This is a genomic window from Aeromonas sp. DSM 116730, from assembly GCF_046581335.1.
Classification (GTDB): domain Bacteria; phylum Pseudomonadota; class Gammaproteobacteria; order Enterobacterales; family Aeromonadaceae; genus Aeromonas; species Aeromonas rivipollensis.
In genome coordinates this window covers 3,690,001-3,745,582 of sequence record NZ_CP144265.1, presented here as the reverse complement: position 1 = coordinate 3,745,582, position 55,582 = coordinate 3,690,001, and the positions used below count along the sequence as shown (strand labels likewise).

Genomic DNA, 55,582 nt, shown 5'->3' with positions numbered 1-55,582 from the left:
TATCAGTTGATCCAGGCCGCTCTCGCCAAACAGCTGCTGCACGTCGTCGATAAGCTGCAGGGTCAGCTCGCTGTGGGTGTCGGGGAAGCGCTGCCAGGCCTGATCTGTCAGGTGCCAGAGCCGTATCGGGCGACCACGACCCCGCGCCTCGTCGCTAAAGCCCACCCAGCCGTCGGCCTCCAGCGCCGTCAGATGCTGGCGGGCGCCCATGGAGGTCATCTGCAACTGCTCCCCCAGCGCGGCGGCACTCTGGGGGCCCTGAGTCTTCAGCAGGTAGAGGATCTTGTCGGTGCTGGCATTCATTGGGGATCTCGTTGTCGACAGGTGCGGCATATTGAGCGGAAGCGGTTCGCGCCGATTTTGGTATGCGTGTGGTCATTATGGGCAGCGGCCTCATTTAAATCAATAATTCACTTTACTTAATGCCGCTCCCTTTGCAGTATAAATAAACCAATGACTTTATTTAATGAGGCGAAGATGAAAGGGATCAAGGGACAGGCGACCCTCTGGGTATTGGTGATGACGGTGACCCTGGCGGTGGCGGGCTTCAGTCTGCCCTCGCCGGTGCTGGCGCCGCTGATGCTGGATCCGGCCCAGGGTATGCTGACGCCACAAGCGTCGGACTGGAGCCGCAAGCTATGGCTCGGGGTCATCATGGGGCTCTATCCGCTGTTTCAACTGCTGGGGGCCCCCTGGCTGGGCAAGCTCTCCGATCGCCATGGTCGCAAGCCGGTGCTGACCCTCTGCCTGGTCGGGGTGCTGGCGGGTTATGTGCTGATGGCCCTGGGGATCGCCTGGCGCTCCCTGCCGCTCTTGCTGCTGAGTCGGGTGGTGGAGGGCTTCTTCAACGGCGACATCGCCATAGTGCAGGCGATGGCGGCGGACATGAGCACCACCAGGACCAAGGCGCGCAACTTCGCCCGCATCAACATCGGCATGAACCTGGGCTGGGTGCTGGGCCCCATGATAGGGGGCTATGCCGCCGTGGTGTCCGGGGATTACAGCCTGGCGGCCTGGCTGGCGGTGGCCATGACGGTGGGCAACCTGCTGCTGGTGCTCTGGCTGCTGCCCAACCGGCCGCCGGTACCCGCCGAGCAGGAGCTGGCCTCCCTCTCGACCCGCCAACTGCTGCTGCAACCTCGTCTCCTGCCCTACTTTGTGCTGACCCTCCTCAGCTACGGGGCCGTGCAGCTCTACTTCACCTACTTCAACGTCTGGTTGGTGGAGCGGCTGGCCTGGGATCCGGTGCAGCTGGCGCAGGCCGCCGTGCTGGTGAGCGTGCCCATGATGCTGGGTTCCTGGCTGGGGGAGCAGCTTGCTCGCCACTGGCGCGGCAGCTCCCTTGGCATAGTCGGGCATCTGGTGATGGCGGCGGGCATGCTGATGTTCATTCTGCCGACCCAGTGGTGGGGGCTGGCGCTCACTTTCATCCCGGCCGGCATCGGCATGAGCCTGGGAGAGCTTGCCACCTCGGTGGCCATCTCCAACCGCAGCCATGCCCAGCAACAGGGGCAGGCGATGGGGATCTACCGCGGCCTGGCGGTGGGCAGCGAGATCCTGGCGGTGGTGCTGGGCAGCCTGGCGCTGCTGGCAGGCACCGAGTGGCCCTTCTATCTGGCGGCGCTTTGCGGCGTGATCTGCGCCCTCGGTTTCTACGGGTTGCGCAGACGGGCGGACAGACGAAGTGCTGTGGCCGCCTGCGCCGAGCCGGGCTGAGGTGGCCGGATCACAGATCGGCGCCGGGGTGGCAGGCGGGGCTTGCATCCCGGCGCCGAGTTTGGGACGGTATGGCTCTTTGTCCCCTTTTACCCCGTCGCCCGGCGAACCTGGCCAGCACAGGCCTTCATCATACGCCCCGCGATACACAGTCTTTGGAGGTGATATGAGTCATTATCAAGCCATTGCGCTGGACGCGGGATTGTACGGTGCCGCATTCGTTTCGACATTCTTGGAGGTGATATGAGTCGTTTTCAGGCCATTGCTCTCGATATGGACGGTACCCTGCTGACCCGGGATCACAAGATCTCGTCCGCGACCCGGGCCGCCCTGGCCCAGGCCCGCGCCCACGGCATCAAGGTGCTGCTGGTGACGGGCCGCCACTTCATGACGGCCCGTCCCTTCCATCACGAGCTGGCCCTCGACACCCCCCTCATCTGCAGCAACGGCGCCTACCTCTATGATCCGGCGCAAGGCAGGATCCTGGTCGGGGATCCCCTGGCGGTGGCGCCGCTCACCGCCCTGCTGGCCGAGGTGCAGGCGCAGCAGATGGGCGCCCTGTTCCACCTCGACGGGGGCATAGGCTATCTCGGCTGCGAGGAGCATGTGGGCCGGATGCGACGCTGGTCGGCGAACCAGCCGGATCACCTCAAGGTCTCCCTGCTGCCCGCCGAGGATATCGACAGCTGGCTGCAAAAGCCCATCTGGAAGCTGGAGCTGTTCAATCAGGATCCCGGCCTGTTGCACCGCTTCGTGGGGGAGGTGGTGCAGAAACTGCCCTTCACCCAGGACTGGGCTGCGCCCTATGCGGTGGAGCTGGTGCAGCCCGGCTGCAGCAAGGGCAACCGGCTGGCCCAGTGGGCGGCGAGCGAGGGGATAGCGATGGAGAAAGTGGTGGCCTTTGGGGACAACAACAACGACATCAGCATGTTCGAGCAGGTGGGGCTGGCGGTGGCCATGGGCAATGCGGCGCCCCAGATCCAGGCCCATGCGGACAGGGTCACCGCCGATCACAACGAAGACGGCATAGCGCTGGCGCTGCAGCGCTGGGTCCTGCCCTCCTGAGGGGCAACAGAAAGGGGCCAGTGCGGCCCCTTGTTTGTCAGCTCCCGAAGGAGAACTGGATCACCCGATCCGGGAAGCGGATCCGGTTATAGTCACGGCGTACCCCCTCGTAGTGGCGGATGGCGCGCTCGCGCTGGGCCCGGTAGTAGTCTCGCTGCTTGCTGTCGCTCTCGCCCCGGATCTGCTGATCCAGCTGATAGATGGTCCGCTCGGTGCGCTCCAGCTCCTGTTGCAGCTCGCCGAGGCGCTGCTCCAGCAGGAACTCCTTGCGGCCGCGCTCGAACTGGGTGAGGAAGCTGGTATCGTTGGGACAGACCCCCAGGTATTCGTTCCCCTCCCGCCCCTTGCTGTAGGCGAGCTCCGGGATGCAATAGAGCTCGAGCCCCTTGGCGTAGCCGCGCTGCCACTCGTCTTCATCCACCCTGAGGCCGTACTCCCCGCAGGTCTGCTTGTAGTCACGGGTGGCCGTCCGGGTCTTGCCCTGCTCCCCGTCCTGATAGCCCTGGTTGTACCAGCTCATGGCGCGGCACTCCTCCTCCGACAGGGAGCTGCACCCGGCGAGCAGCAGGGGGAGGGTCAACAGCAGGATCTTGGGGGACATGAAGGGGCTCCGACAGCAAGGATGGTGGGGCATTCTAGAAGAGGAAGCCCGCCCGGGACAAGCACCGGGCGAGGGCGCCGCATCATGATGTTTTTATCACTATTTTCAAGCCGTTGTGAACGGGCTTCCGGCGACCTTTTCTTGCCGGGGGAGGCAGGGTAAACTGCGCCTACTTTTAACTGGCACGTAACAAAAACAATGAAAGTCCTGACCGTCGATTATCGCTCCCCCGACGCGGCCGAGCGCTTCACCGAATCCCTGCGCACCACCGGCTTCGGGGTGCTGACCCACCACCCCATCCCGAAGGAGCTGGTGCAGTCCATCTATGACAACTGGTATCGCTTCTTCATGAGCGAGCAGAAGCAGGATTTCCTGTTCAACCGCGAGACCCAGGACGGCTACTTCCCGCCCTCGGTGTCCGAGGTGGCCAAGGGCAACACCCAGAAGGACATCAAGGAGTACTTCCACCTCTACCCCTGGGGCCAGATGCCGGAAGAGCTGAGGGCGCAGGCGATGGAGTACTACCGCCTCGCCAACGATCTCGCCGCCGAGCTGCTCTCCTGGGTGGAGCAATACACCCCGGCGGACATCGCCGCCCACTACAGCTGCCCGCTCTCCTCCATGATTGAAGAGAGCCAGAAGACCCTGCTGCGGGTGCTGCACTATCCGCCGTTCGACGGCACCGAGGCGCCGGGGGCCATCCGCGCCGCGGCCCATGAAGACATCAACCTGCTGACCATTTTGCCCGCCGCGAGCGAGCCGGGCCTGCAGGTGAAGGGCTCTGACGGGGAGTGGATGGACGTGCCCTGCGACTTTGGCACTCTCATCATCAACATAGGTGACATGCTGCAGGAGGCCTCCCACGGCTATTACCCCTCCACCACCCACCGCGTCATCAACCCGACCGGCGGCAGCGTCAGCAAATCCCGCATCTCCTTGCCGCTCTTCCTGCACCCGCGCCCGGACGTGGTGCTGTCCGAGCGCCACACAGCCCACAGCTACCTGATGGAGCGGCTGCGGGAGCTGGGGGTCATCTAGTCCCAAAACGCACACTCATGACAGCAAGAACCGGAGCAAAAACGCTCCGGTTTTTATTTTGTGGCACGATTGGTTGGTTATCCGAATTTTATTGGCAACTTGTGCCAATAAGGCAGTTTTAAGACGGATATTCGCCGAGTGATTGCGCGCCCCCGGGCGTACTCTGAGCGCCATTCCGGGCCCCGCTGGCGGGCCCCTCGATTGGAGTTCCCATGAAGCAGTCTCAATGGTCATCCCGGCTCGGTTATATCCTGGCCGCCGCAGGTTCGGCGGTCGGTCTCGGCGCCATCTGGAAGTTCCCCTATGTGACCGCCGCCAACGGTGGCGGCGCCTTCCTGCTGGTGTTCCTGCTGTTCAGCTTCACCCTGGGGGTGGCGGTGCTGATGGGGGAGACTCTGCTCGGCAGCCTGACCCGGCGCGGGGTGGTGGGGGCCTTCGGTGAGCTGATGGGCAAGCGCTGGCGCTGGGTCGGCGCCATGGGGCTCTTGTGCAGCCTGCTCATCTTCAGCTTCTACAGCGTGGTGGGGGGCTGGACCCTGGGCTACACCGGCATGGCGCTGGCGGGTAGCCTGCAACAGGGGGATGGCGCTGCGTTGACCGCCCGCTTCAACGACTATGTGGGGGATCCGCTCCGGCCCGTGCTGACCCACCTGCTGTTCGCCGCCCTCACCTGGTGGTTCGTGCAGGGCGGGGTGCAGAAGGGGGTGGAGCGCACCCTGCGCTGGATGATGCCGGCCCTCTTCATCATGATCTTGCTGCTGGTGGCCTTCGGTCTCACCCTGCCCAATGCCATGGCCGGGGTGCGCCACTTCCTGATGCCGGACTTCAGCAAGCTCGGCATGTCAGGTGTGCTCGACGCCATGGGGTTGGCCTTCTTCTCCCTCTCCATCGGGCTTGGCATCCACACCACCTATGGCGCCTACCTGCCCTCCAGCGAAGGGGTGGGCCGCTCCAGTCTCTGGGTGGTGCTGCTGGCGAGCTTGATCGCCGTGCTGGCGGGCTTGATGATCTTCCCCGTGCTGGCGGCGACCGGCATAGATCCCGCCTCAGGCCCCGGCCTCACCTTCATGACAATGCCGGCGGTGTTCCAGCAACTGCCCTTCGGCCAGGGGCTGGCTGTGGTCTTCTTCGCCCTGCTGGTGGTGGCGGCGCTCTCGTCTTCCATCTCCCTGCTGGAGCACCTGCAGTGCTTCCTCGCCGAGAGCCTGGGCTGGTCGCGCCGTGCTGCCTGCAGCCTGATCACAGCCCTGGTGATGGCGGGGGGCATCCCGGTCAGCCTGTCGTTCGGCCCCTGGGCGCAGGTGACCCTGTTTGGCAAGAACATCTTCGAACTGCTGGACTTCATTACTTCCAACCTGATGATGCCCCTGTTCGGGCTGGCGCTCACCCTGCTGCTGGGCTGGCAGCTGGGCCTGCGGGCCTTGCCCCAGGGGCTGGCACCGCACTGGCGCGCCCTGCTGATGGGCTGCTGGCGCTGGCTGGCGCCCCTGCTCATCGGTGGCATCCTGGTGCGGGGTCTGCTGTAACCCTTGCCGCATGGGTGGGCCCCGGGCCCGCCCGTTACCCGGGCTCAGAGGGCATCCTCGCCGGCAGGATTGACTGCCTCGAAAAATCCATGAAATAGAGGTTTGTCGAAACTTTGATTCGCCACTTGGTATATAGGTTGGTAAATATTCTGTATTGTGGGCGAAAATGGACTATTGGCTGTCAACTTCTCTTGCCGTGGTTTAGGCTGTGGCTCCTTTTTTGCGCCCAGGTTACCCATAGCATGTCACCCCTCATCGCCCTGTCCGGCCGATTTTTCAGCTCGCAAGAGAGGTGACCCTGCACGCGCACTCAGTCTGAATGTTCATTGCAAAGGTCGCCCCCGGGCGGCCTTTTTGTTGCGACCCAGGTTGCACTTACCCATGGAGTATCGATTCGATGTTGTCTTCCCCGGAGGTTGTATGAGCCAGGTTCAGTGGTCTTCCCGTCTCGGTCATGTGCTGGCGGCGGCCGGCACGGCCATCGGCCTCGGCGCCATCTGGAAGTTTCCCTATGTGACCGCCACCAATGGCGGCGGCGCCTTCCTGCTGGTGTTCCTGCTGTTCAGCTTCACCCTGGGGGTGGCTGTGCTGGTGGGGGAGACCCTGCTCGGCAGCCGCAGCCAGCGCGGGGTGCTCGGTGCCTTCCACCGGCTGGTGGGGCCGAACTGGCGCTGGATGGGTTACATGGGGATCCTCTGCGGCTTCTTCATCTACAGCTTCTACAGCGTGGTGGGGGGCTGGACCGTGGGCTATGCGGCGCTGGCGGTGATGGGCAAGCTCAACCTCGGCGAAGGTTCGGCGCTGACCGCCCTGTTCAACGGCTATGTCAGCCATCCCTGGTGGCCTGTGCTGACCCATCTGGTGTTCGCCGGGCTGACCTGGTGGTTCGTGCAGGGGGGCATCCAGAAGGGGGTGGAGCGGGCGCTGCGCTGGATGATGCCGGCGCTCTTCGTCATGATGCTGCTGCTGGTGGGGGTGGGTCTCTCCATGCCGGGGGCCATGGCAGGGGTGCGTCAGCTGCTGCTGCCTGACTTCTCCATGCTGACCGGCCAGAGCGTGCTGGATGCCCTGGGGCTGGCCTTCTTCTCCCTCTCCATCGGCCTGGGGGTACACACCACCTATGGCGCCTACCTGCCCAATAGCGAGGGTGTGCTGCGCTCCGGCGTCTGGGTGGTGACCCTGGCGAGCCTCATCTCTGTGCTGGCGGGGCTGATGATATTCCCGGCGTTGGCCTCCACCGGCATAGACCCGACTGCCGGGCCAGGGCTCACCTTCATGACAATGCCCGCCGTGTTCAGCCACCTGCCGTTCGGTCAGGGGCTGGGGGTGGTCTTCTTCCTGCTGCTGCTGGTGGCGGCGCTATCCTCCTCCATCTCCATGCTGGAGCACCTGGTGCGCTTCACCTGCGAGGAGTGGGGCTGGTCGCGCCGTGGCGCCTGCCGGGTGCTGACCCTGCTGATCATGGCCTCCGGCATTCCGGTCAGCCTGTCGTTCGGTCCCTGGGCTGACTACACCCTGTTTGGCAAGACCCTCTTCGACTTGCTGGACTACCTCACCTCCAACCTGATGATGCCGCTGTTCGGTCTGGTGCTGACCCTGCTGCTGGGCTGGCGATTGGGGGAGAGCATACTGCCCGAGGGGCTCTCCCCGGCCCTGCGTCTGTGCCTGCTCTGGTGCTGGCGACTGGTGGCGCCGCTCTTGATCGCCGGTATCCTAGTGCGGGGTCTGATCTAGCCGTCGCCCCGTGGCGGATGCTGGAGTCGCGCGGATCGAGTCGTAGATGAACACAGGGGTTGGCCACAGGCCAACCCCTGATCACATCTGGGGCGGGATCACTGCAGGCCGGGCCCTTTGGCGGAGAAGGGGCAGTCGCGCTGCTGGATCAGCAGATCCCCGGCCCCCGTTATTCCCTGCCAGGCGAGCGCGAGCTGGCCGAGGCGACCGAGGTGGCGCAGCTCGAATTCGTAGCGCAGGCAGGGGTTGTCCGTGGGCAGCCGGGTCATTGTGGTTGGCAGGCGGTAGTCATAGCGCAGCAGGGGGCCGTCCTGCAGCTGGCTATGAACAGGCACCAGGCCCTCCGCCGTGGGGGAGGGGGCGCTCAGGTAGCGGCGCAGGGCCAGGGGGGCGTCTATGGCCTTCTGGTAGTGGAGCCCGTTCATGGCGGCCAGCTCCTCCTCCAGCCGTTGCAACTCCCCTTCCAGTCCACTCAAGGCCAGGCCCAGCTGCTGATGTGTGGGGGAGGCGCAGCCTCCCAGCAACAGGGTGATGAGCAGCAGGGCGGGGCGGACGGGCAGCATGGTTACTCCTTCGGGGTCAGGGCCACTGACTATAGCAGGGGATTGGTGGGCGGCGCCGCACGCAGCAGCCCGGCGAGGCGCTCCAGCCCCTCGGCGACCCGGGCGTCGGTGGCGGGCTGGCTCAGGCTCAGGCGCACCCCTTGCGGGGCGGCAAACTGGCCGGCGGCAAAGTGTTCTCCGCTCGCGACCCCGACGTCAAGGGCGTTGGCCGCCTCGGCGAACTCCTGACTGCGCCAGGGCTCGGGCAGCGGCAGCCAGGCGTGCATGGAGCCCGGCTGCCAGCGGGCCCCCGGCAGCAGGTGGCGCAGCAGCTCTCCCCGACGCGCCAGGACCCGTCTCTGCTGCTCGATGAGCGGCATGATCTGGTGCTGGCTCACCAGCTTGCAGGCCAGCTCGATGAGCAGGGGGCTCACCATCCAGCTCGACAGCCGCATCGCCTGGGCGAAGCCATTGCGAAGGGCGGGGGGAGCCAGCACGAAGCCGACCCGCAGGCCGCCGCAGGCGATCTTGGCCAGGCTGCCGAGGTAGATGACCCGCTCCGGCGCCAGGTTGACCAGGGGGGGGAGCGAGACCTCGGGCAGCAGGCCGTTGACGTCATCCTCGACGATCAGCAGATCATGGCGGCGGGCGATGGCGACTATCTCCTCTCGCCGCGCCAGGCTCATGGTGGCCGTGGTGGGGTTCTGCAGGGTGGGGGTCAGGTAGAGCAGCTTGGCCCGCCGCTGGCGACAGGCGGCTTCCAGGGCGGCGGGGATCAGCCCCTCCTCGTCCATCGCCAGCCCCATCACCTGATTCTTCAGCTGGCGCGCATTGCCCAGCATGCCAGGGTAGCTGAGCCCCTCGCAGAAGATAGTCTCCCCCACGCAGCCGGTGGCCAGCAGGGCCAGCATGATGCCGTGCTGGGCGCCATGGCTGAACAGCAGCCTCTCCTCGCTCCCCCTGATGCCCTGCTCGGCGAGCCAGTCGACGAACAGCTGGCGCTGCGGGGCACGCCCGGCCTCCTTGTCATAGCCCAGCAACCCGTTGAGATCCCCGTCCGCCAGCTCGGTCAGCATGGGTTTGATGATGGCGGCCCGATCCAGCTGCACCGGCAAGTTCTGCCACAGCTCGATGCGCTGATTGTCCTCGTTGCGGATCACCCATTCGTTGGCGGGATCCGCCGCGGCCCTGACCCAGGTGCCATGACCCACCCTGGCCGCCAGCAGACCCCGCCGCTCGGCTTCGGTGTAGGCGCGGGTGATGGTGCCCACAGTCACCCCCAGCCGGTCCGCCAGCGCCCTGTGGGTGGGCAGCCGGGTCTGAGGAGGCAGGGCGCCATCGGCAATGGCCTGCTCTATGGCCTTGACCAGTTTCAGGTAGAGGGGGCCCTCGAAGGGGGTGAGGTCGGGTGTCCAGATTGTCATGGTGACAATAAATCCATTGATCCAATATTGTCCCCAATATAGCGTGATAATCAGCCTGTTAACAACCCGATAGCTCACATTGTACCGATACAATATGGCAAGAAAGGAGTCACCTCATGACCATTGAATGGTATGCCACCCTGTTTGGCTTCGCCCTGCTCACCTGCGGCACCCCGGGGCCCAACAATCTGATGTTGACGGCATCCGGTGCCAACTTCGGGGTGCGCCGCACCCTGCCGCACCTGATAGGTGTGGTGGTGGGCCAGCCGGTGCTGCAACTGGTGCTGGCGCTCGGTTTCTATCCGCTGTTCGAGCGCTGGCCCCTGCTCAAGCTGAGCCTGCAGGTGCTGGGCAGTCTTTATCTGCTGTGGCTGGCCTGGCGCATCGCCGTGGCCGGTGCCCCCGGCGATCCGGCGAGGCGCGCCCGCCCGCTGACCCTGCTGGAAGGCCTGGGCTTTCAGTTCCTCAACCCCAAGGCCTGGATGATGGGGATTTCCGCCATCAGTCTGTTCAGCCTGCCGGGGAGCGACTACTGGGCGAGTATGTGGGGCATCATGTCCGTCTTCCCCATGGCGGGGCTGCCGGTCTGCTTCGCCTGGGTGCTGTTCGGTCATCAGCTCAGCCGCTGGATCAACTCGGACAGAGGCTGGCGCCGTCTCAATGGCAGCCTGGGCGCGCTCACCGCCCTGTGCGTGGTGATGCTCTGGTATTAATGACCGCCTGACTATTCATGCAAAGAAAATGCATTGCTGACCTTGTCGTCAGGGCAGAGGCTCTGCATATTAGGAGGCTTGCCGTATCTGAATGAGGTTGAGATGGATCTGAACTGGTTGTTTCCCCTGGCGGGCTTTGCCCTGATCACCTGTGGCACCCCTGGCCCCAACAACATGCTGCTCACCAGCGCCGGGGCCGCTCAGGGGTTTCGCCGCTCCATCCCCCTGCTGGTGGGTGTGGTGGGGGGCATCAACCTGATGATCCTGGCCACGGCCCTGGGGCTGGGGGTGGTGTTCGAGAAGGTGCCGCTGCTGCACGACGGCCTCAAGCTGGTGGGCTCGGCCTACCTGCTCTGGCTGGCCTGGAAGGTGGCCACCGCCAGCGGCCCGGCGGATGGCAGTAGGCCGCTTATCCCGGCCCATCAGGGGGCCATGCTGCAGTTGCTCAACCCCAAGGCCTGGATGATGGCGCTCTCCGCCATCAGCGGCTTCACCCTGGCGGGGGAGGCTTACTGGCCGTCCGCCGGCTGGGTGCTCGGCATCTTCTTCGTGACCGGCCTCTATACCGGGGCCTTCTGGGTGCTGTTTGGTGCCCAGGTGCGCCGCCTCATCCGCACCGCCAGAGGCTGGCGTCGTTTTAACCTCGGCATGGGGATCGCCACGGCGGCCTGCGTGCTGATGATCTGGATTTAGGCCCTGAAAGCAATCTGTTTTGTTGCTGGCCCTTCGGGGCCTTTTTTGTCTGTGGGTGGCCGTCACCCGATGTGAAAAGGAGCGGTTATGAAATGTATCGGTCTGCTGGGTGGCATGAGCTGGGAGTCCACCGTCAGCTACTACCAGACGCTCAACCGGGGCGTGCGGGCGCGGCTCGGCGGCCTGCATTCGGCGCGGGTGTTGCTCAATAGCGTCGATTTTGCCGAGATAGAGCGGCTGCAACATGCCGGTGACTGGCCCGCCACCGCCCGTCTGCTGGCGGCCGAGGCCCGCGCACTCCAGGCCGGTGGAGCCGATTTCCTGCTGATAGGCACCAACACCATGCACAAGGTGGCCCCCGAGATCGCCGCCGCCATCGAGATCCCGCTGCTGCACATCGCCGACGCCACCGCCCGCCGTCTGCAGGCTGACGGGGTGACCCGGGTCGGCTTGCTCGGTACCCGCTTCACCATGGAGCAGGATTTCTACAAGGGACGGCTGCAAGAGCTGTTCGGGCTGGAGGTGCTGGTGCCGCCAGCGGCCGAGCGGGAGCGGGTGCACAGCATCATCTATGACGAGCTCTGTCTTGGGCAGATCCGCGAGTCGTCCCGGGCCGAATACCTGGCCATCATCGCCGATCTGGCACGGGCCGGAGCTCAGGCCGTGATCCTCGGCTGCACCGAGATCGCCCTGCTGGTGGGGGAGTGTCAGGCCGCAGTGCCGCTCTACGACACCACCGCCATTCACGCCGACGCCGCCGTGGCGTGGGCGCTGGAGTAGGGCAGAGAGGAAGAAACCTGGGGAGGCGCTTCGGCGCCCCCCTCCTCCTTGCCCCTCATTCCCCCCGATCCTGACTGTGAGTCAGCCTTCACTTCAGCAAGCCCATTGACGCTTTTATTGTCAAACGGCTCACATTTCCCTCTTTTGTCCCTTGAGTCTGGTGCGTTGGGCGCCTAGTTTTCGATCACTGAAACGATTCAGCTTTCACTAAAACCATTCACAAGAACAAGAGACACGAGGATAAAGCCATGTTGAAGAGACTCTCCATTGCCGTGCTGCTCGCCCTGGGCGCCAGCTCGGGCCAGGCCGCCGAATTCCTGCTGACCGATTCCCAGCAGGGGCTGGATGTGGGGGACTGGAAGATCACCAGCGACAAGCTGGGGATCAAGAGCCCGGTACCCTTCTCCATCGAGAAGAAGCGCCTGCACGGCGGGCGTCAGGAGGGGGTGGATCTGCTCATCGTCGACAACGGGGTGATGAAGATAACCCTGGTGCCGACCCGTGGCATGGGGATCAAGGAGGTCAAGGGGGCCGATGTGCGCCTCGGCTGGGATTCCCCGGTCAAGGAGGTGGTCAACCCGGCCTTCATCGATCTGGAGAGCCGCGCCGGTCTCGGCTGGCTCGATGGCTTCAACGAGATGCTGGTACGTTGCGGCTATGAGTGGACAGGCCACCCCGGGGTGGACGACGACGGCCGCCTCAAGAGCCTGCACGGCCGTGTGCAGAACATACCGGCGTCCGTGGTCAGCGTGACAGTGGACGAGGAGCCGCCCTACGCCATCCACGTGCGGGGCCGGGTGGACGAGCGCACCTTCAAGATGAGCGAGCTGGTCACCTGGACCCAGCTGAGCGTAGTGCCCGGTCAGGCGGAGTTTGCCCTGCAGGACAAGCTGACCAACCACGCCGACTACGAGAACGAGTACCAGATCATCTATCACGGCAACTTCGGGGCACCCATCCTGGAGGAGGGGGCGCGGGTCAGCACCCCGGTGAAGCAGATCTCCCCGTTCAACGACTACGCCAAGGCGGGGCTCAAGGGCTGGCAAACCTACCTGGGGCCGACCAAGGGCTTCGACGAGATGGTGTTCAACCTGGTGCCCTACAGCGACGCCGAGGGCAATACCCTGGCGGTGCTGAACAACAAAGCGGGCAGCGTCGGGGTGGCTGTGGGTTACAACACGCACCAGTTGCCTGTGCTGACCCTGTGGAAGAACACAGACACCCGGGCCCAGGGCTATGTGACCGGCATAGAGCCCGGCACCAGCTATGCCTACAGCACCAAGTACCAGCGTCCGCTGGGGCTGGTTCCCAGGATCCAGCCGGGGGAGACCAAGACCTTCGATCTGACCTATCGCCTGCTGCGCAATGGGGAGGAGGTGAAGCAGGCCCTGGCCCAGGTGGAGAAGATCCAGGCCGGCCGCCCCACAGAGCTGCGGGAGCAACCCCTGGTCAAGCTGCCCTGAGTGGCAGGCAGACAGCAAAAAGCCGCTCCATGAGCGGCTTTTTCATGCCAGATGAGGGTTCAGCCGTGGCTGTGCTCAGACATGGCTATACATGGCCTCGATCTCGCTCTGGTACTTGGATTCGATGATCTTGCGGCGCAGCTTCATGGTGGGGGTGATCTCCCCGAGCTCCATGGAGAAGGCGCTCGGCAGCAGGGTGAACTTCTTCACCTGCTCGAACTTGGCCAGCTCCTGTTGCAGATCCGCGATCCGAGCCTCGAAGAACTCCACCACCTTGGAGTGGCGCAGCAGCTCCGTCTTGCACTGGTACTGCAGGTTGATGGAGCGGGCGTACTCCTCCAGGGACTCGAAGCAGGGGACTATCAGTGCCGAGACGAAGTGGCGGGCGTCGGCGACTATGGCGATCTGCTCGATGAAGCGATCCTTGCCCAGGGTCCCCTCCACCAGCTGCGGCGCCACGTACTTGCCGTTGGAGGTCTTCATCAGCTCCTTGAGGCGCTCGGTGAAGTAGATGTTGCCCTCGCCGTCCAGCTCGCCGGCATCGCCGGTGCGCAGGAAGCCATCCTCGGTCATCACTTCGGCGGTGGCCTCCGGCTTGTTGTAGTAACCGCGCATCACTGTCGGTGAGCGCACCAGCAGCTCGTTGTTCTCGCCGAGTTTGACCTCTATGCCGTCCATGACGGTGCCGATGGATCCCAGCTTGAACTGGCTCTCCTCGTAGCAGCAGACGGTGGCCGTGGTCTCTGTCATGCCGTAGCCGTACTTGAGGTTGAGCCCCATGGCCTGGAAGAAGAGGTTGACGTCGTCCGCGAGGCGAGCGCCCGCCACCGGCAGGAAGCGGGTACGGCCGCCGAAGCGGGCACGCAGCTTGCGAAACACCAGCCGCTCGGCCAGGGCCAGCTGCAGGTAGAGCAGGGGGGAGGCGGACTTGCCGGCCTGGCGGGTGGCGACCATCCGCTTGCCGACGCCGGTGGCCCAGCCGAACAGGGCGCGGCGCAGGCGCGGGGCCTGGGCCACCTTGGCCTGGATCATGGCGTAGGCCTTCTCGTAGAGGCGCGGCACGGCGCACATCACGGTCGGCTGCACCTCGCCGATGACATCCATCACCTTCTGCGGGTCGCGGATATAGACGTTCTCGGCGCCGCAATAGAGCACGTAGTAGCTCCAGGCGCGCTCGAACACGTGGCTCAGCGGCAGCATGCAGAGGGACACATCCTGCTCGCCAAGATCCAGGCGACGGTCGTGCATCTCGAAGCAGGCGGCGATGTTGTTGAAGTCGAGCATGACCCCCTTGGGTTCACCCGTGGTGCCCGAGGTGTAGATCAGGGTCAGCAGATCATCCATGCGATAGTGCTGTTCACGCATCCGCAGTGCCAGCTCGCTCGGCTGATGGTTGCCGGAGGAGAGGAAGGTCTGGAAGTGGCTCGCCTGCTCGCAGCCGCGCAGATCGACGGTGCCGTCCAGGGTGACTATCTGGTTGATCTCGCCACTCTCGAGCAGCAGGAGCGCCTGATCGAACTGGGGCTGCTCCCCCACGAATAGAAGCTTGATGCCGGCGTCCTTCACTATGTAGCGCAACTGATCCAGGGTGCTGGTGGGGTAGATGGGCACGCTGACGCCGCGGGCGGCCAGGATGCCGAGATCGGCCTGGGTCCATTCCGGCATGTTGCGGGCATAGATGCCGACCATCTCGGTGGGCTGGTGGCCGGCGCGGATCAGCGCCTGGGCACAGTAGTCCATGGCCTGGCCCAGGGTACGCCAGCCGATGGCGCGCCATTGGCCATCCTGCTGGACGCGCAGGGCGGCCTTGTTGCCAAGGCGGGCAATACGCTCACGCATCACTCTAACCAGATGAAGCTGCGACATCTAAATCATCCTCAAGTAACAGTTGTGCGCCCGCAGGGGCACTAAAATCGGGGCTGGAGTTTAAACTCTAACATTACGGCTTACAAGTGTGCGCCATTTGTCCTGGATCACAAAGTCGTCAACTCGGGGAGAGTCAGGCATGATAAGGACGAGGGTCGGATTCATTCAGGGAGGTGCGCGATGGGGATCGGAGTCAAGAGTCTGCTGACGGGCATGTTGTTGCTGCTGGCGGGAGCCGGTGCACTCTGGTTTGTCCTTGGTGGGTCTGAGGGGCAGGACAATCCCTGGCTGAGCGGGGCCGAGGGCTATGAGCAGGCGCAGCGGCTGGCGCTGAGGGAAGGATACCCATTGCTCTACGTGATAGAGCGCGCCAAATGCCGACGCTGCAAGGCGCTCGATAACGAGCTGTGGCGTGCCCCCGAGATGCAGTCCGCCCTGGCGGGGCTGGCCAAGGTGCGGCTCAACCCGGATGCGGGGGACGGCAGCGAGCACATACTGCGGCGCTTCCCGCAGGTGGCGACAGCGCCCGGCATCTATGTGCAGCGACCGGGGGAACCGCTTAGGCCCATCAAGGTGGTGGTGGATATCCAGCAGATCTGGATGCCCGGCGTCACCTACGGGCGCGGCTTCTTCATGCCGCTCTCGGGGGCGGCCTTCGAGGCGGTGCTGAGGGTCACCCTCAGCCTGGAGGACCCCGCCATCGACAATGCCCCCCTGCCCTGAGGGGTGACCGGGGTGTAGGGATGAGGAGAGCGACAAGGGGACGGCATGTCCCCTTGTCCGTGGCGGGCGGCCTCCCGGCCCAAGCCGGGGGATCAGCCGAAGTCGAACAGGCGGGACATCAGCACGGCGTCTTCCCGATCCTGCCCGGTGCCGTAGTAGTCGGCGCGGCGGCAATACTCGGCAAACCCCTCGCTCTCGTAGAGGCCGATGGCGGTGCGGTTGCCCGCCCGCACCTCCAGGAACCAGGCCTCGGCCCCCTTCCCCTTGCTGCGGGCCAGATACTCTTTCAGCAGCGCCCGGCCCAGCCCCTTGCCCTGAAACTCGGGGTGCACGCAGATGTTCATCAGGGAGCTGTCTCCCGCCACCAGATCCGAGATATAGAAACCGGCGGGGCGGCCTTCCACCAGCATCAGTCCATTGAGATAGCGCGGCCCGAAGCAGGAGAGCAGGTTGGCCTGGCTCCAGGGCTCCTGGTGGGCGGCCTGCTCTATGGGATAGATGGCATCGAAATCGGATTCGAGCAGGGGACGGAAGCTGGGCAAGAGGTCAGACATGGTTACTCCGGACGGGATTCGGACTTGCGACGGACGGCATGGTCATGCCATGGTCGTGGCTTCAAGGGGGTTGGCGGCTGGCCGCTTCAACCGGGCTGGCGCTGCCGGCATTGCTGCCACAGGGCGCGCTTGTGCGCCGCGCTGGGCTTGAGCGGGCAGACGAGGGCATGGGGCCAGCGCGGATCCGGGGCCGTCAGCCAGAGCAGGGGGGGCGTCATCCCCTCGGGCAGCTCGCCGAGCAAGGAGACCTCGTCCGTGCCTATGCCGAGCCACTGGCAGATATCCCCGAGCAGGGAGGGCGCGGGCAGCGCCTCGGCCTGCAGCCACAGCTTGCCGGTCGGCACGGCCACCGGCTGGCGTGGGGTCGCCGCATCCTCTGCCGCCATGTTTACCGGCGGCTGGGTTGCCGCAGCTTCTGCCGATTTGCCTGGCAGGCCTTGGGCTCTCAGTTGCCAGAGGGGGATGCCCATCCTGGCCAGGATGCGCTGACGCAGTGGGTCCAGCAGGGGATCTTGCATGCGAAGGCTCACTCTTGATCTGCGTTGGGGTAAATTCTGATGCGCAGAGTACACTCTCGCAGGTTTTGCTGCACCCCCTTGCGTGCCGGGATTGTCCCGCCAGGGCCGTGCAGGATCCCGACTCCGACCGCGGGATGAACAGATTCAACAGACCATGACAGTGAGGCGGGGCCTGAGGCCGGACCCCGCAGACACTGATGACAATACCAGCTTCGGAACTGTGCCTATGCCGCCTTTAGCCCAGAATACTGTTCGTGCCACCCCCATCCATGAGCGCCTGCCACGGCTGCTGGCCGCCCTCGGGGAGGGGCTCTATGAGCGCCAGGATGCCCTGCGGCTCGGCCTGCTGGCGGCCTTGAGTGGCGAGAGCGTCTTCCTGCTGGGCCCACCCGGCATCGCCAAGAGCCTGATCGCCCGGCGCCTCAAGCTCGCCTTTCACGATGCCCGCCACTTCGAATACCTGATGACCCGCTTCAGCACGCCGGAGGAGGTGTTCGGCCCCCTCTCCATCCAGGCGCTCAAGGAGGATGGCAAGTACCTGAGGCTGACTCATGGCTACCTGCCGGAGGCCGAGGTGGTCTTCCTCGACGAGATCTGGAAGGCGGGCCCGGCCATCCTCAACACCCTGCTCACCGCCATCAACGAGCGGCAGTTCCGCAACGGCGACAGCCAGCACCCCATTCCCATGCGGTTGCTGGTGACCGCCTCCAACGAATTGCCCGCCCCGGACAGCGGGCTGGAGGCGCTCTACGATCGCATGCTGGTGCGGATCTGGATGGACAGGGTGCAGGAGAAGTCCAACTTCCAGGCCATGCTGGCGAGCGATGGCCAATCCCACCAGAACCTGCCCCCCTCGGTGCAGATCCGGGGGGAGGAGTACGACGCCTGGCAGGAGGAGATCGAGCAGGTGCGCCTGCCCGACGCCTGCTTCGAGCTCATCTACCAGCTGCGCCAGCAGCTCGACAGTCAGCTGGGTCACGGCTGCTATGTGTCGGATCGGCGCTGGAAGAAGGCGGTGAGGCTGATCAAGGCGAGCGCCTTCTTCAACGGCCGCGACGAAGTGGCTCCGCTGGATCTGCTGCTGTTCAAGGATTGCCTCTGGCACGACGAGGCTTCCCGCACCGCCTTGCTGGAGATGATCGGCGAGTTCTCCCGCCTCTACGGCTACCAGCAACTGGTGCTGACCCGCGAGCTGCTGGCCCTGCGCGAGCGCTTCAAGCAGTTGAGGGGGGCCGTCGCCCAGCGCCTCGCCTGCAAGGCGGTCAAGCGCAAGCAGTGGTTCGGCCGCCGCGCCCGCGGCATCGAGTTGCCGCTCGCCAACGCCAAACCCTTCGGCAAGCAGGTGCACTTCCAGCTGCTCACCCCGGCGCCCCTGGATGGCGGGGATCCCGAGCGGCTGACCGAGACCCTCACCTTCGATCGCACCCTGCTCTCCCACTGGCACCCCAACGGTGAGGCGCTGGTGGGCTGGCCCCTTGGCAACCCCAAGGAGGGGCACTACGAGCTGGTGCTCGACGAACAGCTGCGGCTGCACGTGCTGGATGTCCAGCGCCAGCCCGTGCCCCTGGTGCTGGTGGAGCGAACCCCCATCCCCGAGGTGGTGACTGCACCCTGGCAAGCCGAGCTCGGTGAGCTGGCGAGCCAGGTTGTCCGGGTGCAGCAGAGCCTCAAGGGGCAGCGCAGCCTGTTCGATCGTCACCAGCCCCATCTCTTTGTCGGGGAGCACTGGTTGCGCCAGGTGGAGGACAGCTTCTTCGTGCTGAACCGGGATCTGGAGCGGCTGGGTGAGGAGCTGCAGCAGTGGCGGGATCGCCTGCCCAGGCTGGATGCCTGATGCTCTCTGGACTGACGTGGCCCCAAGCGCCTGGCCACCTGCCGCACCGACAGCATGGCTTTGTGCGTCCCTTGCATAGGGAGTGCCCATGCTAGAGATCGGCATGATGGATCTGGGGCTCCTCATAGGTGAGGGGGAGCTGGCGGGGGAGATGGCACTGCTGCTGGCGTCCACCCCCAAGATCTCCGAATTCCTCAAACGCTCCCCGCTGCAGGGCAAGCTGCTGAAAAAACGCATCCAGCACTGGAGCGAGCAGCTCGGCGAGGAGATGCGCCACAAGCCGGTGCCGGTGGCCCTCGAACGAGAGTACCTGCTCTATCAGTCCCACAGATTGCTGCCTTTGCCCGAGCTGGTGGGGCGGCTGCCGGCCCTGCTGGAGGCGCTGGAGCAGCACAGCCCCTTCGCCGGGGATGCCCGCAGCCTGGTGCGCCAGATCATGGTGCAACCGACCGAGGGGCTGCGTCAGCTGTTCGTGGAGAAGTGGCGGGCCAGCCTGGTGGGTAGCCTGCTGCAGTTGCAGCAGCAGATCGCCGAAGCGGAGCGGGAGAAGCAGCGCCAGGAGATAGAAGATCAGTTGCTGGCGAACCGGACCCTGGCCGACGCCCTGGACCCGCACCAGATCTCGGCGGGTGGACTCTGGGATCTGGCCCAGGGCAGCTGGCACAAGCGCAGCCTGGTGCTGGTGCAGCAATATGCCCGCATGTTGCAGCGCGAACCCCTGCTGGGGGAGATAGCGGCGCTGCTGGGGCGCAGCGAGCGGGATCGGCGGACCGACACCCGGACGCTGCCCCCTGTGCCCATGCACGAGCTGGAAGAGGTGCAGACCGACGACGTGCCTGACGATCTGGTGGGGGTGCACCCGGCCAGCGATCTGATGCGGCTCTTGCCGAGCGAGGCCGTGATGCTGGCCCTGCCGGAGCTGGAGCTGGAGTTCTATCGCCGCTATCTGGAGCGGCGCCTGCTGAGCTATCAGTCTCGCGGCACCCTGCCGCGCCAGCGGCTGATGCAGCGCTCCCCGGAGCAGGGCGGGCAGGAGGTGCAGCCGCGGGGCCCCTTCATCGTCTGCGTCGATACCTCGGGTTCCATGGGGGGCTATCCGGAGGAGTGCGCCAAGGCGCTCTTCCTCGCCCTGCTCAAGCTGGCGATGGACGAGAAGCGGGGCTGCTATCTAATGTTATTTTCCACCGAGGTGGCGACCCTGGAGATCACCGCAGACACGGGTCTGGACAAGGCGGAGCGCTTCCTCTCCATGAGCTTCCACGGCGGCACCGATCTGGTGCCTTGCCTGGAGCAGGCGCTGGTGCAGCTGGATCAACCGGATTTTGCCAAGGCGGACGTGCTGGTGATCTCCGACTTCATCGCCCAGAGCCTGCCCCATGCCCTGCTCGATCGGATGAACCGGCGGCGAGCGCAGCAGACCCGCTTCCACGCCGTCGCCATGTCTAGGCACGCCAAGTCGGCCATCCTGCGGGTGTTCGACAATAGCTGGTTGCTGGACTGCGGCCTGCGGGGCCGGTTGCTCAGGCGCTGGCAACGCAGCTAGGGGCAGGTCGGCGTCAGCCACCTTGCCTGTGGTAGAGGCCCCGTTCGCTGACCTGATCCTGATCCAGCAGCGGCTGGCCGCTTGGCCTGGCGATATAGAATCCCCGTTTGCCGCTGCGCTTGACCCTGTACATGGCCTGATCGGCCCGGGCCAGCGCCGTGCTGAAGTCATCCTGGGGCCGGATGGCCGCTATTCCCATGCTCATGCCCACGGCCGCCTCCCCATTGGGCAGCTCGAACGGGGTGGCTATGGTGTCGACACACTGGCGGGCCAGGTGGCTGGTCCTGGGATCCTCGCTGGGCCAGGGCAGCAGCAGCACGAACTCATCCCCCCCAAGCCGACCCAGCCTGACCTCCTCACCGCAGCAGTGACGCAGCCGCTGGCTGAGGGCCACCAGCAGCTCGTCCCCGGCGCGGTGGCCCAGGTTGTCGTTCACCTGCTTGAAGTCATCGAGATCGATGAAGCAGATGGCCCTGTGCTCCCCCGGGAACTGGCGGTGCATGGCGGTGCGATTGAGCAGGCCGGTGAGGGGATCCCGGTGGGCGAGCTGGGCCAGCTGCTGCTCGTACTCCTTCTCGTGGGTGATGTCGATGTGGGTGCCCATCACCCGGATGGCGTTGCCCTCCTCATCCCGCTCCACCACCCGGCCGCGGTCCAGCACCCAGGTGGTCTTGCCATCCTTGCCGATCATCCTGTGCATCACCTGATAGAAGGGGCTCTTGCCCTCCAGGTGGTCGAAGAAGGCTTGCAGCACCCGCTCCCTGTCTTCCGGGTGCAGATGCTCGCGCCAGATGTCGAAGTGGGCGGACAGCTCCTTGGGCTGATAGCCGAGCATGGATCCCCAGCGCCGGTTGAAGATGATGAGCTTGCCGGTGGGAACATGGTTCTGCCAGATGCACAGGCCTGTGCCGTCCATGGCGGCATCCAGCTTCTCCCGTGCGTCATCCGCGATGCGTCTGAGGCGCTCGTTCTCCAGCAACAACCTGTCGTAAGCCTCCCGCAGCTCCTCGTAGGTCATTCATCATCCCTTCCCTTGTGTCAGTTCGCTTATAGTCGATGCAGACTTTCCTTCTGTAAAGAATGAGATAGCAGGAGTGAGCGCTGACACGGCAATGCATGCCGTGGCTGTGCGCCCATGACAAGGAGGGATATGATTGGGGCGGTGGGCACGGCGTCCGGGCCATCGAACGGGGAGACTGAATCTGCATGAAGATCCTGACGGGCATTAGCCTGCTGTTATGGCTGGGAGTGACACCCGCCTTCGCTGTGTCCCCCCGGCTGACCGAACCCGCGCTGTCCCTGGAGCTGCAGCAGCTGGAAGATGATGCCCCGCCCCAGCAGGTGTTTCGCGACCGTGTCGCCGCCCTGGTTGCCCATGTCGATGACTACCCGCCCGAGGTGCAGGGGCGCATCGCCCGCCTGCAGTGCTGGGCCCAGCCGAGCGAGCGGGACGAGGAGTTCCTGCGCGCCGTGCAGTTTGCCGACAAGGCGCTGGCTGAGGTGAGGGGCCGCAAGGACAGGGTCACCGAGAGCGGCCTGCTCGCCTGTCGCGGTTATCATCAGCAACTGCTCGGCAACATGGACGAGGCGCGGCAGGACTACGACGCAGCCCTGACCCTGGCGCGCAGGCTGGGGGATGAGCGGCAGCGGGCGGACATCCTCAACTTGCGGGGGGAGATGTACTCCTACCAGGGGGAGCTGGCCGAAGGGCTGATGGAGCTTATCGATGCCCATCGCCGTTACGAGACCCTGGGGCTGGAGAGCAAGGGGCGCGAGGTGCTGGCCAGGATCGCCAATGCCTATCGCCGGATGGGACTCTTCGAGCGGGCCGAGGGCTATTTCCAGGAGCTGGAGCACGACTACCGGACGCTGGGGGATCAGGAGCGGCTGGTGGATATTCACACCCAGCAGGGGCTGCTCTATGTGGACACCGCAGAGTACGACAAGGCGCTGCCCCTGATGGTGGAGGCCGAGCGCTACTATGAGGCGCAGCGGCAGGACGGTGTGCTGGCCTGGAGCAGGATAGAGCTGGCCACCATATTGCTCAGGCAGGGCAAGACGGCGCAGGCCATGGCCAAGCTGGAACAGGCCGCCACCTTGCTGCATCAGGGGGAGGGGGCGGACAGCGTGACTCTGGGCCACTGGCACATCGTCATGGCCACCGCGCTGGATGCCATGGGCAAACCGGCCGAGGCGCTGCGGCACCTGGACGAGGCCGAGCCGATTTTTGCCCGGGAGCAGAACCTGCGCTTCCTCGCCTGGGTGCACGAGGTGCGCGCCCGGGTGCTGGAGCATCAGGGGCGGATCGCGGAGGCCCTGGCCAGCCTCAAGGCCTTCGTGCAGACCCGTCATGCACTGGATCAGCGGCTGCGGGAGCAGCGGGCCCTGCAGATGCGCTTCGAGTTCGATCTGGCGCGCAAGGAGCTGGAGAACCAGAACCTCAGATCCAGCCAGCAGTTGCAGGCAGAAAAGCTCAAGCAGTTGCAGGAGCGGCGCTACTGGCAATATCTGGTGGTGGTCCTGTCGTTGCTGGTCATGGGGGTACTGGTGCTCCATCAGCGCAGCCGCACCCGCAAGATGCAGCACCTCGCCATGACGGACGAGCTGACGGGCATTCACAACCGGCGTCAGATCCAGGCCAAGGGGCGCAAATGGTTCAGCCAGGCGCGCGAGAGCGGCAAACCCCTGTGCGTGCTGCTGCTGGACATAGATCACTTCAAGAAGGTGAACGACCGGCTCGGCCACCAGGTGGGGGATCAGGTGCTGACTGCGGTGGCCCATTGCATCGAGGAGCAGGTGCGCAGCCTGGACAGGGTAGGGCGCAACGGAGGGGAGGAGTTTCTGGTGCTGCTGCCCGATACCGAGCTTGAGGAGGCGGCCGAGGTGGCGGAGCGGGTCAGGATTGCGGTCTCCCGCCTCGTCATCGAGGGAGTGCCTGAGGATCACCCCATCCACGTCAGCATCGGCTGTGCCGAGTACAGGGCAGAGGATGACAATCTCGGGGAGCTGATACGGCGGGCCGACGAGGCCATGTATGCTGCCAAGCTGGCGGGGCGCAACCGGGTGGTGAAGGCGGCCTGATCCCGAACCGGCCTTCTGACCCCTCATGCCGGGCTGGGTATTTTTCACTCGCGCGGGTATAATGTCGCGCAATTTTGCTTTGACTCAGGCGAGAAGGCCCATGTAACGCAGCGCTCCTCCTTTTTCCACCTGCGGGTTCCATGACCCGGCTGCGTGGCGTCGTTGTCTGCATGGGAGCCCTGATCCCAAGGTGCTGTCCCGCATTTATTCCCACGGGGGCCAAGGCCGCCGCTCAATAGAAGAACGTCGAATTATGTCAGCTGAATTTCTGAGTGAAGTCTCAAAGAGACGCACTTTTGCGATCATCTCGCACCCGGATGCGGGTAAAACCACCATCACCGAAAAAGTCCTGCTGTTCGGACAGGCCATACAGCGTGCCGGTACCGTCAAGGGCCGTGGCTCGGGCCAGCACGCCAAATCCGACTGGATGGAGATGGAGAAGCAGCGCGGCATCTCCATCACCACCTCGGTGATGCAGTTCCCCTATGCGGACTGTCTGGTCAACCTGCTCGACACCCCGGGTCACGAGGACTTCTCCGAAGATACCTACCGTACTCTGACGGCGGTCGACTGCTGCCTGATGGTCATCGACGCCGCCAAGGGTGTCGAAGATCGGACCCGCAAGCTGATGGAAGTGACCCGGCTGCGCGATACCCCCATCCTCACCTTCATGAACAAGCTGGACCGCGAAGTGCGCGATCCCATGGAGGTAATGGACGAGGTGGAGCGCGAGCTGAAGATCATGTGCGCCCCCATCACCTGGCCCATCGGCTGCGGCAAGTCCTTCAAGGGGGTCTACCACCTCTACAAGGACGAGACCTATCTGTACCAGACCGGTCAGGGCCATACCATCCAGGAGAAGCGAGTGGTCAAGGGGCTGAACAACCCTGAGCTGGACGCCGCCATAGGTGAAGATCTGGCTGCCCAGCTGCGCGGCGAACTGGAGCTGGTGCAGGGCGCCTCTCCCGAGTTCGATCACGAGGCCTTCATCGCCGGCGAGATGACCCCTGTCTTCTTCGGTACCGCCCTTGGCAACTTCGGCGTCGACCACATGCTGGATGGTCTGACCGACTGGGCACCGTCCCCCATGCCGCGCAAGGCAGAGAGCCGCGAAGTGGTGGCGACCGAGGAGAAGTTCTCCGGTTTCGTGTTCAAGATCCAGGCGAACATGGATCCCAAGCACCGCGACCGTATCGCCTTTATGCGCATAGTGTCCGGCACCTACTCCAAGGGCATGAAGATGCGCCACGTGCGCATCGGCAAGGATGTGAACATCTCCGACGCCGTCACCTTCATGGCCGGTGACCGCGAGCAGGCCGTCGAAGCCTGTGCCGGTGACATTATCGGTCTGCACAACCACGGCACCATCCAGATCGGCGACACCTTCACCCAGGGTGAGGATCTCAAGTTCACCGGTATCCCGAACTTCGCACCGGAACTGTTCCGCCGTATCCGTCTGCGCGACCCCCTCAAGCAGAAGCAACTGCTCAAGGGGCTGGTTCAGCTCTCCGAAGAGGGCGCCGTGCAGGTGTTCCGTCCGCTCATCAGCAACGATCTCATCGTCGGTGCCGTCGGTGTGCTGCAGTTCGATGTGGTGGTCTCGCGCCTGAAGAGCGAGTACAACGTCGAGGCCATCTACGAGGCGGTCAACGTCTCCACCGCCCGCTGGGTGGAAGGGACCGACGTCAAGAAGTTCGAGGAGTTCAAGCGCAAGAACGAGGTCAACCTGGCGCTGGATGGCGGTGACAACCTCACCTACATAGCGCCGACCATGGTCAACCTGCGCCTGTCCCAGGAGCGTCACCCGGACGTTCAGTTCCGCCAGACCCGCGAGCACTGATAACGACCTCTTTGCCTGTTGGCTGACAAAAAAAAGACCCCGCCTAGGCGGGGTCTCTTGTTATGTGCGCTTTCGGGAGGCGATCCCCATCCGGGGGTTGATGGTTGAATAAAAATAACGGATAAGTGATTTAAATTTCATTCTTGGAGATGGATATGTCCGTCACTCTGCCTGTCGAGGCACAGTTTGATGCCTACAATGCCCACGACATCGACGCCTTCCTGGCCTGCTTTGCCGAGGATTTCAAAGGCTATCGCATGCCGACCGAGACCCCGAGCACAGTCGGCAAGGGGGCGCTCCGGAGCTTCTATGCCGAGCACAGATTCAACAACCCGGCCTTGCGGGCCGAGCTGCTTTCCAGAACCCTGCTCGGCAACAAGGTGTTCGATCACGAGCTGATTTATGGTCTCTCCCCTGAGCCCATCGAGAGCGTGGCGGTATTCGAGGTAGAGGGCGCCGTTATCAAGACCGCCTGGTTCTATTTCCCCTCTTGATCCGAATATCTAACTATTTCTCCATACGGCGCCAATATACGTTCCTCTTGGTCATGGGATTTCGGAAAAACTTCAATAAGGACATTGAATGCACATTATCCGGGCCACCCCGGCCCATCTTGAAGAAACCAGCAACCTGTTTGATGCCTACCGTCAGTTTTATGGGCAGGCGCCGGATAATAGCGCCGCTACCCGCTTCATTGCCGAACGCCTCGAGGCTGCCGATTCAGTCATCTTTCTTGCTCGAAATGAGATGGGTGAAAGCATCGGTTTTACCCAGCTTTACCCGGCATTCTCATCCGTTGCCATGAAGCGGATGTGGTACCTCAACGATCTCTTTGTCATCGAGTCAGCCCGCCAGCAGGGAGTGGCGCGAGCCCTGTTAAAACGGGTGGCCAGCTTTGCCAAAGAGACAGACGCGCTGACTGTAAAGCTGGCCACAGCCGTATCCAATCATCCTGCCAAATCTCTCTACGAATCAGAGGGATATCAGAAGGTCATCGCCTTTGATCACTACACCCAACGGGTTTAGGTGAGACAGAGGGCACCGTTCATAGGCAACTTGTTTGCTCCCTTCTCCCCTCGCGGGAGAAGGGTTGGGGATGAGGGGGATAGGAGCTCACATTTACTCTGCCGGCATCAGCTCAAGCACCATGCAGATCTCGCAGGCGTCGTGGCCGGTGCAACCCAGCGGGCCAGGCAGGTGCTCGAAGCCGAGCGACTCGTAGAGGCTGGTGGCTTCCCGCAGATCGGCCGTGGTTTCCAGATAGCAGCGCAGGTATCCGAGGGTGCGTGCTTCCGCCAGGGCCTGCAGCACCAGCCGCCGCCCCAGCCCCAGGCCGCGCAGGGCGGGCATAAAGTACATCTTCTGCAGCTCGCAGGTCCCTGTCTCCCCCGCCAGGGGGGCTATGCCGCCACCGCCGAGAATGGCGCCGTCCGGCCCCTCTATGACCCAATAACGGCTCTGCTCGCCCTGATAGGTCTCATGGAGGAAGTCGAGATTGGGATCCGCCACCCCGTAGCCCTTGTCGGCGGTGAGGCCGTATTCGGCGGAGACGGCCCGGATCACGGCGGCGATGGCGGCATTGTCCTCAGGTGCTATGGGCCTGATGCGATAGCCCTGCTGGCGACGGGCGCGGGAGAGGGCGCTGCGATAGAGGCGCATGCCCTCCCAGAGCCGCTCGCGCTCCTCGGGGGCGAGCTGGGCCAGGGTCTCGGCCATGGCCTCATCCATCTGCCGATGTAGATCATGGAGTTGCGCGCATCCCAGCCCGGTGAGGGTCGCCTGCTTGCTGCGCCCGTCCGAGGGGTGGGGCTGCCAGGCGATCAGCTCCCGCTCTGCGAGGCGGGCCAGGGGGCGGCTGGCATTGGACTTGTCGATGCGCAGCCGTTCGGCCAGTTGCTGATTGGTGGCGGGGCCGCTCTCCAGCTCGATGAGCAGGTGTGCCTCCAGGGGGCTGAGGGCCAGGGAGCCGCACTGCTGGGAGAGCATGCCGAGTTCGCGTACCAGTTCCCGTGACAGGGCGCGCAGGGGGCGGGGATCCATCTTGTGAGTGTCCTTCTGGTTGTTACCTGCAACTAATATAGCCAACTGGTTGTTGATGGCAACTACTTTTCGAGGCAAAAGACGGGCACAAAAAAGGGCCCGGGAGAGGGGCCCAAACATTGGAAACCCACGCCAGGGCGCGGATCCCATCCTTGGTCAGGAACAAGCTGGCCGGGCAACGGCGGCCCGGCCTGTGTATGGCTCGGATCTGGCGGCTTGCACCAGCTTCGACAGCATGGTGCCTGCTACAGAGCGGTCTCAGGGCGCGGGCGGTTTATACCAATTCCGCCAGCATGGCCTCCGAGTAGGGCACCAGGGGCTCGGCGGCCTTGAGCTTGCTCAGGTAATCCGGGTTGGCGATGAGGGGGCGACCGATGGCGATGAGGTCGAAGCGGTCGGCGCGGATCGCCTCGGCGGCGGTCTCGGCACTGTAGTTGCCGACCCCCACCAAGTGGCCGTCGTAGTGGGCGCGCAGGTAGTCGGAGGCGCGGCCATCCAGGTAATCGAAGGTGAGGCTGTCATCGAAGATGCCGAGGTGCAGATAGGCCAAGGCACGCTTGTTCAGCTCGGCCAGCAGATGGTCGAACACGGCGCGATCTGCCGGGCTGCCCGCCAGATGGACATAGGCGCCGGGGGAGAGGCGCAGGCCCACCCGCTCGCTGCCGATGCGAGCGTTGATGGCGTCCACCACCTCCAGGGCGAAGCGGCTCATGTTCTCAGGGGTCTGACCGTACTGGTCGGTGCGCAGGTTGCTCGAGTGGTGCAGGAACTGATCGATGAGGTAGCCGTTGGCACCGTGGATCTCCACACCATCAAAGCCCGCTTCGATAGCGTTGGCGGCGGCCTGGGCGTAATCCTCGACCAGCTGGCCAATCTCGGCCACCGTCAGGGCGCGGGGCACCTGATACACCAGTTCACGCATGCGCGGCACAGTGCCTTCATGGGCGACCGCGGACGGTGCCAGCACCTCGGCATGGTGGAAGAAGGGGTGGGAGAGGCGACCCACGTGCCACAGCTGGGCGAAGATCTTGCCTCCCTTGGCATGCACGGCCTCGGTGACCTGTTTCCAGCCTGCGATCTGCTCAGGGCTGTAGATACCCGGTGTGTTGGGATAGCCCTGGCCGTCCGGGCGAATGATGGTGGCTTCGGAGATGATGAGGCCTATGTCGGCGCGGCGGCCATAGTAGGCGGCCATCTGCGCGGTCGGCACCAGTCCCGGGCCCGCCATGCAGCGGGTGAGGGGGGCCATCATGAAGCGATTCGCGAGGGTGAGGGTGCCGTTGAGGCGGTAAGGTTGAAACAGGGTATCCATGCAGAGCGTCCTCGGGGGTGATTCTTGAATGGGCATTCAAGACGTTTTTTGGTTTGTACGCAAGTCTTTTTTGAGCAAGCATTCAACATGGATTGGTCTTGCCTGCCTGCTGGGGTAAACTTGCCGCCCTGTTCCCCGGTACGCCGGGTCCTTGCCAGCGGAGATCCCATGCGCAGTGCCGAATTTGATCGGGACCTTGTCCTGCGAAGCGCCATGGAGGCGTTTCGTGCCAGAGGCTATGCCAAGACCACCATGCAGGATCTGGTGGCGGCGACCGGGCTGCACCCGGGCAGCCTCTATGCCGCCTTTGGCAACAAACGGGGCCTGCTGCTGGCGGCGGTCGATCACTATGTGCAGGAGAAGGGCGCCCAGCGCCGTCGCTGCTTCGATCAGGCGAGCCCGCTGGCCGGGCTGAAGGCCTTCTTCACCCAGCTGGTGGACGATGCCCTGCAGGGCTCCTGCCTGCTGACCCGCACCCTGATGGAGCTGGCGGAGCAGGACGAAGAGCTGCACCTGCGCTTCAAGGTCATCTATGGCGAGCTGGAAAGCGACCTGGCGCAGCTGCTGCGTCAGGCCAGCGAGCGGGGGGAGCTGGCCCCCGGTGGCGACATCCCCACCCTGACCGCCTTCTTGCAGGTCAACATCCAGGGGCTGGTGACCTTCGCCCAGTGCCATCCCGACCGCGCCTTGCTGGGCGCAGTCGTCGATCAGCTGATGGCGGCCCTGACCCCCAGGCGCTGAATCCCGTCAGGCCCCCGGTCCTATATTTGTCCCCGCTGCTTGCCCCTGCCTGCCCCCTCTTCCATCTTGATGGTGAGGATATCGGCAGGAGGAAAGGGAATGACCAGAAAGGCAACGTCTCGGGCTATACTGGCGCACTTCACCACGCCACGGCTCTCCATCGCGCAGCGGTTCGCCGCCGGCAAGGCCCTGCGGGAACAGTTTCCTCGCGAAGCTCACTCCTGGCTGCCGCCCGCGCCCTATGACAGGGATCCCATCGCCGTGCTCAAGGCCCAGGCCACCACTCGCTTGAAGCAGCTGGTGCCGGTGCGCCATGCCAGGATGCAGGAGTCCCCCTTCGCCTTCCTGCGCGGTGCGGCCGCCATCATGGCGGGGGATCTCGTCGCCACCCCTCACTCCGGCCTCATGGTTCAGGCCTGTGGTGACATGCATGTGGCCAACATCGGCCTCTATGCGAGCGCCGAGCGCAATCTGGTGCTGGCCATCAACGACTTCGATGAGACCCATCTCGGCCCCTGGGAGTGGGATCTCAAGCGCCTGGCCGCCAGCGCCCTGGTGGCGGCCGAGTACCTGGGGGCCGATGCCGCCCGCCAGCGGGAGGCGGCCAGGATGATAGCGACCGGCTACCGCACCAAGCTGCGGGAATACGGCAAGATGGGCTTTATGAGGGTCTGGTACGATCACATCGAACAGGCCTCGGTGCTCGATGCCTTCTCCGTCGATGCCCATAGAAGGGTCAAGGCCACCTTCGCCAAGGCCCGCAGCCGCAACCACCTGCAGGTGCTCGGCAAGATGACGGATCTGGTGGACGATCAGCACAGGATCCGCGAGCTCCACCCCTTCGTCATCCGCGAGACCCACACCGAGGACGGGGAGCCCGTCTATGAGGTGCTCGGCGAGTTGCTGGAGGCCTATCTCGCCTCCCTGCCAGAGGACAGGCGCATACTGCTGCGCCGCTACAGGGTCGTGGACGTGGCCCGCAAGGTGGTGGGGGTGGGCAGCGTGGGCACCCGCTGCTGGGTTATCCTGCTGACCGGCGCCGACGATGACGATCCCCTCTTCTTGCAGGTCAAGGAGGCGCAACCCTCGGTGCTGGCCCCCTATTTCACCTCGGAAGACGACAGCGGCAACCAGGGGCGGCGGGTGGTGCGGGGGCAGCGCATGATCCAGGGATCGCCGGATATCTTCCTCGGCTGGTGCGATCTCAGGGGCCGTCACTTCTACGTGCGCCAACTGCGGGACATGAAGGGGGGCATAGACATCACCCCTGGCATGGTCAAGCCCCGCCACTTCGTCGAGTATTGCCAGCTGTGCGGCTGGGCACTGGCGCTGGCCCATGCCAAGTCCGGGGATGCGGCCCAGATCGCCGGCTACCTCGGCAAGTCGGAGGTGATGGATGAGGCCATCGCCGACTTCGCCGTGGCCTACGGCCAGCGCACCCGGGACGATCACGCCCTGCTGCTGGCCGCCATCGCCCGCGGGGAGCTGCCGGTCGCCTCAGAGGCGAGGTGAACGCTTCCCCTCACCCTGGCCCTCTCCCGGAGGGAGAGGGAATTGATCGAGGATTTGTTGGGCGTTGTGGGTTGGTCATGCAGGTTGAGCCAAGATTTTTCCACAGACCAGGTATCAGCTCCCTTCTCTCACTCCCTTGCAAAAGAATGGGAGAAGGGTTGGGGATGGGGGGCGCTCACCTGGGCAGGCCAGCCGGTTGTCCACGAACTTGCCACTGAGCGTCGATCCGCTCCCTTCTCCCCTTGCGGGAGAAGGGTTGGGGATGAGGGGGGTTAGTCAGGGCTCACCAGCTCCTTCATCAGGCCCTTCAACCAGATCAAGGCCGGCTGCTGCGCATGCACCGGGTGCCAGACGCAGTTGAGGTGGTAATCCGGCACGTCCGCCGGCAGGGGCAGGCTTTTCAGCGGCCAGTGGTTGGCGAGCAGCTCGGCCACCATGCTCGGCAGCACCAAGAGGTGATCGCTCTGGCTGACGATGGCGGCGGCGGACATATAGCTCTGGCTGTTGACCGAGATGGTGCGGCTATGGCCCAGGCTCTTCAGGTAGCTGTCCAGGCTCGCCTCCGAGGTGCCCAGCGGCGAGTGGAACACGTGGGGCATCTCGATAAGCTGCGCGAGGGTGATGCGCTCCTCCCCCAGCTCCAGGGTGGCGCGCACCAGTCCGGCCAGGGGCTCGGTGAGCCAGGTCTCCTTGCCGAGATACCCCGGCACCTGCATGTACTCGTCAAACCCCAGCACCAGATCGATCTCGCCGCTCGCCAGCTCCGCCTCCGGCAGGGTGTCGCGCAGTATGCGGATCTCTATGGTGACCCCGGGGGCCAGCTTCCTGAGGCGCTGGATGAGGGGCGGGATCAGCACGCACTCCACGTAATCCGTGGTGCAGAGCACGAAGCGGCGCTTCGACTGGCGCGGCTCGAACAGCTCCTCTTCGGAGAGCTGCTGCTCCAGCAGCCGCAGCACCTGCTGCACCCCCAGATGCAGCCGCTGGGCCCGGGGGGTCGGCAGCATCCCCTGAGGGGTACGCACCAGCAGCGGATCGTCAAAGAAGGCCCGCAGGCGATTGAGGGCGTGGCTCATGGCGGGCTGGCTGATAAACAGCGATTCGGCGGCGCGGGTCACGCTCCCTTGCGTCATCAGGGCGTCAAGGGCGAGCAGCAGATTGAGGTCGAGCTGGTGCAGTTTCATGGGGGGATTATTCGCCGTGTTTATGGGACAATCCATCCTATTCATTTGATGGATGGGCACGCAACTTCTTACACTGCGACCCACTCTTATTTTTCCAGGGTTCCCAGGTCAATGTGGGGGCCTCAATCCATGCAAGGAGCCTTGCGATGAGCATCAAGACCATCAACTCCATTCCGGCCGCCGACGGCTTCACCATGCCCGCCGAGTGGGCGCACCAGCAGGCCGTCTGGATGATCTGGCCGTTCCGCCCGGACAACTGGCGGGAGGCCGGTCGCTTCGCGCAGGCCACCTTCGCCAAGGTGGCGGATGCCATAGGGCAGGCCACCCCGGTCTTTATGGGGGTCCCCGCCCAGTTCATGGAGCAGGCCCGCGCCATCATGCCCGCCCATGTCACCCTGGTGGAGATGAACAGCGATGACTGCTGGGCCCGCGATACAGGCCCGACCGTGGTCACCAACGCCGCCGGCGAGTGCCGCGGCGTGGATTGGGGCTTCAACGCCTGGGGTGGCCACAAGGGCGGTCTCTACTACCCCTGGAATCAGGATGAGGAAGTGGCAGCCCGGATGCTGGAGCAGCACGGCATGGATCGCTACGACGCGCCGCTCATTCTGGAAGGGGGCTCCATCCACGTGGACGGCGAAGGCACCTGCATGACCACGGCCGAGTGCCTGCTCAACGAGAACCGCAACCCGCACCTGAGCAAGGCGCAGATTGAGGCTCACTTGCGCGACTATCTGGGGGTGCAGAGCTTTATCTGGCTGGACGAAGGCGTCTATATGGATGAAACCGACGGCCACATCGACAACATCTGCTGCTTCGTGCGCCCGGGTGAAGTGGCCCTGCACTGGACCGACGACGAGACAGATCCGCAATACGAGCGCTCCCTGGCCGCCCTCAAGGTGCTGGAAGCGGCGGTCGATGCCAAGGGTCGCAAGCTGAAAGTGTGGAAGCTGCCCCAGCCGGGCCCGCTCTACTGCACCGAGGAGGAATCTGCCGGTGTCGAGAGCGGCAGCGGTGTGCCGCGCGAGGCACAAGGTCGTCTGGCCGGTTCCTATGTGAACTTCCTCATCACCAACGGCAGCATCGTCTACCCGCTGCTGGATGCCGCCACCGACGGCGAAGCCCAGCAGATTCTGGAAGAGATCTTCCCCGAGCATAAAGTGGTCGGCGTGCCGGCCCGGGAAATCCTGCTGGGGGGTGGCAATATTCACTGCATTACTCAGCAGATCCCGTCCGGCAAATAAGAACGGTTCCAGTTGGTATTCAAAACCCCACATCGTGGGGTTTTCTCCCTTGATATGGGGGTGGTTGGGCGCTGAATGCGGCGATCACCCCGAAGCAATCATTTGCGATAGGGCCGCCCTGGCCGATACCGCACACAGTCACCCTTTTACAGGAGATCAAAATGATCGAAGTGACCGAGGTTTCCATTGCCGAGCTGCGTGCCGCGCTCGAATCGGGCCGCACCACAGCGGTCGAACTGGTCAAGGCCTATCTGGCCCGTATCGAGGCCTACAACGGCCCCGAGACTGACACCAAACTCAATGCCGTCGTGGTGCACAACCCCGATGCGCTGAAAGAGGCGCAAGCGTCCGATGCGCGCCGTGCCCGTGGCGAGACCCTGGGGCCGCTCGACGGCATCCCCTACACCGCCAAAGACAGCTATCTGGTCAAGGGGTTGACCGCCGCCTCCGGCAGCCCTGCCTTCAAGGATCTGGTGGCCCAGCGCGATGCCTTTACCGTTGAGCGGCTGCGCGCCGCCGGTGCCATCTGCCTTGGCAAAACCAATATGCCCCCCATGGCCAATGGCGGCATGCAGCGCGGCGTCTATGGCCGTGCCGAGAGCCCTTATAACGCTGAGTATCTCACCGCGCCCTTTGCCTCCGGCTCCTCCAACGGGGCCGGTACCCGCCACCGCCGCCAGCTTCTCTGCCTTCGGTCTGGCGGAAGAGACCTGGTCGAGCGGCCGTGGCCCTGCCTCCAACAACGGCCTCTGTGCCTACACACCATCCCGTGGCGTGATTTCGGTGCGTGGCAACTGGCCCCTGACCCCGACCATGGATGTGGTGGTGCCCTACGCCCGCACCATGGCAGACCTATTGGAAGTGCTCGACGTGGTGGTCGCCGACGATGCCGACACCCGTGGCGATCTGTGGCGCATGCAGCCCTGGGTGCAACTGCCCAAGGCTTCCGAGGTGCGTCCAGCCTCCTACCTTGAGCTGGCCGCCAAGCCTGATGCCCTCAAGGGCAAGCGCCTCGGCGTGCCGCGCATGTTTATCAACAAGGATGAACTGGCGGGCACCAGCGAGAACCCCGGCATCGGTGGCCCGACCGGCCAGCGTATCCATACCCGCCCGTCGGTGATTGCCCTCTGGGAAGAGGCCCGTCAGGCGCTGGAAGCCGCTGGCGCAGAAGTCATCGAGGTGGATTTCCCGTTGGTCTCCAACTGCGAAGGGGACAGACCGGGCGCGCCGACCGTGTTCAATCGCGGCATAGTGTCACCAGAGTTTCTCAACGACGAGCTGTGGGAGCTTTCCGGCTGGGCATTCGACGACTTCCTGCGCGCCAACGGCGATCCCAAGCTCAACAAGCTGGCCGATGTCGACGGGCCCAAGATCTTCCCCCACGATCCGGGGACCCTGCCGAACCGCGAGGGTGATCTGGCGGCCGGTATGGACGAGTACGTCAATATGGCCAAGCGCGGTCTGAAATCCTGGGACGAGATCGCATCGGTGCCGGACGGCCTGCGTGGGTTGGAGCAGACCCGCAAGCTGGATCTGGAGGAGTGGATGGACGGGCTCAAGCTCGACGCCGTGCTCTTCCCCACAGTGGCCGACGTGGGCCCGGCTGACGCGGATGTAAATCCGGCCTCCGCCGACATCGCCTGGAGCAACGGCATCTGGGTCGCCAACGGCAACCTCGCCATTCGCCATCTCGGCGTGCCGACCGTCACCGTCCCCATGGGGGTGATGGCCGATATCGGCATGCCGGTGGGCCTGACCTTCGCCGGTCGAGCCTATGACGACAACAAGCTGCTGCGCTTCGCCTCGGCCTTCGAGTCCACCGGCAGCAAGCGCCAGGTGCCGCCGCGGACGCCGCCGTTGGGGTGATTGCCGTTAAGGATTAACTATCTCGGGGTAGCTCAGCGATAAAACATATAACCACCTGCATTTGCGGGTGGTTTTTTATTTTCATCCTAGGTGTTAAATGAAATTCACTCGTTAATTAGCCATTTGGATTTTTTAAAACATAACCATAGGATGTAGTTTTACATGCTTTTCATTCATGTTTTTCATAAAGTCAGTTTGTATTTGAAACTCAATAAAATCATTTCCTGTAAAGCTACCTTTTCCCCTGTTGAACTTATGTTCTATCGAGGTGAGCAATATAGATTCATTTAGGAAGCAAAATCTATCTAACATAAGATTCCGATATGAAAAGAGAGCTTCTGCGGAGAAAAATGATTTTAAGGATTGTGAGGTGCACTCGCTTTTCCCAATGAGGCATGAGGAGAATATTATTACTTTTCCATGGTTTTTTACTGGAATAAAACTATTTGATTTTCCATCAAGGCAATCTCCATTTGAAAAATAGAATCCATTTTCATTACCATGCCCTGAAAATATAATGATGTCTTCTTTGATTTTCTTTGAAAAAAAATATTTAAGATCATCTAATGAATGGATTCGTTCATAATTAAAGTTCCATCCTGCTGATTTACAGAAAGGTCTCCAAAAATCAGCTGAGTTTCTTGAAACCATATCTCTTGTATTCTTTCCATCTAAAACAGTATCGAAAACACGAATTCCATTAAACATATGAATACTCCACTGAAAATAGGGTAAACAGGTTTACAGCATTAAAGCTGATTGAGTGTACCCCTTAATGAGTCTCGTATGAAATACATTAGATGTATTGGCGTCCGCAGGGCCTGCCCCAATAGATTGAGGCTGGTGCTTCGCGCAGCGAAGTCCAACCTTTTTACTGTGTCCCCCCCTGACCCTCAACCCGATGCCCAAAATGGGTTGTGAGGTTCGCAAGGCCGTAGATACCGAATAGCGAAGCGTATTCGGACGATCGCGAAAGGGAGCTTACCGAGAAGCCGCTGACATCCGGAGTTTCCTGCCGGTTTTGCCATGATTCGGTGCGCGGCGTTATGCGGACGATTACGCTGCGCTAATCGTCCCTACATCAAGGCGGTGATTGTGTGTTTTAAGCCTTTACCTCTCTTATTCCACGCACAGCCAATCGCTATCTTTGTGGTGGTTCGCTCCTGATTTCTCCGGGCTTTCCCCCAGACTTCACCCTGGCTTCACACAACCTCATTTTTTCCTCACAAATCCCCCCTATCTTCTGCCCACTGATAAATGGGTCCCTTACCACTGGGGTGGCAAGGGGCCGGTGAGAGGGGAGCAAGACGATGAAATCGTGGATCAAATACGGGCTGGCCGGGGCCTTGATACTGGTGGCGAGCTTCTGGGGCGGTAGCGTGCGGGCGGCGGAAGTGCAGCTCACCCAAGATGGCGGCGTCGTTCCAGGGCAGATAAACACAGGGGGTTGCACCTATTCCCCAGCGGATCCTGGCTGTTTTCCTCGACGCTTTTTATTCGGGTAGCTGGGACTTGAGTGAAATGCCCATGACCTTGTGATCTGGCTCACATTCAATATCGACTTCAGACCACCCCAAGGATTGATACAGTGCCGGGACATTCGTATAGGCATAGAGATAGTCTTGTGACGATGCCAATGTCTGTGACACACCGGCATTGATGAGTCGGCTGGCAAGGCCTTTACCCCGGTATTCTGCACTGACAAACACGGCATTGATCCAGATGACTTCACCGCTGCGATGGGGCTCCTTGAAGCGAGAGTAAGCCAACCCTCCCATCACCACCTCATCCATGACTGCAACCAGCACAGGCGGCAAGCGCGCATTTTGGGTGTAAGTATCGCGAAACAGAAAGTTTGGCCACGCCGATTGGAACAGCTGCTCCAGCCGCGCCAAATAGGGCGAGTCTTGTTCGCAATGGATCAGTTCCATTTCATGTGGGGGTGTCATATCTCTCCAGGCACATAGCGTCTTGCCAAGGCATGAAGTTTAGGGCCGCAGGCTTGAATAGCGAAGGGTATTCGGGCGAGCGGGGCCAGGGGTTGCCTCAAGGGTTCCGCTTTTTTGTGGCTCAAACGCTAGGTGGTAGACAGGCGATGCAGCTGCGCTCATCGACCCAAGATGGCGTGGGGTTTGCCTTCTATATCGCTCTCGTATGTTGGGTTTCACAGACTCGGCATCAGCCTATTGCGCTGGCCGGTTGGCACTGAGGGTAGCGAATCCCTGGCATTTACCTTCCCTCATCCCAGCCCTTCCCCCCGTGCATGACAACGAGCGGGAGGGGTGAATGGCTTTCGCTGATTAGTCCGAATCATACTGCGCATCAAGCCAGGCGATGGCCTCCTGATGGCTGTTGAACCCCTGAATGTGGTCGGGATGGATGGGGGACATGCAGGAGAGGGCGATGTGATGGATCACCTGGGCCGAATAGAGGGAGGCGATGGCCACCAGGTTCTTCTGGGCAAGCCACGAATATATATCCTGCAGATGGTGCAGCGCGGACTGCACCACCCCCTGGTGCTGGCGATGGTCCACCAGGGCGCAGAAGCGCTTCCCGTCGAGGCTGTCCACCACGCGTTTTATCTCCGCAACCCACGCCAGCATACCCTCTTCATTGAAAGGGCCGATCAGCTCACAGGTCACCAGGTGATCCTGCACATTGAAGATGAAATCACCGTGTTTTTTCTCAAAGGACATACAACATCCGAATCCATGACCAGAGGGCCGCGAGATGATATTGATTCATTCATGCTGCATCAATATCCAAGTGATGGTCTTTGTCATAGAGCGGGGTCTTGTTGATGCCAGCACAGGCCCTGAGCGAGGTGCATCTGATCAAAACGGGCCTCCCCGGGGAGGCCCTTTTTGATGATGCGCTTGAATCAATGCGCCTCACCTTGAGGTTAGCGAAAGCGAAACAGCTCCCGATGCAGCGGCGATGTCAGGTGGGCATCCAGAGTCTGCGCCATGGGTTCGGGGCCGCAGAACCAGACGGGGGCCCGTTGCCGCGCCCCGAGTGCGGCCAGATCCAGCCGACCGCGCTCGGACTCCAGATGCAGCCTGTAGTCGACCCCGGCCCGGCGGCACAGCTCGGCCAGATGGGCGTGATAGGGGGCGGCATCGGCGGTGGGGGCGCATTGCAGCAAGGTGGTGCCGGGGCGTTGCTCACCGCGGCGCACCAGGGCCTCCAGCCAGGCGACGAAGGGGGTGATACCGATACCGGCGCCCATCCAGAGGGCGGGGGCCGAGTCGGGCAGGGCGAAGGCACCATAGGGGCCTGTCACCGTGACCCCATCCCCCACCTTGAGGTGCTGGTGCAGCCAGTTGGTGTGATCCCCGAGGGCGCGCACGGCCAGGGTCAGGGTGAGGCCATCCGCCGAGACGTCCACCAGGGTATAGGGGTGGGGCTCGCCGCGCCCGGCGAAGTCGAAGAAGGCGAACTGGCCCGGATTGTAGTGGCGAAGGGCGGTGGCAAGGGCAATCTTGATCTCCAGGGTACGTTCATCCAGAGGGGCGAGAGTGATCACCGTTCCCTGGTGGCGCGCATTCTGGCCTACCCGCCCAAACAGGGAGTAGAGCGCCCCCATGGCCCCCAACCCGCCGCCGATGAGCAAGGTCAGGCCGACCGGTGTCATGACGCCGATGCGCGGCAGCAGGCAGAGTGCGTGCAGCCAGCCCATCAGGTAGATGACGGGGGCCAGCCGGTGGACCACCTTGAAGCGCTCGTAGCGCACCACGGCGAGCAGGCTCACCACCACCAGGGCGATCAACAGATAGAAACTCCACTCCCCCAGGGTATTGCCGAGGCTGTGCCACAGGGCATCGTTGCCAGCACCAGCACCAGCACCAGCACCAGCACCAGCACCGCGGCGCGCCGGGCGGGTCAGCCAGTCGGCGGCGACGGCCCACTTGGGGGCCTCCACCAGCAGCCAGTGGGCGATCAGGGTGCTGCTGGCCCAGAGGGCGCTGCTGCGATGCAGGTGTAACATGCGATCCAGCCCGCCGCACCAGACTTCTAGCCTCGGCAGGCGCAGGGCCAGCAGCAGGGAGAGGGTCATGGCGCCGAGGCCAAGCAAGCCGGTCAGGATCAGCAGTTCATGGCGCCAGGGCCAGAGGCCCGTGGGCCACTGGGTCAAGCCAAGCAGCCAGATCAGGGTGAGGGTCAGGGGTAGGGTCCAGCGGAGGGATGCGGTTTTCATGGGGTTCTCCTTGTCCATGTCCCTATTGCACACCCGGTTTGTGGCCAGAGTGTGCCCCTTTACTACCTCTTTTGTAGCAGATTGTGGCAAAGGGTCCGCTCTGGGGCGGCCTGGTCAGGGGAGAGAGCAAGGGGGCGCAGGGAAGCCCGAGCCAGGTCACTGTGCCAGGCGGGGAGCATCAGGATGGAGATAGCCCCCGAAAGTGCCTCAGAGGTCAGCCTTTGCTGCCCTTGCCGACCGCGAGGGCCTGCTTTCTGGCTTTCTGCTTCTGGGCGCCCTTGCCGCTGCGGCGCGGCTCGGGGTCGAAGCGGGTGAGATCGGGCTCAAAACCCGGGAACCACTGCTGGGGCAATCGGGTGTCGAGCACGGCTTCCACCTTCTCCAGGAGCGGCGCATCTTCCGGGCTGAACAAGGTGATGGCGAGCCCCTTGTTGCCGGCGCGGCCGGTGCGCCCTATGCGGTGGACGTAATCCTCAGGCTGATGGGGGAACTCCAGATTGATCACGTAGTTGAGATCGCTGATATCCAGCCCGCGAGCCGCCACGTCGGTGGCGACAAGGGCCTGCAAGGTGCCCGCGCGAAACTCCAGCAGCACCTTCTCCCGCGCGCTCTGCGACAGATCCCCGTGAAAGGCCAGCGCATTGATGCCCGCCTTGCCGAGCTGCTGGGCCAGCTTGTCGGCCCCCTGACGGGTGCGGCTGAAGATGAGCACAGGGGCCCAGCCCTTCACCTTGATCAGGTGCTCCACCAGCGCCAGCTTGCGCTCCCCATCCACCGCATAGACCCGCTGCTCCACCTCGGCTGCCGTGGTGTTGCGCGGTGCCACTTCGATAAGCTCGGGGTCGCGCAAGAGCACGCGGCTCAAGGCAAACAGGTTGTCGTCGCAGGTGGCCGAAAACAGCAGGGTCTGGCGATCCGCCGGTATCTGTCTGAGCAGCGCGGTGATCTCGTCCATAAAGCCCAGGTCGAGCATCCTGTCCGCCTCGTCGAACACCAGATGGCGGAGGCTCTCAAGGCTCAGGGCCCCCTGGCGCAGATGGTCGAGCAATCGGCCCGGGGTGGCGATGAGGATATCCACCCCGGCTTGAAGCGCCTCCACCTGGGCGGCGATGCTGACCCCGCCATAGACCAGGGCGCTGGTGAGGCTAGTGCCCTGCCCGTAGCGCGCCACGCTCTCAAAGACCTGCACCGCCAGCTCGCGGGTCGGCACCAGCACCAGGGCGCGGATGGGGCGGACGGCGTCGCTCGCTGGGTGTTGCATCAGCTGCTCCAGCAGCGGCAGCACGAAGGCGGCGGTCTTGCCGGTGCCGGTCTGGGCCCCCGCCATCAGATCCCGCCCCGCCAGAATGAGGGGGATAGCGCTGGCCTGCACCGGGGTGGGCGCGGCATAACCGAGATCGCTCAGGGTCTGCTGCAGGCGGGGGGAGAGGGCCAGTTCGGCAAAGGAGGCAATGGACATAGGGCACCAGTGTGGGGTTATCGCGGCCAGGGCCGTGACGGGAACAATGATCGTGGCCGGGATGGTAGCAGATAGAGGGGGCGCGGCAGAAGCCGAGCCGATCAGGTGACCGGGTTGGTGCCCGTGTCTCGGATCAGCCTGATCTCCTGCCCCTGGTAATAGGCGATGTTGTGCTTGCCATGCTGCTTGACGTGGTAGAGCAGCGCATCGGCGAGATCGGTGGCCTCGGCGACGGTCAGGTAATCGCGGATGCGGATGACGCCCGCCGAGAAGGTGATGGGGGCGGGCAGCTCCGGGATCTGAAGCTGTGATGCCAGCAGACGGGTCACAGCCTGGCGCATGCTGGCCCTGTCATTGAGCCCCTTGTAGAGGATGATAAACTCCTCGCCCCCCCAGCGGATGGCCTTGTCCCCCTTGCGCATGTTGGTCGTCAGATGACGGGCGAAGGCGACGAGGGCCAGATCTCCCACCCCGTGGCCATGGGTGTCGTTGATGGACTTGAAGTTGTCTATGTCCAGCAGCATCAGGAAGTCGTATTCCTTCAGCAGGGCTTGTTCCAGGATGTCCCGTCGCGGTAGCCGGGTCAGGTGATCTGTCAGTGCCAGGGTGCGCAGGCGGCCGTAGATGCCACGGCCCGTCAGCATGAGCAGCAGCAGGACGATCAGATAGAGCTTGAAGGCCGGGCCATAGAGCACGGCACGGACGACATCGCCGTAGCTGTATGACCACTTGAGAAAGAGGTCGTTGCCGGCCTTGGTCTTCATGAGCGGGGTGCTCAGGCAGAGATGCCAGGGGCGGCAGGGCTCCACCTCCTCGAAGGAGAGGACTGTCCGGGTCGGGTTGAGACTCTCGAAGGGGCGCAACACATCCTTGAATGCCTCGTCGATGGCGATGTCTATGCCCGTCAGGCCATAGCGGTAGTCCGCTAGCGCCGGATCGTAGAAGACGAAGGGGAAGTAGAGGGTGATGGTCTTCAACCCGGTGAAGGTATCGGTGTAGATGTCGGATACCTGAGCCTCATCCGTGCTGCAGGGAACATGGGTGGCGGCGAAGGCGGCGCAGCCGAAATAGTGGGTCCAGGGCTCTATGTCATTGAGGTTGGTGTTGACCGGCTGCAGCTCGCCCGGAAGCATCCGCTTGTCGCCCACCATGCCAAGGATGCGCCGATCGTTATAGAAGGCGTATAGGTTGAGGACCTCGGGGTAGGAGAGCAGATATTGGTAGGTGCTGAGCATCTGGTTGGCGGGCGGCAGTATGGGAATGACCGCCAGGCGAGCCAGGGTGGCGAGGTCATAGCCATAGGCATAGGCAGTCGCATCCCCGTTCTCGCTGAAGATGGGGGTCTTGATGCTGCTGTTGTCGATGAAGCTGGCCAGTTTCTCCGGCGCCAGTATGCGGGCCCGCTGATAAAACAGCTCGAACAGGTTCGGCTGTTTGGCGGTGATGAGCTGCATGTCGTGCCTGATGCTGAGGTAGGTGTAGTTGAACACCAGCCCCAGCCCCGCCAGCGCAAGGCAAAGGAGTGAGAATCGCATCAGCCACCTGCGGGGCAGGGTGCGCAACAGTGATCCAGCCATGCCGTGACGCTCCCGGGTGGTGACAGTGGGCTTTTTGTAACTGATTTTGCCCGGCATCACCAGACGAAATTGGGGGCCCGAGCAACCAGTGAACGAAAAATGAACCGCCAATATCAACAAGATAGACGATCACGTCACATGCGATGGCAAGGGAAGGGCAAACTGGTGGTGGTAGCGGAATAAGAGGGCATGACGCCCTCTGTCGTACTGGGCCTGGGGGACTTACCTTGTCTGGGACTTCGGTGAGTAGGGGCCATGGAGAATGCCGTTGGGCATGTCGGCGCTGAGCAGCCTGACGCTGGTGATCCCGGCGATTTCATGGCCCTTGTCGGTGATGGTGTTGGCAATCTGGTTGACCACCGCTACCACCAGCATGCCGATGAGGCCGCCTCCCGAATTGCTCTGCTGTTCGGCACTGCTGGCGCTGGCGCTGCCTTCCCACAGCAGCTTGCCGGTGCGCAGATCCACCAGACGGGCGCTGGCGGTGACCACAGTCTCGCTGGAGATGACCAGATAGCTGGTGCCGTAGTCCTTGATGTCGAGGTACAGCGCGGTATCGGCACCGTAGATCTCGTGGAGCTTCTTGATGGGCAGGGCATGAATGTCCGTCGGCTCGGTCACCCCGTTCTGCCGGAAGGTCTCGTTGGTGACCGCCACCGGCAGCACGTAATAGCCGGACTCGGCGAGCGGGTAGGTGATCTGGGACTGCAGGCTGGCCCCCGCCTTGATATCAGGCGAGTGATTCACCGGTGGCAACACCAGGATGGAGGTCGGTCTGCTCTCCTTGAAGTTGCCGTAGTCGTAGCCGGGGCCCTTTGCGCAGCCGCTCAGCAGCAGGGTGCCCAGCATCAGGGCAAGGAAAGTGCGCAGTGTCATTGGGTCGCCCCCTTCTGGTTGGACATCAGGAAGTTCATGAAGGGTGCCGATTCCGGGAAGAGGCGTTTCTCGGTCTCGAACTGCTCGCGGGTCTGCGCATCCTTGCCGAGCTGGGCATAGAGCATGCCCAGGTGAGCGTGGAAGCCGGGCGGCACCGCCTGGCCCTTGGCGCTGGCCTCTTGCTGGTTTTTCTCCAGCGCATCGATCTGGGCTTCAACCCCGGTGTCCTCACCCTGCATGTGCTGGTAAACCACCCCCTGGTATTGATCCCAGTTGTAGAGCGTCTTTGGTGCCTGGGCACAGGCACTCAGCAGCAGGCCGCTGGCCAGCAGCAGGGAAAGCTTGGACATGGTCATCTCGTCTCTCCTCATTGGGCCGGGCGCCAGGCGCCGGTCTCGATGCCGCTCACCAGGTTGTTGACGGCTTCCCGGATGGCGAGATCCAGCACCTTGCCGTTCAGGGTGGAGTCGTAGCTGGCGGTGCCGCCGAAGCCGACGATCTCGCGGTTGGAGAGTTCGTACTCCCCGGCGCCCTGGGACGAGAAGACCACTTCAGAGGTGGTGACCTTGACTATGTTGAGGTTGACCTTGGCATAGGCGATCTGGGACTTGCCGCGACCCAGGATGCCAAACAGCTGATGATCACCGACTTCCTTGCGACCAAACTCGGTGACGTCACCTGTGACCACATAGTCGGCGCCCTTGAGCTGCTGGGCCTGTTGCTTGATCCCGGCTTCCGCCTTGATCTCTTCCATGTTGTCGCGATCCAGCACGCTGAAGCGGCCTGTCTGCTGCAGATGGGTGATCAGCACGGTTTTCGCCTGGCTGCCCAGTCGGTCAACGCCGTCGGAGAAGATGCCACGCATGTAGCTGGAGCGGTTATCAAACTTGCCGACGGCGATGGGGCTGCGAGTGCCCTGATAGTGGCTCTGATAAGAGGCGACTTTGGGCACTTCCAGGGAGCGCGACGACTCGCTTGCACAAGCTGTCAACAATACCGCCATCAAAATGACACTGGATGAAACAACAAACTTCTTCATGTAAGGCCCCGTTATTTAAGGAAAAAAACAACGGCGGACTCTAGCATGGTTCGCTGCGAAGAAAGTGCCCCGTATGGGGGGCATAACCGCTCAATCAGTGTGCGTTTGGGCCGGCGTGGCGGGGAGGGCAGGGGGCTGGGTCTCCTGATGGCGCTGGAACACCTCCTCCAGGGCTGCCACCAGGGCACGCATCCGCCCCGTCTTCTGCACATCCGGGTGCAGCACCATCCAGATGTCGATGGGGTCGTGCTGGTCAGGCAGCAGGCGCACCAGGCCTGGTTCCTCCTCGGCGAGGAAGGTGGAGAGCAGCGCTATGCCGAGGCCCTGGCGGGCGGCCCCCATCAGCACCAGCTGGGCGTTGCTCTGCAACACCACATTGGGCTCATGGAGAGGTTCGCCGCACAGGCTCAGCCAGTGGCGGGCCACCAGTTCCCTGGGAAAGAGCAGCAGGTCGTGCTGATGCAGCGCCTGGCCCGAGTGGGGCGTGCCACGGCGGGCCAGGTAGTCGGGGGAGGCGTAGAGCCCCATCTTGATGGTGGCGAGCCGTTTGACCACCAGATCCCCCTGCTCGGGGCGCAGGCTGCGAATGGCCAGATCCGCCTCCTGATTGGGGATATCGCTCACGCTGACCGCGGTCAGCAGCTTGAGGCGGATGCCGGGGTGGCGCTGGCGCAGCAGGCTGAAGGCCGGCAACACGAAGCCCTGGGCCAGGGTATCCGTGGTGGCGATGCAGATCTCCCCCTCCAGCTCCCCCTGGCTGGCCGCGCGATCCATGGCCAGGGCCGCCTGTGCCATGGCCTGTGCCTGGGGCAGGAGCGTCTCCCCCAGTGGGCTGAGCCGATAGTGCCTGGGGGTGCGGATAAACAGCTTGGCCCCCAGCTGCTGCTCGAAGAGGCCGACCCGCCGCCCGACGGTGGCCTGATCGACCCCGAGTTCGAGGCCGGCCCGGCGCAGGCTGCCCCGCCGTGCCAGGGCCAGAAAGAAGCGGGCGTCATCCCAGTTGATCATGCTTGCTCCTCGCTCAAGCAGGGCGCCCGATTGGCGCCGGGGTATTAGATGTCAGCGGGGGCGGCAGCACAAGAGGCCGCCCGTCCGCACCTGAGCACTCAAGGCGGTACGGGACAAGCGCCCCTGTGATGCAAGTTTGAATCGCCATGATGCAGAACTGCCGCAGCCCGGTGCGAGCGGGATCGCTATGATGTCGCTCCCGATAGCGGTTCCCCTGTTTGTGATTGGAGCTTTCATGTCATCCCCCTGCGCCCAAACTGCTGCCCAGGGCAGCGAGGTCGATGTTCGCCCCCGCCTGCTCTGGTTTCTGGCCCTGGCCCTGATGTCGGCCCTGCTCAACAGCAGCGTGCCCACCCCGCTTTATCCCCATTATCAGGCGGCGCTGGCCCTGAGCGATCTCGGCCTCAGCCTCATCTATGGCGGCTATGCGGGGGGCGTGCTGATCGCCCTGTTCGGGGTGGGCAATCTGGCGGGACGGGTGGCGGATCTGCGCATCCTGATCCTGCCCGCCCTGCTGGCGGTCGCGGGGGGCGCCCTGCTCTTCTCCCTGGCAGACAGCTTCTGGTCGCTGCTGCTGGCGCGGGTCCTGGCCGGGATAGGCACGGGGGCCCTGACCGGCGCCGCCAATGTGGCGCTGCTGCGCTTTGGCCCCAAGGACGGCGGCAAGCGGGCGGCCCTGAGCGCCACCCTCTCCTTCACCGCCGGGCTGGCGCTGGGGCCAGTGTTCAGCGGCCTGGCGCTGCAACTGGACTTCTACCCGACCCGGGTGCCATTTCTGCTGATCCTGGGGATGGCGGGCTGCGCCATCGCGGGGCTGGTGCTGAGCTGGCCCAGGGGCGCCAGGATGGCGGCACCCGCCGCGAGCGGGCAGGGCGGGGGATCCCTGGGGGAGGGGCTCAGGGCCACGGGGGCCGGGTTCTTGCTCTGCGCCCTGGCGCTCTTCACCGCCTGGGCGGTGGCGGCCAGCCTGCTGGCAATAGGCCCCAAGGTGGTGAGCCAGTTGCTGGGGATGAGGGATCTGGGGCTGTTCGGCTATCTCATCGCGGCCTATCTGGTGTTCTCCGGGCTCTGCCAGCTGTGGGCGCGTCGCCTCGATGCCCGCCACACCCTGCAAAGCGGCTGTCTGGCCCTGGCGCTCTGCGTGCTGCTGTTTGCCGGTGCCGTGCACGGTTTGCCGGGCTGGCTGGCGGGGCTCGGGCTGCTGGTGGCCGGTTACGCCCAGGGGGCCGTGTTTGTGGGCAGCGCGACCCTGATCAATCGCATCGCGCCCCCCGCCAGCCATGCGCGGCTGGTCTCCCTCTTCTATGTGATCGCCTATGTGGCGAACTGGGTGCCCGTGTTGCTGGGCTGGGTGAGCGATGGGGCGGGTCTCTTGGCGGCGCTGGATCTGCTCGCCGTCGGCAGCACGCTGATCAGCCTGGTGCTGGCCTGGGCCCTGTCGCGCAGGCGCTTCGAGCCCGCCCCCTGACTGGCGTCGTCATTGGTCGACCAGAGCGACGCTCCCGGCATCCAGATGGTGCATCCACTCCCGCAGGATCAGCAGGGCGGCGGCGAAACGGCGATCTCTGGGCAACTGGGCCGATGCCAGGGGATCCCCTTCCACCATGGCGACCAGCTGGCCGAACAGCCGCTCTATGCTCTCCCGGCTCAACTCATGGCTGCCGAGGGCCTCGGCCAGGGGCACTGGGCTGTGCAGCTCAACCAGAGGGTGAGGCGGAACATGGGCCGCGAGGGGCATCAGCACATCCTCCACCACCATGATGGCCTGCTCCAGCTCGAGGGGTGTCGGCGGATCCCGGCTAAAGGGGCCTGGGGTCAGGGCATCCAGGCCCAGGGCCAGGACGAACTCCCGGCTGACGCCATCCTCTCCGGTGAGCCTTACCCGGCTCTCCCTGTCACCCAGACTCAGCAAAAGTGTGCTGCTTCCCGTCTTCGTCATCTCACTGTCTCCGTGACTCTGCCTGGCCAGCACCATGGATACACCCCCACGGGCCGGATTGGCGACTCTTTTCTCCCCATTCGGGCATCAGGGGTTGCAAAGGAGATATGAAATGGCATTCTGGACGTCTAGATTTCTATTTCTCTGTTGCATCCTTCACAAGGAGTTCTGATATGGATATTCGTACCCTTCCCCGCGCCCTGGTGCTCGCCCTCTCTCTGGTGGGGGCTGGCGCCTTCGCAAGCGAGGCTCTGGTGTTCCAGACCGACTTCGGCCTCAAGGATGGCGCCGTCTCCGCCATGAAGGGGGTCGCCTTCGGGGTGGACAGGACATTGCCGCTGCAGGATCTGACCCACGAGATCCCGGCCTACAACATCTGGGAGGCGTCCTACCGCCTCTATCAGACCCTCAACTACTGGCCCAAGGGCACCGTCTTCGTGAGCGTGGTGGATCCGGGTGTGGGCACGGATCGCAAGTCAGTGGTGCTCAAGACCAAGAGCGGCCACTACATAGTCTCCCCTGACAACGGCACCCTGACCCTGGTGGCCGAGCACTTCGGCATAGAGGCGGTGCGCCAGATAGACGAGAAGCGCAACCGGCTCAAGGGCTCCGAGAAGTCCTACACCTTCCACGGTCGCGACGTCTACGCCTACACGGGGGCGCGGCTCGCCTCCGGCGCCATCGGCTTCGAGCAGGTGGGGCCCCTGCTGCCCGCCGCGGTGGTGACCATTCCCTACCAGCCGGCGGTGGCCGAGCAGGATGGCACCCTGAAGGGCACCATCCCCATCCTGGATGTGCAGTACGGCAACGTCTGGACCAATATCGACGACGCCCTGCTGACCAAGGCGGGGATCAACAAGGGGGACCAGGCCTGCTTCAGGATAAGCGAGGGGGATGCGCTCAAATACGAGGGCAAGGCCCCCTACGTCAGCAGCTTCGGCGATGTGCCGGAAGGCCAGCCGCTTATCTACCTCAACAGCCTGCTGCAGGTCTCGGTGGCGCTGAACATGGACAGCTTCGCCGCCAAGCACCAGGTGCAATCCGGTGCCAACTGGCACGTCAGCCTGAAGAAGTGCTGACAGGCTAGCGGCTACATCGATGGCAAGAGGGAGGCGCAATGCCTCCCTCTTGCATTGAGCCCTCCTGGCCTCCTGACTGCTTGTGCCACCAATGGGTGTCAATTGTCATCATTGCTTAATACATGCTCGCCATGCTGTGGCCGGAGCAAATTCGTGAGCCATGATGCCAGCAGAGAGAACAAGGAAAAGCCGATGAGCCGTTTTGACGAGAAAGACAGCGCCAACCATCCCAGGGAGCAGGAGCCTGAGTTCAACCGCCTGATCGAGGCCGGGCTGAGCCGCCGGGGCTTCTTGAAGGGGGTCGGCGCCGCCAGCATGGTGGCTTTTTTTGCCGCAAATCCGGTAGCCCGCGCCGTGGCCGCCGCCACCCAGCCTTTGCTGGGCTTCCAGGCCGTGCCCGCCTCTGTGGCCGACGCCATAGTGGTGCCACCGGGTTACAAGGCCGAGGTGCTGATCGCCTGGGGGGATGCCCTGTTCGCCGATGCCCCCGCCTTCGCCCAGAGCAATGACGCCAAGGCCCAGGCGCGCCAGTTTGGTGACAACAACGATGGCATGAGCTTCTTCCCCCTGGGCCCGGATCGCGCCCTGCTCGCCGTCAACAACGAATACACCAACTACGAATACCTGTTTGCGGATGGCGGCAAGGCGCTCGATGCCGGCGCCGTCGCCAAGGCCCAGGCGGCCCACGGGATCTCCCTGGTGGAGCTGGTGCGCATCGATGGCAAGTGGCAGGCGAACCCCAAGGGGGCCCTCAATCGCCGCATCACGGCCACCACCCCCATGACACTGAGCGGCCCGGCGGCAGGCCATGCCCTGCTCAAGACCCAGGCCGATCCTGAGGGGCGCACCGCCCTCGGCACCTTCAACAACTGCTCAAACGGCCAGACGCCCTGGGGCACCTACCTCACCTGCGAGGAGAACTTCAACGGCTACTTCGGCAGTGCGGGCAAGCCGGTGCTGGACCAGCGCGCCACCCGCTACGGCCTGGCCGCCGAGGATGCGGGCTTTGGCTGGCACAGGTTCGACGAGCGCTTCGATCTTGCCAAACATCCCCAGGAGCCGAACCGCTTCGGCTGGGTGGTGGAGATTGACCCCAAGGATCCCGCCTCCACCCCGAAGAAGCGCACCGCCCTTGGCCGCTTCAAGCATGAGAACGCGGCCTTTACCGTCAACCAGGATGGCCGCGCCGTGGTCTACCTCGGCGATGACGAGCGGGGCGAGCACATCTATCGCTTCGTCTCGAAGAACAAGGTGGCGCCGGGCAATGACCCTGCCAACCGGGATCTGCTGGACGAAGGCACCCTCTATGTGGCCCGCTTCGAGGCCAAGGAGGGGGAGCTCAAGGGCACAGGCCAGTGGCTACCCCTGATGCACGGCCAGCACGGCTTGACCCGGGAGAACGGCTTCGCCGATCAGGGGGAGGTGCTCATCTTCGCCCGGGAGGCCGCGACCCGGCTCGGCGCCACCACCATGGACAGGCCGGAGTGGGTGGCCGTGCATCCCCACAGGGCCGAGGCTTACTGCACCCTGACCAACAACAAGAACCGCGGCCTCAAGGAGAACCAGCCCCTCGATGGCACCAACCCCAGGGCCGAGAACCCCTATGGCCAGATCATCCGCTGGCGCCCGACCGCGGGCGATCACGGCAGTGACAGCTTCGAGTGGGATCTCTTCCTGCTGGCGGGCAACCCCGGCGTTCATAAAGAGGGGCTGATGGCGGGCAGTGCCAACATCCATCCGGACAACATGTTCAACAGCCCGGACGGCATCGGCTTCGACGAGGCGGGGCGGCTCTGGATCCAGACCGATGGCGACTACTCCAACGAGAAGCAGTTTGCCGGCATGGGCAACAACCAGATGCTGTGCGCCGATCCGGCGAGCGGCGAGGTGCGCCGCTTCCTGACCGGCCCCATTGCTTGCGAGATCACGGGGCTCACCTTCAGCCCGGACTGGCGCACCCTGTTCGTCGGGGTGCAGCACCCGGGTGAAGAGCTGGCGCCCTCCCACTTCCCGGACGGCGGCACCAGCATTCCCCGCTCCGCCGTGCTGCGGATCACCCGGGACGATGGCGGCATCATAGGGGCCTGACGGCCGCCAACCCGCCCTGCCTGTGATGAAAAGAGCCGCCTGCGGGCGGCTCTGTCGTTGACGGGCGCAACGGGCCGCAGGGACTTGTTGGTGACCATCACCCTGCCTGGCGCCAGACTAAAAAAATATCGCCAAGAAGCGATTGATAATGATTGGCATTTGACTGGATAATCGCCGGCTTGTCCGACCACTCCAATCAACACGATGAAACCCATATTCCTGCTGGCCAGCCTGCTGGTCCTGAGTGCCTGCCATGACAACCGCAGCGAGGGCCAGGATCCCGACGTGCCGGTCACGCCTCCTGTTGTCACCCCTCCCGTTGTGACGCCTCCGGTGACACCGCCCGTCATCCCGCCGCCAGTCACCCCGCCGGTGACGCCCCCGGAGCAGACCCATACCCGGGCCGAGCTGACCCTGACCATTGATATCGGCGAGCGGCTGGCATCCGGGGCTACCCTGAGCCTGCGCCAGCGCGCCACCGGCATGGAGACGAGTGCAATCCTGAGCGGTCAGGGCAACCCGACCCTGACACTGCCTGCGGGCCTGCTGCTGGCGGCGCCCCTTGAGCTTGTCGGGGAGCAGGAGGGATACATACTGAGGGCCAGCACGGCCCGGGTGGCGGATCTCGCGGCCGGCGAGTCCCGTGCCCGGCGCGCCGCCGCCCCCTCCCTGCGGCTCGACGAGGAGGAGACGGCGCTCTTCCTGCTGGCGGATCGCAATGGGGACGCTGTGCTGGAGATGGCGGAGTGGGGGCTGACCGGCGAGATCCGCCTGCAACAGCAGGCCGAGATGCAGGAGTATGCGGCCCTGCTGCGAGCCCAGCGGCTGGGGGCCGAGCTCAACTATCCCGACAGTTGGCAGATGCTGCTGGCCCTGCGGGACGACAGCGCCGCCCGCAACTGGTATAGCCACAGCAACGGGGAGGCCATCCAGGCCGCCCGGTTGCAGCTCTATCCGGCCAGTCCCGTGATGCCGGAGGAGCCGGAGACCGCCGAGCTGCTGCGACTGGATGAACAGGGCCGCCTGCTGACCCGGGGGGCCTGGCACTGTCTGCACGATGCCCGTGCCGCCACCGGGGTCAAGGGCAGCCAATTCTGGCTGCCGGGGGAGGGCTTTGCCGCCTCGGCCCGCGTCACGAGAGCGGCGCTGGTGGCGCCGAGCAGCTGCGGCCAGCAGTCATGGCGTCTGCCGACCCTGGCCGAATTCGAGCGCCTGCTTGGCAGCGACAAGCTGGGGTGGCGCTATCCCAACACCTTCACCACCCCCTTGCCCGAGTGGATCTGGTTGCAAGATGGCACCGGGCTGGCGCGGCTCTACCAGCCGCTGACCAAGGCGTGGCGCGATGAGGGGGAGGCCAGCCTGCTCTGGTTCGCGATCTCCCTCTATCCGCTGCGCCCCTCGGTGACGCGCAGCAGCGATATGCCGGATCTGGCCTCCTTGCGGGCCCAATATGCCGGCGACCCGGGTCAGTGGCCGGCGGCCATGGTGGACGAGGGGGTAGAGTGGCAGGAGCTGGGCCCCCTGCCCGCCATGCCCTTCCCGGCTGACAACCCCTACCGCCGGGCCAAGGTGGTGCTGGGCCAGCAACTCTTCTTCGACAAGCAGCTATCCCAGGCCCGCGACATCAGCTGCGCCAGCTGTCACGATCCGCAAAAAGGCTGGGGCGATGGCCTGAGCGTCTCGGTCGGCCATCTGGGGCAGAAGGGGACCCGCAATGCCCCGACCATCCTCAATGCCGGTTACAGCAGCAGCCAGTTCTGGGACGGACGGGTCGCCACCCTGGAGGAGCAGTCGCTCCATCCCATCAGCAACCCGGTGGAGATGGCCCTCGATCACGACGAACTGCTGGCGCGGCTGCGGGCCAGCAGCGACTACCCGGCCGCCTTTGCCGCCGCCTTCGGCGACGAGACCATTACCCTGGATCGGGTCGCCAAGGCCATCGCCACCTTCGAGCGCACCATCATCAGCAGCGAAAGCCCGCTGGAGCGCTTCGTCAAGGGGGATGGGCAGGCTATGAGCGACAAGGCGCTGTGGGGCATGCACCTGTTTCGCACCGAGGGGCGCTGCATGAACTGCCACTCGGGCCCCTTGCTGAGCCAGCACAAGTTCGAGAGCCTGGGGCTGACCTATTACGGCCGCAACTTAGAGGACAGGGGCCGCTTCCTGCAGACCAGGCTGAAGGCAGACATGGGGCTGTTCAAGACCCCCAGCCTGAGGGACGTGGCCTTCACCGGCCCCTATATGCACAACGGGGTCTTCCCCATCCTGGCCCAGCGGCTCGGTGGCTCTGTGCAGGGGGTAGTGGCCATGTACAACTTCGGCGTCACCAAGTGGAGCAGCGGGGTCGGCTTCCCGACCGGGGTGGACATACACGATCCCTTCTTCCCCAAGGCCTCGGATCGCCTTCATGCCCTGGGGCTCTCCAACGACGAGCTGGAGGCCATCGGCGAGTTCCTGCGCAGTGCCTCCGCCGAGCCAAGGCGCACCCCGGCCACAGTGGCCGAGCTGGGACTGAGCCAGGTGGATGATGATGAGGCCGTCGGCGCCATCCCGGTCGAGCTGGTGGTGACGCCCGCCCAGCCCCGGCTGGAGGTGGGGCAGAGCCTCTCCCTGCAACCTGGCCTGCGGCTGAGTGACGGCAGCGAGACTCCGGTATACGAGGTCGTGCAATGGCGCAGCGATCAACCCGAACTGCTGAGGGTCGATGGCAGTGGCGTCATCACAGCCCTGGCAGTGGGGTCTGCCGGCGTGCAGCTAAGCGCGGGGAGTCGCACCCTCAGGGTGGCGGTGCAGGTGGTGGATGCCCAGCCCGATTTTGGCCTGGGTTGCCATCAACCCGAACTGGCGGCGGGGATGCTCTCCTTCCTCTGCCCGCTGACCCGTGCCGAGGCCGACCGGATCGGCATCGACTACGATGGCAGCGCCAGGGATGAGGATGGGGACTACAACCCCTTTGCCATCGACTATGTGGTGATGAGCCAGGGGCGGGCGCGAGAGTTCTGCCAGCAACTGGTGGCCCGAGGTCACGATGACTGGCGCCTGCCGGGAGCCGATGAGCTGGCGAGCCTGTTTGCCACTTATCATCAGGCCGGCGAAGAGATGACGCTGCTGACGGGGCATGGCTGGCCGCTCTACAGCCGGGTCTGGAGCAGTGACGCTCCCAATGACGAGGGGGAGGCCTCCCTGCTCGATCTGGGTTACGGTGAGGTGATGGGCGATCTGCCACAGGAGGCTCACGGGGCCGTCTGCGTGCGGGCCCGCTAACTCCGGCATGCCAGGATGACGAACAACGGGCGCTGCGGCGCCCGTTGTTCATTGTCATACCAGGACTCAGAACTCGTTGGAGAGTGCCTTGTAACCCTTGACCAGGTCGATGTTGGTGTGGGCCACGTCTTCGGAGAACTCGGTGGCATCCACGGTGACGCGGGGGATCTGGGCCAGATCGCTCTGCTGGTTGATGCGGGTGGTGGAGGGCACATAGAAGCCGGGGGGCAGATCGCAGCCGTCGATCACCGAGTTGTGACGCACCACTGAGCCCTCGCCTATGTGGCAGTTGAACAGCACGCTGTTGAAGCCGATGAAGACCCGGTTACCCACTTCGCAGGGGCCGTGCACTATGCTGCGGTGGGCGATGGAGCTGTATTCGCCTATGGTGACGGCGGCGCCGGACTTGGAGTGGATCACCACGCCGTCCTGAATGTTGGAGTTGGCTCCGATGACGATGGGCTCCATGTCGCCGCTCTCATCCACCTCGTCGGCACGGATCACGGCGTAGGGGCCGACAAACACATTCTCCTTGATGATCACCTTGCCGCAGATGATGGCGGTCTTGTCGATGTAGGCGGACTCGTCGATAACGGGAAGGTGACCGGAGGGATTCTTGCGGATCATGTCATGTCCTGTTGCTGATGAAATCGGGGAAAATGGCGGGACGCAGAGGCTCGCCGGAGAGTCAGCTTACGCCTCTGATCCGGGAGGGGGAACCCTTTACTGGTCTGACCCACTCTTGGTAAGGGCATTTCACATGGTTGTTCTTTGACTCCCTTGTATGGGAGCATGGGACCTGACGACAGGCCGTGTTCCTCGCCAGAAGGGGGCCTGATTGGGATGACGGAGACGATGACATGAAGAAGATGATGCTGCTCCTCGCGGCTTTCTTGCTGTGTGCCCAGGCCGTGCAGGCCAAGGGACGGCCCGGTGAGTTTGACTACTACGCCCTGGCGCTCTCCTGGTCACCTGAGCACTGCGCCATCAAGCCAGCCGATCGAGAGCAGTGCAGCCGGCAGTTGGGCTTCGTGCTGCACGGGCTCTGGCCCCAATATCAGCGCGGCTACCCCGGCAACTGTACCCGCGAGCGACTGGATCCCGCTATGGAGCAGGATTTTGCCGGTCTTTATCCCAGCCGCTTCCTCTATGGTCATGAGTGGGAAAAACACGGCACCTGCTCCGGCCTGAATCAGGAGGCATTCCATCAACTGGCCAGGGATCTGCGTCAGAAGGTGCGGATCCCGGCGGCCTACCAATCCCCGGTCGAGCCGTTGCGCAAGAGTACCTTCCAGCTCAAGGCGGATCTGGCCGGTGCCAACGACTGGCTGGCTCCTGACAACATCACTGTGGCCTGCGCCGACGGAGGGCGTTTCCTGCGGGAGATCTACATCTGTATCAACAAGGAAGGGACGGATGCCGTTCCCTGCTCGGACGAGATGCAAAAGCGGGAGCGTCGCTCCTGCGGCCAGCCGGATTTCCTGCTGCGCAGCGTGCGTTAGCCTTCTCTCTCTTCATCGGGCCCCTTGCGGGCCTGATCTGCAACTACAGCCATCGGAAAGGAGCTCCGCAATGAGCGACGTGAAACAGTTTTCGGCACGGGAACGCAGCTTGCTGCTCGGGGTGAAAGGGGTGGGTCCCACAGTCATCGGGCGGCTCGAACAGCTGGGGTATCACACCCTGAGTGAGCTGGCCGAGGCGGATACTGGCCACATAGTCCGGCTGGTGGCCAGCATGCTGGGCTCGAGCTGCTGGCAGAACAGCCCGCAGGCCAGAGGGGCCATAGACGGCGCCATAGCGCTGGCGCGCAGTCACATGGCTGCCCCCGTCACAGAAGGAGAGCCCGGCGCATGAGCCTGTTTGCCGAGCTGGGGATGCGCTACCCCATCATCCAGGCGCCCA

At 63.8% G+C, this 55,582-nt stretch carries 49 protein-coding genes and 1 pseudogene (2 of these 50 running past the window's edge); 27 read left to right on the top strand and 23 right to left on the bottom strand.

Annotation, left to right across the window (positions count from 1 at the left end):
- On the bottom strand, positions 1 to 303 hold the 5' portion of the coding sequence (locus Aeroheme_RS17075; RefSeq protein ID WP_411166264.1) for a helix-turn-helix transcriptional regulator. 321 nt of this gene lie to the left of the window's left edge; 303 of the gene's 624 nt are visible here — the first part of the coding sequence; the start codon lies at positions 301 to 303; the stop codon falls past the left edge of the window.
- Between the two features lie 174 nt (positions 304 to 477).
- On the opposite strand from Aeroheme_RS17075, the gene Aeroheme_RS17070 reads away from it, so the two are divergent.
- Positions 478 to 1,716, top strand: coding sequence for an MFS transporter (locus tag Aeroheme_RS17070; protein ID WP_411166263.1), 1,239 nt, complete (start codon positions 478 to 480; stop codon positions 1,714 to 1,716).
- A 243-nt stretch (positions 1,717 to 1,959) separates the two neighbouring features.
- Complete coding sequence (locus Aeroheme_RS17065) at positions 1,960 to 2,781, top strand: Cof-type HAD-IIB family hydrolase (protein WP_411166262.1); 822 nt, start codon at positions 1,960 to 1,962, stop codon at positions 2,779 to 2,781.
- Positions 2,782 to 2,818: 37 nt separating this feature from the next.
- Here the strand turns inward: Aeroheme_RS17065 and Aeroheme_RS17060 are convergent, their stop codons facing one another.
- A complete protein-coding gene (locus tag Aeroheme_RS17060; protein ID WP_106884903.1) occupies positions 2,819 to 3,382 on the bottom strand; it encodes a DUF2799 domain-containing protein in 564 nt (187 codons plus the stop codon).
- Positions 3,383 to 3,580: 198 nt separating this feature from the next.
- Here Aeroheme_RS17060 and Aeroheme_RS17055 point away from each other — a divergent pair, with 198 nt between their 5' ends.
- The 3 genes from Aeroheme_RS17055 to Aeroheme_RS17045 all read left to right on the top strand — a co-directional run bounded on the left by Aeroheme_RS17055 (position 3,581) and on the right by Aeroheme_RS17045 (position 7,680).
- Positions 3,581 to 4,420 carry an isopenicillin N synthase family dioxygenase gene (locus tag Aeroheme_RS17055; protein ID WP_005324617.1) on the top strand — a complete coding sequence of 280 codons (840 nt, stop codon included), beginning with the start codon at positions 3,581 to 3,583 and terminating at the stop codon, positions 4,418 to 4,420.
- A gap of 212 nt (positions 4,421 to 4,632) precedes the next feature.
- On the top strand, positions 4,633 to 5,946 hold the full coding sequence (locus Aeroheme_RS17050) for a sodium-dependent transporter (protein ID WP_411166261.1): 1,314 nt from the start codon (positions 4,633 to 4,635) through the stop codon (positions 5,944 to 5,946).
- Between the two features lie 420 nt (positions 5,947 to 6,366).
- Complete coding sequence (locus Aeroheme_RS17045; protein WP_289986867.1) at positions 6,367 to 7,680, top strand: sodium-dependent transporter; 1,314 nt, start codon at positions 6,367 to 6,369, stop codon at positions 7,678 to 7,680.
- A gap of 98 nt (positions 7,681 to 7,778) precedes the next feature.
- On the opposite strand, the gene Aeroheme_RS17040 is transcribed toward Aeroheme_RS17045, so the two are convergent.
- Both Aeroheme_RS17040 and Aeroheme_RS17035 read right to left on the bottom strand, forming a co-directional pair.
- Positions 7,779 to 8,243: a hypothetical protein gene (locus Aeroheme_RS17040; RefSeq protein WP_411166260.1), complete on the bottom strand. Its 465-nt coding sequence runs from the start codon at positions 8,241 to 8,243 to the stop codon at positions 7,779 to 7,781.
- 29 nt (positions 8,244 to 8,272) lie between these two features.
- On the bottom strand, positions 8,273 to 9,646 hold the full coding sequence (locus tag Aeroheme_RS17035) for a PLP-dependent aminotransferase family protein (RefSeq protein ID WP_163137771.1): 1,374 nt from the start codon (positions 9,644 to 9,646) through the stop codon (positions 8,273 to 8,275).
- Positions 9,647 to 9,762: 116 nt separating this feature from the next.
- Between Aeroheme_RS17035 and Aeroheme_RS17030 the strand changes: the two genes are divergently transcribed.
- The 4 genes from Aeroheme_RS17030 to Aeroheme_RS17015 all read left to right on the top strand — a co-directional run bounded on the left by Aeroheme_RS17030 (position 9,763) and on the right by Aeroheme_RS17015 (position 13,295).
- Positions 9,763 to 10,359, top strand: a complete 597-nt coding sequence (locus Aeroheme_RS17030) for a LysE family translocator (RefSeq protein ID WP_106884898.1) — start codon at positions 9,763 to 9,765, stop codon at positions 10,357 to 10,359.
- A 102-nt stretch (positions 10,360 to 10,461) separates the two neighbouring features.
- Positions 10,462 to 11,052, top strand: a complete 591-nt coding sequence (locus tag Aeroheme_RS17025) for a LysE family translocator (protein ID WP_139743762.1) — start codon at positions 10,462 to 10,464, stop codon at positions 11,050 to 11,052.
- 87 nt (positions 11,053 to 11,139) lie between these two features.
- Entirely contained in the window at positions 11,140 to 11,832 is a 693-nt protein-coding gene (locus Aeroheme_RS17020; RefSeq protein WP_411166259.1) for an aspartate/glutamate racemase family protein, read from the top strand.
- A gap of 248 nt (positions 11,833 to 12,080) precedes the next feature.
- Complete coding sequence (locus tag Aeroheme_RS17015; RefSeq protein WP_290030409.1) at positions 12,081 to 13,295, top strand: aldose 1-epimerase family protein; 1,215 nt, start codon at positions 12,081 to 12,083, stop codon at positions 13,293 to 13,295.
- Between the two features lie 75 nt (positions 13,296 to 13,370).
- Here the strand turns inward: Aeroheme_RS17015 and Aeroheme_RS17010 are convergent, their stop codons facing one another.
- Positions 13,371 to 15,161, bottom strand: a complete 1,791-nt coding sequence (locus tag Aeroheme_RS17010; RefSeq protein WP_411166258.1) for an AMP-dependent synthetase/ligase — start codon at positions 15,159 to 15,161, stop codon at positions 13,371 to 13,373.
- A 180-nt stretch (positions 15,162 to 15,341) separates the two neighbouring features.
- On the opposite strand from Aeroheme_RS17010, the gene Aeroheme_RS17005 reads away from it, so the two are divergent.
- Positions 15,342 to 15,884: a hypothetical protein gene (locus Aeroheme_RS17005; protein WP_163137767.1), complete on the top strand. Its 543-nt coding sequence runs from the start codon at positions 15,342 to 15,344 to the stop codon at positions 15,882 to 15,884.
- Between the two features lie 92 nt (positions 15,885 to 15,976).
- Here Aeroheme_RS17005 and rimI read toward each other — a convergent pair whose 3' ends face one another.
- Together rimI and Aeroheme_RS16995 are read right to left on the bottom strand one after the other, a co-directional pair.
- The gene (gene rimI / locus Aeroheme_RS17000; protein WP_025325836.1) at positions 15,977 to 16,426 is read right to left on the bottom strand and encodes a ribosomal protein S18-alanine N-acetyltransferase; all 450 of its coding nucleotides are present in this window, start codon (positions 16,424 to 16,426) and stop codon (positions 15,977 to 15,979) included.
- A gap of 98 nt (positions 16,427 to 16,524) precedes the next feature.
- On the bottom strand, positions 16,525 to 16,956 hold the full coding sequence (locus Aeroheme_RS16995) for a hypothetical protein (RefSeq protein WP_411166257.1): 432 nt from the start codon (positions 16,954 to 16,956) through the stop codon (positions 16,525 to 16,527).
- A gap of 226 nt (positions 16,957 to 17,182) precedes the next feature.
- Between Aeroheme_RS16995 and Aeroheme_RS16990 the strand changes: the two genes are divergently transcribed.
- Positions 17,183 to 18,790: an ATPase RavA domain-containing protein gene (locus Aeroheme_RS16990; RefSeq protein WP_262113700.1), complete on the top strand. Its 1,608-nt coding sequence runs from the start codon at positions 17,183 to 17,185 to the stop codon at positions 18,788 to 18,790.
- A gap of 88 nt (positions 18,791 to 18,878) precedes the next feature.
- Complete coding sequence (viaA, locus tag Aeroheme_RS16985; protein WP_234677796.1) at positions 18,879 to 20,333, top strand: ATPase RavA stimulator ViaA; 1,455 nt, start codon at positions 18,879 to 18,881, stop codon at positions 20,331 to 20,333.
- Between the two features lie 13 nt (positions 20,334 to 20,346).
- Here viaA and Aeroheme_RS16980 read toward each other — a convergent pair whose 3' ends face one another.
- Positions 20,347 to 21,351, bottom strand: coding sequence for a diguanylate cyclase domain-containing protein (locus Aeroheme_RS16980; RefSeq protein WP_411166256.1), 1,005 nt, complete (start codon positions 21,349 to 21,351; stop codon positions 20,347 to 20,349).
- Positions 21,352 to 21,539: 188 nt separating this feature from the next.
- On the opposite strand from Aeroheme_RS16980, the gene Aeroheme_RS16975 reads away from it, so the two are divergent.
- From Aeroheme_RS16975 to Aeroheme_RS16960, 4 genes are all read left to right on the top strand, one after another.
- Positions 21,540 to 23,414: a diguanylate cyclase gene (locus Aeroheme_RS16975; RefSeq protein ID WP_411166255.1), complete on the top strand. Its 1,875-nt coding sequence runs from the start codon at positions 21,540 to 21,542 to the stop codon at positions 23,412 to 23,414.
- A gap of 250 nt (positions 23,415 to 23,664) precedes the next feature.
- On the top strand, positions 23,665 to 25,254 hold the full coding sequence (gene prfC / locus Aeroheme_RS16970) for a peptide chain release factor 3 (protein WP_411167258.1): 1,590 nt from the start codon (positions 23,665 to 23,667) through the stop codon (positions 25,252 to 25,254).
- Between the two features lie 155 nt (positions 25,255 to 25,409).
- On the top strand, positions 25,410 to 25,748 hold the full coding sequence (locus tag Aeroheme_RS16965) for a nuclear transport factor 2 family protein (protein ID WP_042001764.1): 339 nt from the start codon (positions 25,410 to 25,412) through the stop codon (positions 25,746 to 25,748).
- A gap of 88 nt (positions 25,749 to 25,836) precedes the next feature.
- Positions 25,837 to 26,280 (top strand): GNAT family N-acetyltransferase, encoded by a 444-nt coding sequence (locus Aeroheme_RS16960; RefSeq protein ID WP_042001766.1) that lies wholly within the window; start codon positions 25,837 to 25,839, stop codon positions 26,278 to 26,280.
- 93 nt (positions 26,281 to 26,373) lie between these two features.
- Here Aeroheme_RS16960 and Aeroheme_RS16955 read toward each other — a convergent pair whose 3' ends face one another.
- Positions 26,374 to 27,294, bottom strand: coding sequence for a GNAT family N-acetyltransferase (locus Aeroheme_RS16955; RefSeq protein WP_411166254.1), 921 nt, complete (start codon positions 27,292 to 27,294; stop codon positions 26,374 to 26,376).
- A 274-nt stretch (positions 27,295 to 27,568) separates the two neighbouring features.
- Positions 27,569 to 28,606, bottom strand: a complete 1,038-nt coding sequence (locus Aeroheme_RS16950; RefSeq protein ID WP_163149177.1) for an alkene reductase — start codon at positions 28,604 to 28,606, stop codon at positions 27,569 to 27,571.
- A gap of 168 nt (positions 28,607 to 28,774) precedes the next feature.
- Between Aeroheme_RS16950 and Aeroheme_RS16945 the strand changes: the two genes are divergently transcribed.
- Both Aeroheme_RS16945 and Aeroheme_RS16940 read left to right on the top strand, forming a co-directional pair.
- The gene (locus Aeroheme_RS16945; RefSeq protein WP_411166253.1) at positions 28,775 to 29,347 is read left to right on the top strand and encodes a TetR/AcrR family transcriptional regulator; all 573 of its coding nucleotides are present in this window, start codon (positions 28,775 to 28,777) and stop codon (positions 29,345 to 29,347) included.
- Between the two features lie 99 nt (positions 29,348 to 29,446).
- The gene (locus Aeroheme_RS16940) at positions 29,447 to 30,859 is read left to right on the top strand and encodes a DUF2252 domain-containing protein (RefSeq protein WP_411166252.1); all 1,413 of its coding nucleotides are present in this window, start codon (positions 29,447 to 29,449) and stop codon (positions 30,857 to 30,859) included.
- Between the two features lie 272 nt (positions 30,860 to 31,131).
- On the opposite strand, the gene Aeroheme_RS16935 is transcribed toward Aeroheme_RS16940, so the two are convergent.
- Positions 31,132 to 32,043, bottom strand: coding sequence for a LysR family transcriptional regulator (locus tag Aeroheme_RS16935; protein ID WP_411166251.1), 912 nt, complete (start codon positions 32,041 to 32,043; stop codon positions 31,132 to 31,134).
- A gap of 146 nt (positions 32,044 to 32,189) precedes the next feature.
- On the opposite strand from Aeroheme_RS16935, the gene aguA reads away from it, so the two are divergent.
- Positions 32,190 to 33,287 (top strand): agmatine deiminase, encoded by a 1,098-nt coding sequence (gene aguA / locus Aeroheme_RS16930; RefSeq protein ID WP_411166250.1) that lies wholly within the window; start codon positions 32,190 to 32,192, stop codon positions 33,285 to 33,287.
- Positions 33,288 to 33,448: 161 nt separating this feature from the next.
- Positions 33,449 to 35,153 (top strand): annotated as a pseudogene (locus Aeroheme_RS16925) (amidase).
- A 132-nt stretch (positions 35,154 to 35,285) separates the two neighbouring features.
- Here the strand turns inward: Aeroheme_RS16925 and Aeroheme_RS16920 are convergent.
- The 10 genes from Aeroheme_RS16920 to Aeroheme_RS16875 all read right to left on the bottom strand — a co-directional run bounded on the left by Aeroheme_RS16920 (position 35,286) and on the right by Aeroheme_RS16875 (position 45,310).
- Positions 35,286 to 35,861: a hypothetical protein gene (locus tag Aeroheme_RS16920; protein WP_408817816.1), complete on the bottom strand. Its 576-nt coding sequence runs from the start codon at positions 35,859 to 35,861 to the stop codon at positions 35,286 to 35,288.
- A 785-nt stretch (positions 35,862 to 36,646) separates the two neighbouring features.
- A complete protein-coding gene (locus tag Aeroheme_RS16915; RefSeq protein WP_411166249.1) occupies positions 36,647 to 37,102 on the bottom strand; it encodes a GNAT family N-acetyltransferase in 456 nt (151 codons plus the stop codon).
- 351 nt (positions 37,103 to 37,453) lie between these two features.
- A complete protein-coding gene (locus Aeroheme_RS16910; RefSeq protein ID WP_411166248.1) occupies positions 37,454 to 37,849 on the bottom strand; it encodes a hypothetical protein in 396 nt (131 codons plus the stop codon).
- Between the two features lie 206 nt (positions 37,850 to 38,055).
- Positions 38,056 to 39,351 carry a ferric reductase-like transmembrane domain-containing protein gene (locus tag Aeroheme_RS16905; protein WP_411166247.1) on the bottom strand — a complete coding sequence of 432 codons (1,296 nt, stop codon included), beginning with the start codon at positions 39,349 to 39,351 and terminating at the stop codon, positions 38,056 to 38,058.
- 214 nt (positions 39,352 to 39,565) lie between these two features.
- Positions 39,566 to 40,810, bottom strand: a complete 1,245-nt coding sequence (locus tag Aeroheme_RS16900; RefSeq protein ID WP_411166246.1) for a DEAD/DEAH box helicase — start codon at positions 40,808 to 40,810, stop codon at positions 39,566 to 39,568.
- A 101-nt stretch (positions 40,811 to 40,911) separates the two neighbouring features.
- On the bottom strand, positions 40,912 to 42,345 hold the full coding sequence (locus Aeroheme_RS16895; RefSeq protein WP_411166245.1) for a GGDEF domain-containing protein: 1,434 nt from the start codon (positions 42,343 to 42,345) through the stop codon (positions 40,912 to 40,914).
- Between the two features lie 264 nt (positions 42,346 to 42,609).
- Positions 42,610 to 43,263, bottom strand: a complete 654-nt coding sequence (locus Aeroheme_RS16890) for a DUF799 domain-containing protein (RefSeq protein ID WP_204356827.1) — start codon at positions 43,261 to 43,263, stop codon at positions 42,610 to 42,612.
- Positions 43,260 to 43,619 (bottom strand): DUF4810 domain-containing protein, encoded by a 360-nt coding sequence (locus Aeroheme_RS16885; RefSeq protein ID WP_139750739.1) that lies wholly within the window; start codon positions 43,617 to 43,619, stop codon positions 43,260 to 43,262. Before Aeroheme_RS16885 ends, Aeroheme_RS16890 begins: the two co-directional genes overlap by 4 nt.
- Before the next feature lie 11 nt (positions 43,620 to 43,630).
- Complete coding sequence (locus Aeroheme_RS16880; RefSeq protein WP_240454983.1) at positions 43,631 to 44,254, bottom strand: CsgG/HfaB family protein; 624 nt, start codon at positions 44,252 to 44,254, stop codon at positions 43,631 to 43,633.
- A 138-nt stretch (positions 44,255 to 44,392) separates the two neighbouring features.
- Positions 44,393 to 45,310, bottom strand: coding sequence for a LysR family transcriptional regulator (locus tag Aeroheme_RS16875; RefSeq protein WP_411166244.1), 918 nt, complete (start codon positions 45,308 to 45,310; stop codon positions 44,393 to 44,395).
- 235 nt (positions 45,311 to 45,545) lie between these two features.
- Between Aeroheme_RS16875 and Aeroheme_RS16870 the strand changes: the two genes are divergently transcribed.
- Positions 45,546 to 46,778 carry an MFS transporter gene (locus tag Aeroheme_RS16870; RefSeq protein ID WP_411166243.1) on the top strand — a complete coding sequence of 411 codons (1,233 nt, stop codon included), beginning with the start codon at positions 45,546 to 45,548 and terminating at the stop codon, positions 46,776 to 46,778.
- A 9-nt stretch (positions 46,779 to 46,787) separates the two neighbouring features.
- Here the strand turns inward: Aeroheme_RS16870 and Aeroheme_RS16865 are convergent, their stop codons facing one another.
- Entirely contained in the window at positions 46,788 to 47,249 is a 462-nt protein-coding gene (locus Aeroheme_RS16865; protein WP_262113742.1) for a hypothetical protein, read from the bottom strand.
- Between the two features lie 173 nt (positions 47,250 to 47,422).
- Between Aeroheme_RS16865 and Aeroheme_RS16860 the strand changes: the two genes are divergently transcribed.
- The 3 genes from Aeroheme_RS16860 (at position 47,423) to Aeroheme_RS16850 (ending at position 53,680) form a co-directional block, all read left to right on the top strand.
- The gene (locus tag Aeroheme_RS16860) at positions 47,423 to 48,328 is read left to right on the top strand and encodes an S-adenosyl-l-methionine hydroxide adenosyltransferase family protein (RefSeq protein WP_393937328.1); all 906 of its coding nucleotides are present in this window, start codon (positions 47,423 to 47,425) and stop codon (positions 48,326 to 48,328) included.
- A 192-nt stretch (positions 48,329 to 48,520) separates the two neighbouring features.
- Entirely contained in the window at positions 48,521 to 50,416 is a 1,896-nt protein-coding gene (locus tag Aeroheme_RS16855) for a PhoX family protein (protein WP_411166242.1), read from the top strand.
- A gap of 204 nt (positions 50,417 to 50,620) precedes the next feature.
- Entirely contained in the window at positions 50,621 to 53,680 is a 3,060-nt protein-coding gene (locus Aeroheme_RS16850; RefSeq protein ID WP_411166241.1) for a cytochrome c peroxidase, read from the top strand.
- A gap of 66 nt (positions 53,681 to 53,746) precedes the next feature.
- On the opposite strand, the gene Aeroheme_RS16845 is transcribed toward Aeroheme_RS16850, so the two are convergent.
- A complete protein-coding gene (locus Aeroheme_RS16845; RefSeq protein ID WP_106884870.1) occupies positions 53,747 to 54,307 on the bottom strand; it encodes a carbonate dehydratase in 561 nt (186 codons plus the stop codon).
- Positions 54,308 to 54,540: 233 nt separating this feature from the next.
- Here Aeroheme_RS16845 and Aeroheme_RS16840 point away from each other — a divergent pair, with 233 nt between their 5' ends.
- The 3 genes from Aeroheme_RS16840 to Aeroheme_RS16830 all read left to right on the top strand — a co-directional run.
- Entirely contained in the window at positions 54,541 to 55,182 is a 642-nt protein-coding gene (locus Aeroheme_RS16840; RefSeq protein ID WP_411166240.1) for a ribonuclease T2 family protein, read from the top strand.
- A 70-nt stretch (positions 55,183 to 55,252) separates the two neighbouring features.
- Positions 55,253 to 55,534: a Pathogenicity locus gene (locus Aeroheme_RS16835; protein ID WP_106884869.1), complete on the top strand. Its 282-nt coding sequence runs from the start codon at positions 55,253 to 55,255 to the stop codon at positions 55,532 to 55,534.
- Positions 55,531 to 55,582, top strand: the 5' portion of a protein-coding gene (locus tag Aeroheme_RS16830; protein WP_411166239.1) for an NAD(P)H-dependent flavin oxidoreductase. It continues 995 nt past the right edge of the window; the window shows 52 of its 1,047 coding nt (coding positions 1-52); its start codon is at positions 55,531 to 55,533; the stop codon falls past the right edge of the window. The genes Aeroheme_RS16835 and Aeroheme_RS16830 overlap by 4 nt, the downstream gene beginning before the upstream one ends.

Coding starts and splice junctions, on each gene's coding strand:
- Aeroheme_RS17070 (WP_411166263.1), top strand. CDS start 478: ATGAAAGGGATCAAGGGACAGGCGACCCTCTGGGTATTGGTGATGACG.
- Aeroheme_RS17065 (WP_411166262.1), top strand. CDS start 1,960: ATGAGTCGTTTTCAGGCCATTGCTCTCGATATGGACGGTACCCTGCTG.
- Aeroheme_RS17060 (WP_106884903.1), bottom strand. CDS start 3,382: ATGTCCCCCAAGATCCTGCTGTTGACCCTCCCCCTGCTGCTCGCCGGG.
- Aeroheme_RS17055 (WP_005324617.1), top strand. CDS start 3,581: ATGAAAGTCCTGACCGTCGATTATCGCTCCCCCGACGCGGCCGAGCGC.
- Aeroheme_RS17050 (WP_411166261.1), top strand. CDS start 4,633: ATGAAGCAGTCTCAATGGTCATCCCGGCTCGGTTATATCCTGGCCGCC.
- Aeroheme_RS17045 (WP_289986867.1), top strand. CDS start 6,367: ATGAGCCAGGTTCAGTGGTCTTCCCGTCTCGGTCATGTGCTGGCGGCG.
- Aeroheme_RS17040 (WP_411166260.1), bottom strand. CDS start 8,243: ATGCTGCCCGTCCGCCCCGCCCTGCTGCTCATCACCCTGTTGCTGGGA.
- Aeroheme_RS17035 (WP_163137771.1), bottom strand. CDS start 9,646: ATGACAATCTGGACACCCGACCTCACCCCCTTCGAGGGCCCCCTCTAC.
- Aeroheme_RS17030 (WP_106884898.1), top strand. CDS start 9,763: ATGACCATTGAATGGTATGCCACCCTGTTTGGCTTCGCCCTGCTCACC.
- Aeroheme_RS17025 (WP_139743762.1), top strand. CDS start 10,462: ATGGATCTGAACTGGTTGTTTCCCCTGGCGGGCTTTGCCCTGATCACC.
- Aeroheme_RS17020 (WP_411166259.1), top strand. CDS start 11,140: ATGAAATGTATCGGTCTGCTGGGTGGCATGAGCTGGGAGTCCACCGTC.
- Aeroheme_RS17015 (WP_290030409.1), top strand. CDS start 12,081: ATGTTGAAGAGACTCTCCATTGCCGTGCTGCTCGCCCTGGGCGCCAGC.
- Aeroheme_RS17010 (WP_411166258.1), bottom strand. CDS start 15,161: ATGTCGCAGCTTCATCTGGTTAGAGTGATGCGTGAGCGTATTGCCCGC.
- Aeroheme_RS17005 (WP_163137767.1), top strand. CDS start 15,342: ATGGGGATCGGAGTCAAGAGTCTGCTGACGGGCATGTTGTTGCTGCTG.
- Aeroheme_RS16995 (WP_411166257.1), bottom strand. CDS start 16,956: ATGCAAGATCCCCTGCTGGACCCACTGCGTCAGCGCATCCTGGCCAGG.
- Aeroheme_RS16990 (WP_262113700.1), top strand. CDS start 17,183: ATGCCGCCTTTAGCCCAGAATACTGTTCGTGCCACCCCCATCCATGAG.
- viaA (WP_234677796.1), top strand. CDS start 18,879: ATGCTAGAGATCGGCATGATGGATCTGGGGCTCCTCATAGGTGAGGGG.
- Aeroheme_RS16980 (WP_411166256.1), bottom strand. CDS start 21,351: ATGACCTACGAGGAGCTGCGGGAGGCTTACGACAGGTTGTTGCTGGAG.
- Aeroheme_RS16975 (WP_411166255.1), top strand. CDS start 21,540: ATGAAGATCCTGACGGGCATTAGCCTGCTGTTATGGCTGGGAGTGACA.
- Aeroheme_RS16965 (WP_042001764.1), top strand. CDS start 25,410: ATGTCCGTCACTCTGCCTGTCGAGGCACAGTTTGATGCCTACAATGCC.
- Aeroheme_RS16960 (WP_042001766.1), top strand. CDS start 25,837: ATGCACATTATCCGGGCCACCCCGGCCCATCTTGAAGAAACCAGCAAC.
- Aeroheme_RS16955 (WP_411166254.1), bottom strand. CDS start 27,294: ATGGATCCCCGCCCCCTGCGCGCCCTGTCACGGGAACTGGTACGCGAA.
- Aeroheme_RS16950 (WP_163149177.1), bottom strand. CDS start 28,606: ATGGATACCCTGTTTCAACCTTACCGCCTCAACGGCACCCTCACCCTC.
- Aeroheme_RS16945 (WP_411166253.1), top strand. CDS start 28,775: ATGCGCAGTGCCGAATTTGATCGGGACCTTGTCCTGCGAAGCGCCATG.
- Aeroheme_RS16940 (WP_411166252.1), top strand. CDS start 29,447: ATGACCAGAAAGGCAACGTCTCGGGCTATACTGGCGCACTTCACCACG.
- Aeroheme_RS16935 (WP_411166251.1), bottom strand. CDS start 32,043: ATGAAACTGCACCAGCTCGACCTCAATCTGCTGCTCGCCCTTGACGCC.
- aguA (WP_411166250.1), top strand. CDS start 32,190: ATGAGCATCAAGACCATCAACTCCATTCCGGCCGCCGACGGCTTCACC.
- Aeroheme_RS16920 (WP_408817816.1), bottom strand. CDS start 35,861: ATGTTTAATGGAATTCGTGTTTTCGATACTGTTTTAGATGGAAAGAAT.
- Aeroheme_RS16915 (WP_411166249.1), bottom strand. CDS start 37,102: ATGACACCCCCACATGAAATGGAACTGATCCATTGCGAACAAGACTCG.
- Aeroheme_RS16910 (WP_411166248.1), bottom strand. CDS start 37,849: ATGTCCTTTGAGAAAAAACACGGTGATTTCATCTTCAATGTGCAGGAT.
- Aeroheme_RS16905 (WP_411166247.1), bottom strand. CDS start 39,351: ATGAAAACCGCATCCCTCCGCTGGACCCTACCCCTGACCCTCACCCTG.
- Aeroheme_RS16900 (WP_411166246.1), bottom strand. CDS start 40,810: ATGTCCATTGCCTCCTTTGCCGAACTGGCCCTCTCCCCCCGCCTGCAG.
- Aeroheme_RS16895 (WP_411166245.1), bottom strand. CDS start 42,345: ATGCGATTCTCACTCCTTTGCCTTGCGCTGGCGGGGCTGGGGCTGGTG.
- Aeroheme_RS16890 (WP_204356827.1), bottom strand. CDS start 43,263: ATGACACTGCGCACTTTCCTTGCCCTGATGCTGGGCACCCTGCTGCTG.
- Aeroheme_RS16885 (WP_139750739.1), bottom strand. CDS start 43,619: ATGACCATGTCCAAGCTTTCCCTGCTGCTGGCCAGCGGCCTGCTGCTG.
- Aeroheme_RS16875 (WP_411166244.1), bottom strand. CDS start 45,310: ATGATCAACTGGGATGACGCCCGCTTCTTTCTGGCCCTGGCACGGCGG.
- Aeroheme_RS16870 (WP_411166243.1), top strand. CDS start 45,546: ATGTCATCCCCCTGCGCCCAAACTGCTGCCCAGGGCAGCGAGGTCGAT.
- Aeroheme_RS16865 (WP_262113742.1), bottom strand. CDS start 47,249: ATGACGAAGACGGGAAGCAGCACACTTTTGCTGAGTCTGGGTGACAGG.
- Aeroheme_RS16860 (WP_393937328.1), top strand. CDS start 47,423: ATGGATATTCGTACCCTTCCCCGCGCCCTGGTGCTCGCCCTCTCTCTG.
- Aeroheme_RS16855 (WP_411166242.1), top strand. CDS start 48,521: ATGAGCCGTTTTGACGAGAAAGACAGCGCCAACCATCCCAGGGAGCAG.
- Aeroheme_RS16850 (WP_411166241.1), top strand. CDS start 50,621: ATGAAACCCATATTCCTGCTGGCCAGCCTGCTGGTCCTGAGTGCCTGC.
- Aeroheme_RS16845 (WP_106884870.1), bottom strand. CDS start 54,307: ATGATCCGCAAGAATCCCTCCGGTCACCTTCCCGTTATCGACGAGTCC.
- Aeroheme_RS16840 (WP_411166240.1), top strand. CDS start 54,541: ATGAAGAAGATGATGCTGCTCCTCGCGGCTTTCTTGCTGTGTGCCCAG.
- Aeroheme_RS16835 (WP_106884869.1), top strand. CDS start 55,253: ATGAGCGACGTGAAACAGTTTTCGGCACGGGAACGCAGCTTGCTGCTC.